Annotated in this window: 47 protein-coding genes, 2 tRNA genes, 1 other RNA gene and 3 pseudogenes (2 of these 53 only partly in view); 29 read left to right on the top strand and 24 right to left on the bottom strand. The window is 72.4% G+C overall.

The genetic code is table 11. The features are described 5' to 3' along the window. On the top strand, positions 1-4,108 hold the 3' portion of the coding sequence (locus GA0070216_RS19685) for an alpha-(1->3)-arabinofuranosyltransferase (protein WP_176739052.1). The gene continues 173 nt to the left of window position 1, outside the view; the window shows 4,108 of its 4,281 coding nt (coding positions 174-4,281); the start codon falls outside the window, past its left edge; its stop codon occupies positions 4,106-4,108. Here GA0070216_RS19685 and GA0070216_RS19680 read toward each other — a convergent pair. Continuing rightward, entirely contained in the window at positions 4,003-5,223 is a 1,221-nt protein-coding gene (locus GA0070216_RS19680) for an acyltransferase family protein (protein WP_091247872.1), read from the bottom strand. The two genes, GA0070216_RS19685 and GA0070216_RS19680, sit on opposite strands and share 106 nt — an antisense overlap. A 112-nt stretch (positions 5,224-5,335) precedes the next feature. Here GA0070216_RS19680 and pgfA point away from each other — a divergent pair, with 112 nt between their 5' ends. The 3 genes from pgfA to GA0070216_RS19665 all read left to right on the top strand — a co-directional run bounded on the left by pgfA (position 5,336) and on the right by GA0070216_RS19665 (position 9,180). Further along, complete coding sequence (gene pgfA, locus GA0070216_RS19675) at positions 5,336-6,505, top strand: cell envelope lipid trafficking protein PgfA (RefSeq protein ID WP_091247869.1); 1,170 nt, start codon at positions 5,336-5,338, stop codon at positions 6,503-6,505. Between the two features lie 372 nt (positions 6,506-6,877). After that, positions 6,878-7,492: a DUF6230 family protein gene (locus GA0070216_RS19670; RefSeq protein WP_091247865.1), complete on the top strand. Its 615-nt coding sequence runs from the start codon at positions 6,878-6,880 to the stop codon at positions 7,490-7,492. Between the two features lie 104 nt (positions 7,493-7,596). Beyond that, on the top strand, positions 7,597-9,180 hold the full coding sequence (locus tag GA0070216_RS19665) for a DUF6114 domain-containing protein (RefSeq protein WP_245722598.1): 1,584 nt from the start codon (positions 7,597-7,599) through the stop codon (positions 9,178-9,180). 209 nt (positions 9,181-9,389) lie between these two features. On the opposite strand, the gene GA0070216_RS19660 is transcribed toward GA0070216_RS19665, so the two are convergent. Together GA0070216_RS19660 and GA0070216_RS19655 are read right to left on the bottom strand one after the other, a co-directional pair. Further along, on the bottom strand, positions 9,390-11,060 hold the full coding sequence (locus tag GA0070216_RS19660) for a DUF885 domain-containing protein (RefSeq protein WP_091247861.1): 1,671 nt from the start codon (positions 11,058-11,060) through the stop codon (positions 9,390-9,392). Between the two features lie 167 nt (positions 11,061-11,227). Then, positions 11,228-11,830: a Uma2 family endonuclease gene (locus tag GA0070216_RS19655; RefSeq protein ID WP_176739051.1), complete on the bottom strand. Its 603-nt coding sequence runs from the start codon at positions 11,828-11,830 to the stop codon at positions 11,228-11,230. A 296-nt stretch (positions 11,831-12,126) separates the two neighbouring features. Here GA0070216_RS19655 and GA0070216_RS19650 point away from each other — a divergent pair, with 296 nt between their 5' ends. After that, entirely contained in the window at positions 12,127-13,209 is a 1,083-nt protein-coding gene (locus GA0070216_RS19650; RefSeq protein ID WP_091247856.1) for a DMT family transporter, read from the top strand. A gap of 219 nt (positions 13,210-13,428) precedes the next feature. Here the strand turns inward: GA0070216_RS19650 and GA0070216_RS19645 are convergent, their stop codons facing one another. The 3 genes from GA0070216_RS19645 to GA0070216_RS19635 form a co-directional block, all read right to left on the bottom strand. Continuing rightward, positions 13,429-14,499, bottom strand: a complete 1,071-nt coding sequence (locus GA0070216_RS19645; RefSeq protein WP_091247854.1) for a PHP domain-containing protein — start codon at positions 14,497-14,499, stop codon at positions 13,429-13,431. A 75-nt stretch (positions 14,500-14,574) separates the two neighbouring features. After that, on the bottom strand, positions 14,575-17,502 hold the full coding sequence (locus tag GA0070216_RS19640) for a glycosyl hydrolase (protein WP_091247852.1): 2,928 nt from the start codon (positions 17,500-17,502) through the stop codon (positions 14,575-14,577). 164 nt (positions 17,503-17,666) lie between these two features. Beyond that, positions 17,667-18,434, bottom strand: coding sequence for a M23 family metallopeptidase (locus GA0070216_RS19635; RefSeq protein ID WP_091247851.1), 768 nt, complete (start codon positions 18,432-18,434; stop codon positions 17,667-17,669). Between the two features lie 160 nt (positions 18,435-18,594). On the opposite strand from GA0070216_RS19635, the gene GA0070216_RS19630 reads away from it, so the two are divergent. The 4 genes from GA0070216_RS19630 to GA0070216_RS34620 all read left to right on the top strand — a co-directional run bounded on the left by GA0070216_RS19630 (position 18,595) and on the right by GA0070216_RS34620 (position 20,550). Continuing rightward, on the top strand, positions 18,595-18,972 hold the full coding sequence (locus GA0070216_RS19630) for a hypothetical protein (protein WP_091247848.1): 378 nt from the start codon (positions 18,595-18,597) through the stop codon (positions 18,970-18,972). A gap of 73 nt (positions 18,973-19,045) precedes the next feature. Then, complete coding sequence (locus GA0070216_RS34625; RefSeq protein WP_176739050.1) at positions 19,046-19,213, top strand: hypothetical protein; 168 nt, start codon at positions 19,046-19,048, stop codon at positions 19,211-19,213. A gap of 115 nt (positions 19,214-19,328) precedes the next feature. Beyond that, a complete protein-coding gene (locus tag GA0070216_RS19625) occupies positions 19,329-19,862 on the top strand; it encodes a tRNA adenosine deaminase-associated protein (RefSeq protein WP_091247845.1) in 534 nt (177 codons plus the stop codon). Positions 19,863-20,145: 283 nt separating this feature from the next. After that, positions 20,146-20,550 carry a nucleoside deaminase gene (locus GA0070216_RS34620; RefSeq protein ID WP_176739049.1) on the top strand — a complete coding sequence of 135 codons (405 nt, stop codon included), beginning with the start codon at positions 20,146-20,148 and terminating at the stop codon, positions 20,548-20,550. A 123-nt stretch (positions 20,551-20,673) separates the two neighbouring features. On the opposite strand, the gene deoD is transcribed toward GA0070216_RS34620, so the two are convergent. Then, positions 20,674-21,384 carry a purine-nucleoside phosphorylase gene (gene deoD, locus GA0070216_RS19615; RefSeq protein WP_091247841.1) on the bottom strand — a complete coding sequence of 237 codons (711 nt, stop codon included), beginning with the start codon at positions 21,382-21,384 and terminating at the stop codon, positions 20,674-20,676. 75 nt (positions 21,385-21,459) lie between these two features. On the opposite strand from deoD, the gene GA0070216_RS19610 reads away from it, so the two are divergent. After that, positions 21,460-21,546, top strand: a tRNA-Ser gene (locus GA0070216_RS19610). Positions 21,547-21,650: 104 nt separating this feature from the next. On the opposite strand, the gene GA0070216_RS19605 is transcribed toward GA0070216_RS19610, so the two are convergent. From GA0070216_RS19605 to GA0070216_RS19575, 8 genes and pseudogenes are all read right to left on the bottom strand, one after another. Continuing rightward, complete coding sequence (locus GA0070216_RS19605) at positions 21,651-23,981, bottom strand: hypothetical protein (RefSeq protein ID WP_091247839.1); 2,331 nt, start codon at positions 23,979-23,981, stop codon at positions 21,651-21,653. A 439-nt stretch (positions 23,982-24,420) separates the two neighbouring features. Continuing rightward, on the bottom strand, positions 24,421-24,915 hold the full coding sequence (locus GA0070216_RS19600) for a hypothetical protein (RefSeq protein WP_425413172.1): 495 nt from the start codon (positions 24,913-24,915) through the stop codon (positions 24,421-24,423). 32 nt (positions 24,916-24,947) lie between these two features. Then, positions 24,948-25,562, bottom strand: a complete 615-nt coding sequence (locus GA0070216_RS19595; protein ID WP_091247835.1) for a hypothetical protein — start codon at positions 25,560-25,562, stop codon at positions 24,948-24,950. 103 nt (positions 25,563-25,665) lie between these two features. Then, positions 25,666-26,193: an NUDIX domain-containing protein gene (locus GA0070216_RS19590; protein ID WP_091247833.1), complete on the bottom strand. Its 528-nt coding sequence runs from the start codon at positions 26,191-26,193 to the stop codon at positions 25,666-25,668. A gap of 21 nt (positions 26,194-26,214) precedes the next feature. Further along, entirely contained in the window at positions 26,215-26,697 is a 483-nt protein-coding gene (locus tag GA0070216_RS35605; RefSeq protein WP_245722596.1) for an NsdA family TPR-like regulatory protein, read from the bottom strand. Between the two features lie 541 nt (positions 26,698-27,238). Further along, positions 27,239-27,550 (bottom strand): annotated as a pseudogene (locus GA0070216_RS36455) (XRE family transcriptional regulator); the annotation flags it as partial. An 82-nt stretch (positions 27,551-27,632) separates the two neighbouring features. Then, positions 27,633-28,328, bottom strand: coding sequence for an alpha/beta fold hydrolase (locus GA0070216_RS19580; RefSeq protein ID WP_091247830.1), 696 nt, complete (start codon positions 28,326-28,328; stop codon positions 27,633-27,635). 474 nt (positions 28,329-28,802) lie between these two features. Further along, positions 28,803-29,327: a TetR/AcrR family transcriptional regulator gene (locus GA0070216_RS19575; protein ID WP_091247827.1), complete on the bottom strand. Its 525-nt coding sequence runs from the start codon at positions 29,325-29,327 to the stop codon at positions 28,803-28,805. 144 nt (positions 29,328-29,471) lie between these two features. Here GA0070216_RS19575 and GA0070216_RS19570 point away from each other — a divergent pair, with 144 nt between their 5' ends. The 3 genes and pseudogenes from GA0070216_RS19570 to GA0070216_RS19560 all read left to right on the top strand — a co-directional run. Then, a complete protein-coding gene (locus GA0070216_RS19570; RefSeq protein ID WP_091247825.1) occupies positions 29,472-30,368 on the top strand; it encodes an SDR family oxidoreductase in 897 nt (298 codons plus the stop codon). A gap of 127 nt (positions 30,369-30,495) precedes the next feature. Next, positions 30,496-30,687 (top strand): annotated as a pseudogene (locus GA0070216_RS36640) (transposase); the annotation flags it as partial. 300 nt (positions 30,688-30,987) lie between these two features. Continuing rightward, positions 30,988-31,245, top strand: a pseudogene (locus GA0070216_RS19560) (tyrosine-type recombinase/integrase); the annotation flags it as partial. 76 nt (positions 31,246-31,321) lie between these two features. Here the strand turns inward: GA0070216_RS19560 and GA0070216_RS19555 are convergent. Further along, positions 31,322-31,406: transfer RNA gene (locus GA0070216_RS19555), tRNA-Ser, on the bottom strand. A gap of 82 nt (positions 31,407-31,488) precedes the next feature. Between GA0070216_RS19555 and ffs the strand changes: the two genes are divergently transcribed. From ffs to recR, 4 genes are all read left to right on the top strand, one after another. After that, positions 31,489-31,578, top strand: an RNA gene (gene ffs / locus GA0070216_RS19550) — signal recognition particle sRNA small type. 107 nt (positions 31,579-31,685) lie between these two features. Beyond that, positions 31,686-34,586: a DNA polymerase III subunit gamma and tau gene (locus GA0070216_RS19545; RefSeq protein WP_091247820.1), complete on the top strand. Its 2,901-nt coding sequence runs from the start codon at positions 31,686-31,688 to the stop codon at positions 34,584-34,586. A 108-nt stretch (positions 34,587-34,694) separates the two neighbouring features. Continuing rightward, a complete protein-coding gene (locus GA0070216_RS19540; RefSeq protein ID WP_218108246.1) occupies positions 34,695-35,003 on the top strand; it encodes a YbaB/EbfC family nucleoid-associated protein in 309 nt (102 codons plus the stop codon). 7 nt (positions 35,004-35,010) lie between these two features. Then, entirely contained in the window at positions 35,011-35,604 is a 594-nt protein-coding gene (gene recR, locus GA0070216_RS19535; protein ID WP_091247817.1) for a recombination mediator RecR, read from the top strand. Positions 35,605-35,721: 117 nt separating this feature from the next. Here the strand turns inward: recR and GA0070216_RS19530 are convergent, their stop codons facing one another. Beyond that, positions 35,722-36,318: a hypothetical protein gene (locus tag GA0070216_RS19530; RefSeq protein ID WP_091247814.1), complete on the bottom strand. Its 597-nt coding sequence runs from the start codon at positions 36,316-36,318 to the stop codon at positions 35,722-35,724. Between the two features lie 635 nt (positions 36,319-36,953). Here GA0070216_RS19530 and GA0070216_RS19525 point away from each other — a divergent pair. The 5 genes from GA0070216_RS19525 to GA0070216_RS19505 all read left to right on the top strand — a co-directional run bounded on the left by GA0070216_RS19525 (position 36,954) and on the right by GA0070216_RS19505 (position 43,249). Beyond that, entirely contained in the window at positions 36,954-38,630 is a 1,677-nt protein-coding gene (locus tag GA0070216_RS19525; protein ID WP_091247811.1) for an ABC transporter substrate-binding protein, read from the top strand. Between the two features lie 99 nt (positions 38,631-38,729). After that, complete coding sequence (locus GA0070216_RS19520; RefSeq protein ID WP_091247809.1) at positions 38,730-39,737, top strand: ABC transporter permease; 1,008 nt, start codon at positions 38,730-38,732, stop codon at positions 39,735-39,737. Beyond that, a complete protein-coding gene (locus GA0070216_RS19515; protein WP_091247807.1) occupies positions 39,734-40,801 on the top strand; it encodes an ABC transporter permease in 1,068 nt (355 codons plus the stop codon). Before GA0070216_RS19520 ends, GA0070216_RS19515 begins: the two co-directional genes overlap by 4 nt. Before the next feature lie 145 nt (positions 40,802-40,946). Continuing rightward, positions 40,947-41,933: an ABC transporter ATP-binding protein gene (locus tag GA0070216_RS19510; RefSeq protein WP_091247804.1), complete on the top strand. Its 987-nt coding sequence runs from the start codon at positions 40,947-40,949 to the stop codon at positions 41,931-41,933. Next, a complete protein-coding gene (locus GA0070216_RS19505) occupies positions 41,930-43,249 on the top strand; it encodes an ABC transporter ATP-binding protein (RefSeq protein WP_281190448.1) in 1,320 nt (439 codons plus the stop codon). Before GA0070216_RS19510 ends, GA0070216_RS19505 begins: the two co-directional genes overlap by 4 nt. A gap of 168 nt (positions 43,250-43,417) precedes the next feature. Here the strand turns inward: GA0070216_RS19505 and GA0070216_RS19500 are convergent, their stop codons facing one another. Beyond that, positions 43,418-43,840, bottom strand: coding sequence for a hypothetical protein (locus tag GA0070216_RS19500; protein WP_342670764.1), 423 nt, complete (start codon positions 43,838-43,840; stop codon positions 43,418-43,420). Beyond that, positions 43,822-44,481, bottom strand: coding sequence for an HNH endonuclease family protein (locus GA0070216_RS19495; RefSeq protein ID WP_091247802.1), 660 nt, complete (start codon positions 44,479-44,481; stop codon positions 43,822-43,824). Before GA0070216_RS19495 ends, GA0070216_RS19500 begins: the two co-directional genes overlap by 19 nt. Positions 44,482-44,587: 106 nt before the next feature. Between GA0070216_RS19495 and GA0070216_RS19490 the strand changes: the two genes are divergently transcribed. Then, entirely contained in the window at positions 44,588-46,051 is a 1,464-nt protein-coding gene (locus GA0070216_RS19490; protein WP_091247799.1) for an MFS transporter, read from the top strand. A gap of 187 nt (positions 46,052-46,238) precedes the next feature. On the opposite strand, the gene leuA is transcribed toward GA0070216_RS19490, so the two are convergent. The 3 genes from leuA to GA0070216_RS19475 all read right to left on the bottom strand — a co-directional run bounded on the left by leuA (position 46,239) and on the right by GA0070216_RS19475 (position 49,698). Next, positions 46,239-47,990: a 2-isopropylmalate synthase gene (gene leuA, locus GA0070216_RS19485; RefSeq protein ID WP_091247797.1), complete on the bottom strand. Its 1,752-nt coding sequence runs from the start codon at positions 47,988-47,990 to the stop codon at positions 46,239-46,241. Between the two features lie 298 nt (positions 47,991-48,288). After that, positions 48,289-48,819, bottom strand: coding sequence for a nitroreductase family protein (locus GA0070216_RS19480; RefSeq protein ID WP_091247795.1), 531 nt, complete (start codon positions 48,817-48,819; stop codon positions 48,289-48,291). An 84-nt stretch (positions 48,820-48,903) separates the two neighbouring features. Beyond that, positions 48,904-49,698 carry a hypothetical protein gene (locus GA0070216_RS19475; protein ID WP_245722594.1) on the bottom strand — a complete coding sequence of 265 codons (795 nt, stop codon included), beginning with the start codon at positions 49,696-49,698 and terminating at the stop codon, positions 48,904-48,906. A 335-nt stretch (positions 49,699-50,033) separates the two neighbouring features. Here GA0070216_RS19475 and GA0070216_RS19470 point away from each other — a divergent pair, with 335 nt between their 5' ends. Beyond that, positions 50,034-51,299, top strand: a complete 1,266-nt coding sequence (locus GA0070216_RS19470; protein ID WP_091247793.1) for an aspartate kinase — start codon at positions 50,034-50,036, stop codon at positions 51,297-51,299. 5 nt (positions 51,300-51,304) lie between these two features. Then, positions 51,305-52,366, top strand: a complete 1,062-nt coding sequence (locus tag GA0070216_RS19465; RefSeq protein WP_091247791.1) for an aspartate-semialdehyde dehydrogenase — start codon at positions 51,305-51,307, stop codon at positions 52,364-52,366. Between the two features lie 57 nt (positions 52,367-52,423). On the opposite strand, the gene GA0070216_RS19460 is transcribed toward GA0070216_RS19465, so the two are convergent. Continuing rightward, positions 52,424-53,845, bottom strand: a complete 1,422-nt coding sequence (locus GA0070216_RS19460) for a GGDEF domain-containing protein (RefSeq protein WP_091247989.1) — start codon at positions 53,843-53,845, stop codon at positions 52,424-52,426. A 175-nt stretch (positions 53,846-54,020) separates the two neighbouring features. Here GA0070216_RS19460 and GA0070216_RS19455 point away from each other — a divergent pair, with 175 nt between their 5' ends. From GA0070216_RS19455 to GA0070216_RS19445, 3 genes are all read left to right on the top strand, one after another. Continuing rightward, positions 54,021-54,704, top strand: a complete 684-nt coding sequence (locus tag GA0070216_RS19455; RefSeq protein WP_245722593.1) for a histone deacetylase — start codon at positions 54,021-54,023, stop codon at positions 54,702-54,704. A gap of 141 nt (positions 54,705-54,845) precedes the next feature. Beyond that, a complete protein-coding gene (locus GA0070216_RS19450; RefSeq protein WP_245722592.1) occupies positions 54,846-55,304 on the top strand; it encodes a lamin tail domain-containing protein in 459 nt (152 codons plus the stop codon). A 300-nt stretch (positions 55,305-55,604) separates the two neighbouring features. Next, a complete protein-coding gene (locus GA0070216_RS19445) occupies positions 55,605-56,081 on the top strand; it encodes a hypothetical protein (RefSeq protein ID WP_091247789.1) in 477 nt (158 codons plus the stop codon). 69 nt (positions 56,082-56,150) lie between these two features. Here the strand turns inward: GA0070216_RS19445 and GA0070216_RS19440 are convergent, their stop codons facing one another. After that, positions 56,151-57,257 carry a calcium:cation antiporter gene (locus GA0070216_RS19440; protein WP_091247787.1) on the bottom strand — a complete coding sequence of 369 codons (1,107 nt, stop codon included), beginning with the start codon at positions 57,255-57,257 and terminating at the stop codon, positions 56,151-56,153. A 176-nt stretch (positions 57,258-57,433) separates the two neighbouring features. Between GA0070216_RS19440 and GA0070216_RS19435 the strand changes: the two genes are divergently transcribed. Further along, on the top strand, positions 57,434-57,671 hold the 5' end (the start) of the coding sequence (locus GA0070216_RS19435) for an SRPBCC family protein (protein WP_091247785.1). 284 nt of this gene lie beyond the right edge of the window; 238 of the gene's 522 nt are visible here — the first part of the coding sequence; its start codon is at positions 57,434-57,436; the stop codon falls past the right edge of the window.

The following is a 57,671-nucleotide window of genomic DNA, read 5'->3' as shown; positions in this document are numbered from 1 at the left end:
GTACGGCTACCTGTGGCCGATGGGACCCTTCTTCCTCCTCGGCAAGCTGCTCGCCGTACCGGCCTGGGTGGTGCAGCGGCTGTGGTGGGCGTTGCTGCTGACGGTGGCCTGCGTCGGCGTCGTCCGGCTCACCGAGCGGCTGCACATCGGCACCCCGTGGGCCCGGTTGCTCGCCGGGGCCGCCTTCGCGCTCTCCCCCCGGCTGCTCACCGAACTCGGCCCGATCTCGGTGGAGGCGTGGCCCAGCGCGCTCGCGCCGTGGGTGCTCGTGCCGCTGGTCGGGTTGGTCGACGGGGTGCCGGTGCGGCGGGCGGTCACCCGGTCGGCCCTGGTGGTGGCCTGTGCCGGCGGGGTCAACGCCACCGCCGTGCTGGCCGTCGTGCCGCTGGCCGCGCTCTGGCTGGCCGGTCTGCACCCGTTCCGACTGCGGGCGAAGGCGCTCGTCGGCTGGGGGCTGGCGGTGGGCGCGGCGACCGCCTGGTGGCTGGTGCCGCTGCTGCTGCTCGGCCGGTACAGCCCACCCTTCCTCGACTACATCGAGACCGCGCCGGTGACCACCACCCCCACCGACACCACCACCGTGCTGCGCGGCGCCTCGCACTGGCACGCCTACCTCAACGGCGCGTACGGTCCGCCGTGGACGGCGGGTTGGCGGCTCGCCACCGAACAACCCCTGGTGATCGCCACCCTGGTGGTCGCCGGGCTGGGCATCGCCGGGCTGGCCCGCCGGGGCATGCCGTACCGGCGGTTCCTGGTCACCGGGCTGCTGGTCGGGCTGGCCCTGGTCGGGCTCGGGCACCTCGGCCAGCTCGACGGGTTCGGCGCGCAGACCCAGCGCACCTTCCTCGACGCGGCCGGCGCACCACTGCGCAACGTGCACAAGTTCGACGTGGTGCTCCGGCTGCCGCTGATCCTCGGCCTGGCCCACCTGGTCGGGCTGGTGCTGCGGGCCGCCCGCACCGGCCACCGGCCGGAACTGGCCGCTCTGCTGCCCCGGCCGCTCCAGCCGGTCCGGCTGCGCGCCGGCCTGGTCACCGGCACCGCCCTGGTCGCGGTCGCCGCGGTCGCCGCGCCCGCGCTGGGCGGCGGGCTGGCCGCCCCGGGCAGCTTCCAGGGCGTACCCGGTTACTGGCAGCAGGCGTCGAACTGGCTGGACCGGGCGGTCGGCGACGACCGGGTGCTCGTGGTGCCGGCCGCCCGGTTCCCCCGCTACCTCTGGGGCAGCCCCAGCGACGAGATCACCCAACCGCTGTCGCACCGGCCGTGGGCGGTCCGCAGCTCGGTGCCGCTCACCCCGCCCGGCACCATCCGGCTGCTGGACACCGTCGAATCGGCGCTGGCCGACGGGCAGGGCTCCGCCGGTCTCGCCGACCTGCTCGCCCGCTCCGGGGTGAAGTACCTGCTGCTGCGCTCCGACCTCGACTACGGCCACAGCGGCGCCACCCAGCCGGTGGTGGTCCGGCAGGCGTTGCTGCGCTCACCCGGCATCCACCCGGTGCGCGGATTCGGCCCCGAGGTCGGCGGGGGCCAACTCCCCGGCAACTTCGTCGACCGGGGCCTGGACGTCAAGGTCCGGGCGCTGGAGGTGTACGAGGTCCGCCGCGCCGTCGACCAGGTCGTCGCGTACGACGCCGCCGACCTGACCACGGTGGTCGGCGGCCCCGAGTCGCTGCTGCCGCTGGCCGCCGCCGGCCGGCTGTCCGCCGCGCCCACCGTGCTCGCCGGGGACCGCCCGGCCGGGCTGGGTGAGCCGTCGGTGACGCTCACCGACGGGCTGCGCCGCCGGGAGGTCGCCTTCGGCCAGCAGCACGACAACGCCTCGGCGACCCTGACCGCCCGGGACCGACCCCGGCTCGACGCCCCGGCCCGCGACTACCTGCCGGAGTGGGCCGACGGGGAGTCCACCGTGGTGCGCTACCTCGGCATCGGCGGGGTGTCCGCGTCCAGCTCCTGGTCGCAGGCGCAGCCGCTGGGCGGTGGACGCCCCGAGCACCAGCCGTACGCGGCGGTCGACGGTGACCTGAGCACCTCCTGGCGCTCCGCGCCGGGGACCCTCACGCCGGGGCAGTGGTTCGAGGTGGAGCTGTCCCGGCCGCAGGTCGTCCGGCAACTGCGGATCACCTTCGACACCGGGGCCGACTCGCTGCCCACGAAGATCACCGTGACCGCCGGCCGGCAGCAGACCACCGTGCAGACCGGCGGGCAGACCGTCGACGTGGCCCTGCCCGACGGCTACCCCACCCGGTTCGTCCGGGTCACCGTCGAACAGGTCTTCGACGTCCGGGCCGGTTTCGGCGGGGTGGGCATCGCCGAACTCGTCATCCCCGGTGTCGAGGCCGCCCGGACCCTGGTGGTGCCGACCCCACCGGCCACCGACCGGCCCGCCGGGATGGTGTTCGGTGCGGCCCCGGCCACCCCGTCGTGCGTCTTCGACGAGGGCCGACCGATCTGCGCCGGGGCGATGGCCCGCGCCTCCGAGGACAGCGACAAGATCGACCGCACCGTGCAGCTGCCGGTCGGCGCCGACTACCAGGTCGGGCTCTGGGCCCGGCCCCGGCCCGGCGCGGCGCTCAACGCCCTGCTCGACGCCGGTGGGGCGGCGGGGGTCACCACCGGGGTCACCCCGACCGTGACCGCCTCGACCGTCGGTGTGTTCCACCCGACCGCCCGGCCCGGGGCGGTGGTGGACGGGGACGCCGCGACCACCTGGTACGCCGCCGACGCCGACCGGCAACCGTGGCTGCGGCTGACCTGGCCGAAGGCGCGCACCATCAGCGGCCTGCGGATCACCCTGCCGCCCACCGCGGCGGCGGCCCGCCCCTGGCGGGTCACCGTGATCGGCGACGAGGGGATGCGCGGCGGGGTGCTGGACGAGGGCGGCACGCTGCTGTTCGACCGGCCGATGCGCAGCGACGACATCACCGTGCTGATCTCCGACCTGGTGCCGGCGGCGTCGTACGACCCGTACCGGCGGGTGACGCAGAGCCTGCCGGTGGGGGTGGGCGAGCTGGCCGTGCTGCCGACCACGCCGGTCACCCGGGCCGACACCGCGAAACGGGTCACCCTGCCCTGTGGCACCGGCCCCACCGTCACCGTGGCCGGCGGGCAACGCCGGACCGCGCTGGTCGCCAGCCGGCGGGACCTGCTCGAACTGCGCGAGGTGCCCGTCGTGCTGTGCGGCCCGGCCGCGAAGGTGCCGGTGCGGCTGGCCGGCGGGGAGAACCGGGTGGTGGCGGCGGGGACGGGGCTGACCGTACCGACCCGGCTCGCCCTCACCCCGACCAGCGCTGCGCCCGGCGGGACCACCGCTGGCCCGACTGCGCCCGGCGGCACCACGGCCGGCACCGGTGCGGCGGCACCCGGGGCCGGCGGCGCGACGACCGACGCCACGGCACCCGGGGCGACCCGGACGGCGCTGCGGGTCGACGAGTGGTCGGCCACCCGTCGGGTGCTGCGCCTGGGGAACCACCCCGGCGAGCGGGTGCTGGCGTTGCGGGAGAACGCCAACGCCGGGTGGGTGGCCACCGCCGCCGGCCGGACCCTCACCCCGTTCGTGGTGGACGGCTGGCAGCAGGGCTGGCTGGTGCCGGCCGACGTCGCCGGCGAGGTGACGCTCCGCTTCGCCCCCGACCGCGGGTACGTGCTGGCACTCGGGGCCGGGGCGGTGCTGCTGGCCGGGGTGACCCTGCTGGCGGTGCTGCCGTGGCGGCGTACCCCGGCACCGGTGGTGGTGATGATGCGGCGGCGGCGCGGGCGGTTCCTGGCCGCGCTCGTCGGCGGTGGGGCGTTGCTGCTGTTCGGCGGCCCGGCGGCGGTCGGGGTGGCGTTGGCGGTGGTGGTCGTGGTGCTGGCCGGGCGGGCGCTGGAGCCGCACCTGCACCCGCCGGACCGGCGCGGCATGCACCGGCTGCGCCGGGCCACCGTGCGCTGGCTGCCGGTGGCGTGCTTCGCGCTGGCCGGCTGGTGGGCGGCGACCCGGGGCGGGCACACCGCCTGGCTGCCTCAGTTGGCCGCGGTCGCCACCGCCACCCTGCTCTGGCTCTCGCTGGTGCTGCGCCGACGCGGCCACCGACCACCCCAGCGCTGGAAGGGACGTTCGACCGCGTAGTAGCTGACCGCCGCGAGGACCAGCCCACCGACCACGGTGAGCGCGAAGGTGCCGAGCGGGTCGCCGGTGAACTCCGGCCGACCGTCCACCAGGTAGATCCCCTCCAGCACGAACGGGTGCCAGAGGAACAGCCCGTAGGACACCCGGCCCAGCCACCGGCCGACGACGCTGTCGAAGACGCCCTTGGTGCGGGTCTGCGGGCCGAACGCCACCGGCACCAGCAGCAGCACCGCGACGACCAGGTAGAGCACCAGCTTGGTGGCGAACTGGCCGGCGGTCGGCTCGGCCAGGTCCCGGGGGCCGGTGACCGGGGTGGTGGCGACGGCCAGCGTGCCCAGGGCGATCGTCCAGCAGGCCAGCGGGGCCCGGCCCAGGTCGTCCAGCCAGCGCCAGCGCTCACCCCGGCCGGTGCGCAGCGCGACGTGCGCGCCGGCCAGGGCCATTCCCGCGCCGAACCACCCGGCGTACGAGGGCAGCCACATGGTGTGCAGGCCGAGGCTGAGCACGCCCGAGCCCATCAACGCCACCCAGCCACCGGTCACCACCGTCGCGGCCAGCGCGATCCGCAGCACCCCGTCCGGGTGGGCCGACGTCGGCGTGGTCGGTGCCGGCCGTCGCCGGCCGAGCAGGAGGATCGCCAGCACCGGCAGCAGCAGATAGAACGTGACCTCGGTGGCCAGGCTCCAGGTCTGGCTGAGCCCGTGCCGGAGCTGACCGTGCTGGTAGATCTGGGTCAGCGTGAGGTGCCGCAGCCAGTCACCGGTCGACGCCGGCCGGTTCTGCGGCAGCACCAGCAGGCAGACCACCACGGCGACCCAGTAGGCGGGCAGGATCCGGGCGGCCCGCCGCCACAGGTACCGACCGGTGGCGGGGGGCCGCTGGCCCGTCGCCCGCGCGTGCGCGTACGGCCGGAACAGCAGGAACCCGGAGAGGACGAAGAACACGGCGACACCCACGTCGAGCCGGGACAGCCACGCGCCGACGGCGGCGTCGCCGGTGTTGCGCCCGGTGGCGAAACCGACGTGGTGCCCCACCACGGCGAGCGCCCCGATCACCCGGACGGCGTCGAGCGCGGGCAGCCGCCGCAGGACCTGATCGGGAATCGGGGCAGACATCAACCGTCCAGAGGGTCGCGGGGCTATGTGACTCGGGAGTAACGTGCGGCCAAGTTTTACATCCTCGATCTTCTGCCGGTAACCGGCTGACTGTCTTTGTTAGGGAGGACCAGTGAAGGCTCGCCTGGGTGCCGCGCTGTTCGGCATCGGCGTTCTGTCCCTCGCGGTCGCTGCGGGAACGGCGTACTACGTGGCGCCGTCGGTGACGAAGCTGCCGTACGACCTGACGTTCTGCAACGCGGACGGCAAGCCGGACGGTTGCCTGCGGGCGAGCGTCGCGGTCGCCGAGAACGCCACCTACATGCAGGTGCTCAACGGTAAGCCGACGATCCAGACCGGTCAGCTCAAGGCCACCACCGAGGTGGTGCCGCAGGCGTCCACGACCGAGAAGGAGATGACCGGCGACCTCAAGGGCGAGGCGGTCGTCTGGGACGTCTACGGCACCGTCGTGCGGACCGACAACGGCTCGGACGTCAGCAAGTACGCGGCCGAGTTCGCCCTGGACCGGGTGAGCGCCGCCGCCCGGGACTGGGACAAGCAGTACCTGGACACCGACGGCCCGGGCGGCACCGACGACTCGGTGACCTTTGCCGGGCAGACCTACAAGTTCCCGTTCCGCGCGGAGCGTCAGGACTACACCTACTTCGACCGGGACCTGCGCAAGGGGCTGCCGATCGCGTTCGACGGCACCGAGCAGATCAACGGCATCGAGGCGTACCGGTACGTGCAGCAGATCCCGGAGACCGACCTGGTCACCCCGGCGGGCTCGCTGACCGCGCTGGCCGGTGCGCTGGCACCGGGCGCGACCACCGGCAAGGTCACCTACAGCAACACCCGGACGATCTGGATCGAGCCGGTCAGCGGCAACTTCGTCAAGGTACGTGAGCAGCAGCGGAAGACCTTCGTGCCGAACCAGGGCGCGACGGTGGCCCTGCTGGACGCGGACTTCGTCTATGACGAGGCCACCATCGCCAACAGCGTGAAGTCGGCCGGCGTGACCCGGGACAAGCTCCAGCTGATCGGTCGTACCCTGCCGATCGGGTTGGCCGTCCTCGGTGCCGTACTGCTGCTGCTGGGGATCTGGCTGATCGCCTCCGGGCGACGTGCGTCGACGGCCGGGGCACGCCCTCGACCGGACGGGGCCCCGACCGGCGGGCCGGCGCGGGACGCGTCGACCCGGGTCGCGCAGCCGGCCGCGGCGCGGCAGGGCGGCCCGCTCAGTGACGAGATCCCGCCCGCGTCGACGAACTGGCGGGCCGGGGACGGGGCCGGCAAGCGCTGACGTTTTTCACCGGTACGGAGGGCGGGTCGGGTTTCCGGCCCGCCCTCCGTGTCGCTCCGATAGCGGCCAGTGCACGTTATGAAATCGTAACTCGTCAATGGTTTGCCACTCTGGGTAACGGGTGGTGCCGGATTCGGTGGCATTCGCCGCATTGACGTCGGCCGCTCGGGGTGGGCTGGCAGCACCCAGCGTGAAGAGTGGACGCCTCTCCCGGTCGCCGGGGGTTACCGGTCGGTAGGCGAGGTCTTGTGAGCCACGCCTCAGTGGGTGCACCATCAGGCGCACCCTCGTTACCCGCCGGTAACAGATCTTCCGGCCCGCGCCGCGGCGCGACCGGCTCCCGCGACCGGGCACCAGCCTGAGGAGGAATCCGTGCAGAATCGGATCGACGACCCGGGGCGTACCCGGTGGCGGCGCTTCGCCGCGATGATCGTGCCCGCGTCGGCCGCCGTGGGCGCCATCCTGTTCGGGATGCAGAGCGGAGCCATCGCCTCCGACATCACCGTCTCCGGCCAGACCTTCAAGATCGGTGCCGAGCGCCTGGAGGGCGACGGCTTCACGCAGTACGGCGGCATCGTCAAGGAGAAGAACGGGAAGGTCCACCCGGTCGCCCTCTCCGAGATCAGCAGCGCCCAGCTCTACAAGCTCTGCCAGTCCGTCCGCGCCGACCTGCCCGGCCTGCCGGTGGTGTTGACCATCAACGCCGGTGACGACAAGCCGGCCACCGCCAAGAACATGATGATCGCGATGGACAGCCTGGCCGGCGAAGCGACCTTCACCAACATCCGGATCGGCCGGGACGCCACCGACCTGAACCCGTCGGCGCAGGCCGGCTCGTTCGGCCAGGACGCCCAGCACGTCACCATCACCAACCTCCAGCAGGTGTCCCGCTACACCACGGCCGCCACCTTCAACCTGACCGGCCTGCGGCTCAAGGTGAACGTCGGCGACGCCGCCAAGGGCAAGGAGTGCTTCGCGGACAACTGAGCCGCGCCCGACGACGGGAAGGGCCCCTTCCACCACCAGCGCCGGACAGCAGGGGCCCGGCCCGTCGCTTCCACCGCCACCCGCCCGCTCACCAGGAGGAGTACGTGACAAGCGCGCAACCGCAACACGTGCGGGCCGGTGGCGGCCCCGGTCGTGGGTGGCGGAGCTTCCGCCGGTGGCGACGCAGCCGCCCGTTCTGGGGTGGGCTGCTCACCGTGCTCGCCGGGGTGGAGATGTTCGCCTCCACCCGGATGACCCTCAACGGACTGAGCTTCTCGTCCGGGGCGACCGGGCTCTACTCGCTGCTCATTCCGAGCATCCTGGTCACCTGCGGTCTGCTGCTCTGGTGGAGCCCCGGCCAGCGGCTGTTCTACTCGATCGTCGCGGCGGTCACCACGATCTACTCCCTGATCGGCCTCAACCTCGGCGGGTTCTTCGTCGGTCTGCTGCTCGGCCTCGTCGGCAGCGCCCTCGGTTTCGCCTGGACACCCGTCCGACCCGGCGCCCGGCCCGGCGCCGACGCCGGGCCGGGCGCCGGCGCCCCTGCCGGCTCCGGTCCGGACCCTCGTGCCGCGTCGGACGACGATGCCGGCCGGGACAGCGGCGTCGACATTCTCGACAGTCCCGAGGCGGACGGTGGTCCCGGTGCGGACCGTGGTTCCGGTGTCGGGGTTGGTCCCGGCGCGGACGGCGGTTCCGGTGCGGACCGTGGTTCGCGTGAGGGTGCGGACGGGGAGTTCGGCCCGGTCGGGCGGCGGTCGCGCGACGTGGCGTACCCGGAAGATCCGACCGGTGGTCGCGACCCGCGCTACTTCGCGGTCGCGCTGCTGGCGCTCGGCCTCACCGCCGGAGGGCTGGTGGCCGCCGCGCCGCAGCCGGTACGGGCCGCCGCGCCGAGGCCCACCCCCACCGCCTGCCCGACGGCGGCACCCACGAAGACCGCCGCCCCCCGGCCCTCGGCCAGCCGGACGGCACCCCCGACGGTCACCCCCGACGCCAGCCCGACACCCTCGTCGACGCCGGACGGCAACCTCCTCACCGACCTCCTGCACGGACTCGGTGACCTGTTCACCGGCGGTGGCGGGACGGCCCCGCCGAGCGCCGGCCCGTCGTCGGGCACCGGTGTCACCCCGAAGGCCACCCCCACCACCCGGCCGAAACCCACCACCACCCGGCCCGGCACCCGCTGCGCCCCCGGGAAACCCGGCCGACCCGGTGCCGTGCAGCCGGGCCGGCCGTTGCCGAGGATCGCCCCGGAGGCAGGACAGCCGAGGGTGGCCCGGCAGCCGTCCACCCTGACCGGTACCAAGGTCACCATGACCGGGCTGCGGTTCGAGGGGATCGTCGACCTGCCCACCACGGACGGCGCGCTGACGGTGCTGAAGTTCAGCATGAGCAAGGCGGTCACCGCCGACTTCATGCTGGTCGCGGACGGTCCGGCGGGCCGCCACCAGCGGTACGTCACCGACGAGCTGACGGTACGGGGTGACGTCGCGTTCTATGCCACCCGGTTCGTCGGCCGGCTGCTCGGCATCAAGATCACGCTGACCCCGGACCTGCCGTTCCCCGACGGCATCCCGATCACCTCACCGATCCCGATCACCTTCACCGACCCGGTGATCAACCTGGCGTTCGTCGACTCCGACACGCTGACCGCCCGGCCCGCGCTGGCGCTCAGCCTCTCCTGAGCTTTCCTCCACCCCCAGGTGCGTCGGGGGCGGGCACCCGCCCGCCCCCGACCACTGACCTGGGCCTGCGGCCTGCCCGTCCCGCCGTCTATCCCCGTCTGCGGCCGGACCACCCGGCACCCGGCCGGACCGCACCCCCTGCATCAGGCCGACCGGGCCGGCCCGCTGTGTGCGCTTCGGCCGGTGCCGGGCGGGTGGCCGGTGAGGGCTCAGAGGCGGGCCAGCGCCCGGCGCAGCGGATCGAGCCCGAGCGCGCCCAGGTCGAGCGCCTGCCGGTGGAACTCCTTCAGGTCGAAGTCGGCACCCTTGCGGGCCTTCGCGTCCTCCCGGGCCTGGAGCCAGATCCGCTCGCCCACCTTGTACGACGGCGCCTGCCCCGGCCACCCCAGGTAACGGTTCAGCTCGAAACGGAGGTTCTCCTCCGGCACCCGGCAGTGCGAACGCATGAACTCCCAACCCAGCTCCGGCGTCCACCGTTCGCCCGGGTGGAAACCGAACGGGTTGTCCCTCGGGATCTCCAGCTCCAGGTGCATGCCGATGTCGATGATCACCCGGGCCGCCCGGAACGCCTGCCCGTCCAGCATGCCGAGCTTGTCGCCCGGGTCCTCCAGGTAACCCAGCTCGTCCATCAGCCGCTCCGAGTAGAGCGCCCACCCCTCGCCGTGGCCCGAGACCCAGCACAGCAGCCGCTGCCAGCGGTTGAGCAGCTCCGCCCGGACGGCGGTCTGCGCGACCTGGAGGTGGTGCCCGGGGACGCCCTCGTGGTAGACCGTGGTCACCTCGCGCCAGGTGGAGAAGTCGGTGATGCCCGGCGGCACCGCCCACCACATCCGCCCCGGGCGGGAGAAGTCCTCGCTCGGCCCGGTGTAGTAGATCGCCCCGTCGCTGGTCGGGGCGAGGCAGCACTCGATCCGGCGGACCTGCTCGGGGATGTCGAAGTGGGTGCCGTGCAGCTCACCGATCGCCTTGTCGGCCAGCGCCTGCATCCAGTCCCGGAACGCCTCCTTGCCCTGGATGGTCCGGGCCGGGTCGGCGTCCAACGCGGCCACCGCCTCGTCGATGGTGGCACCGGACCCGGCGATCCGGCCCGCCACCGTCCGCATCTCGGCCTCCAACCGGGCCAGCTCCGCGAAACCCCAGGCGTACGTCTCGTCCAGGTCGATTTTCGCGCCGAGGAAGTACTGCGAGGCCAACTCGTAGCGCTCCCGGCCGGCGGCCTGCTTGTCCCGCCCGTGCGGGACCAACTCGGTGCGCAGGAAGTGGCCGAACTCGACGGTCGCCGCGGTCGCCGCCGCCGCACCCCGGCGCAGCTCGGCACCGAGCGTGCCGTCGGTGTCCAGCCGCTGCACCAGACCGTGGAAGAAGTTGTCACCGTGCGGGTCGGTCCAGGTGTCACACTGCTTGGCGACCTCGCTGAGCTGCACCTTGGAGCTGACCCGACCGGCGGCGGCGGCCTCGCGCAGGGTGGTCTTGTAACCCTCCAACGTGCCGGCGAAGCGGTTGAGCCGCGCGGCGACCGCCGCCCGGCCCTGCTCGCCCTCGGTGGGCATCAGGTCGAACACCATCCGGATCTCGTGCAGCCCGCTGGCGATGACGTTCACCTCGCTGGTGATCTCGCCCGCGTCGTGGCGGGCCAACTCCAGCCCGAGGCGTTCCTGCATGGCCTCCTTGGCGGTCCGCTCCGCCTCGGACTCCGGCTCGGTCACGTCCAGGTCGGCGAGAGTGCGCCGGGTCAACTCGGCCCGTGCCTCGTAGCCTGCGGGCGAGAGGTCGTCGAGTTGGTCGTCGTAGCCGGCGATGCCGACATAGGTGGCGCCGGTCGGGCTCAGTGGCGCCCAGTCAGCCACGTACCGGTTCGCGAGGTCATCGATTCGTCCCACGCTGCGACCCTACGTGACCAGCGGGTCCGGTTGTCGAGCGCGTTTGTCGGGTTCGAGGCAGCGTCCCGAACCTGCGGGCCCAGGAGGAGGGGCGGGGCCATCGGCTGCCGGCCGGGTTCCGAGGATCTGGTGGCGACCGGGACCATCGGTGCGGCGGAGCCGGCCGGTCAGGTCGGGGGCAGCAGGCGGGCCGGGGCGAAGTCGATCGGGAACGGCAACCGGGAACGCAGGCGCTGGTGACCGACCGCCCGACCCACGACCGGGTAGCCGCCGTCGTCCCGGCCGAGCAGGGTCGCGGTCATCCGCTGGGGCCGCCGGTCCAACTCCACCCGGAGGAACCACGGCACCCCCGCCGCCGCGCAGCGGCGCAGCCGGTCGACCGGGTTGCGCCGGGCACCGCGCCGGACGAACTCCACCGCCATCGTGCACAGGGTCGCCGGCACCCAGCGCTCCTGCTCGTCGCCGGCCGGCAGGGTGTGCAGGACGGTGACGTCCGGCTGGATCCAGCAGGACGCGGTGAAGGTCAGGTTGACCCGGCCGAGCACGTGTCGTCCCGCCGCCTCGGCCGCCGGGACGAATGCGCTGGCCAGGGTCGCCGTCGCGACACTCTCCACCGCCGGTGGGAACGGGGTCACCACCAGCCGGCCGTCGACGCACTCGTGCCGGGTGCCGGCCAGCGCGCCGACCGGCAGGTGCCGCTCCGCCCGGCGTACGGTCCAACCACCGGCCAGTTCGGGCACCGGTCCCGTACCGCTCGTCGACGACCTCAACCACCACACCTCCGGTCGCTCAACGAGGCGGAGCCGTCCGGGTTCCTGGCACGGAGCCCAGGGCGGCAGGTCGCCCGGATCGACGCCGACCGGGAAGGCCGGGTGGAGCCGAAGCCGCTGCCCGCTCAACGGCTGCACGGCGGCCCGGAGTCACCGCCCGCCGACCGGCCGCGTGGCGAGGCGGTAACGCACCTGCTCGCCGAGGGCGGACAGGATCGGGTCCGCGAGCTGTGGCCGACGACACGGCGACCGAAATACGCGGGACATCGTCCTGCCGCTCGGGCAGAGTGCAAGGGGTGACAGGCCACACCACTCCTGACCGTGCCGCACTGCGCGGCTGGTTGCCGGGCTTCCTCGCCCTCGCCGCGATCTGGGGCTCCAGCTTCCTGTTCATCAAGGTCGGCATCGCCGAGCTGCACCCGCTGCACCTCACCCTCTACCGGGTGGCGACCGGCGCGGCGACGCTGCTGGTGGTGTTGCTCCTGCTCCGTGACCGGCTGCCCCGGGAGCCCCGGATCTGGGCGCACCTGGTGGTGGTCGCCGCGTTCGGGGTGGCGATCCCGTTCACCCTGTTCGGCTACGGCGAACAGCGGGTCGAGTCGATGCTCGCCGGCATCTGGAACGCCACCACACCGCTGTTCGTGCTGCCGCTGGCGGTGCTGGTCTTCCGTACCGAGCGGTTGACCGTGCGGGCCGCCGTCGGGCTCGGGCTGGGCTTCCTCGGCGTGCTGGTGGTGCTCGGCGTCTGGGAGGGGGTGGGCGGGGCGCACTTCACCGGGCAGTTGATGTGCTTCGGCGCGGCGGCCTGTTACGGGGTGGCCATCCCGTACCAGAAGCGGTTCATCGCCGGCAGCGCCCACTCCGGGCTGTCGCTCTCGGCGGCGCAACTGCTGGTGGCCACCGCCCAGCTGGCGGTCGTCGGGCTGCTGGTGGCCGGGTCGCCACCGGCACCGACCGGCCTGTCGTTGCCGGTGGTCGGGAGCGTACTGGCGCTCGGCGCGCTCGGCACCGGGCTGGCCTTCGTGATCAACCTGCGCAACATCCGGCTGGCCGGGGCGAGTACCGCCGCCACGGTCACCTACCTGGTGCCGATCTTCGCGGTGCTGATCGGCGCGTTGGTGCTCGGCGAGCGGCTGAACTGGCACCAGCCGGTCGGTGCGCTGGTCGTGCTGCTCGGCGTCGCCGTCGCCCAAGGCCTGCTCGGCCCCCGCCGACCCCGCCGAACGTCCGTCGCCGCCGACGGGTCCGTTGCCGCACCGCCTGCCGCTGGTGACACGCCCGTGGCGACAACCCCCGTCGGTGTCGGCGCGTCCGTTACTGCCCGGCCTGCCGGCGCCGACGCGGCGGCGGTGCCGGAGCCGGAGGCCACCGTCTGCTGACCCCCGCCGGCCCGGCTCATCAGCATGATCGACTCATCGGAGCCGTAGTTGCGGTATCCGAGGCGGTGGGACACCGCAATTACGGCCCACAGGAGTGGATCATCGCGTGGCCGGCCGGGCCCGCCTCGGCTCCACCCCCACCCCGGCCGCCGGCCCACCCCGGCCCGGCCGTCGGGCTTGTTGGCTTGCGGCGGCGGGTAACGGGGGCGGGGCGGCGGATCAGGCGTGGGTGCGGGTCCAGTCGATGAGGCGGTCCGCCGGCCAGGTGTTGACCACCCGGTCGGCGGGGACGCCGCACAGGGCCGCCCGGACGCAGCCGAACTGCTGCCAGTCGAGCTGCCCGGGGGCGTGCGCGTCGGTGTCGATGGCGAACCGGCAGCCGGCCTCCAGCGCACGGCGGATCAGCCGCTTCGGCGGGTCCTGCCGCTCCGGCCGGGAATTGATCTCCACGGCCACGTCGTGTTCGGCGCAGGCGGCGAAGACCGCGTCCGCGTCGAACTCACTCTCGGCGCGGGTCCGCGCCCGGTGCCCCTTGTCACCCGGGCCGGTCACCCCCGCGGGCCGGGACGACACCATCCGTCCGGTGCAGTGGCCGAGGATGTCCAGGTGCGGGTTGGCGATCGCGGTGAGCATCCGGCGGGTCATCCTGGCCCGCTCGTCGCGTAGGCCGCTGTGCACCGAGCCGACCACCACGTCGAGCCGGGCCAGTAGCTCCTCGTCCTGGTCGAGGGTCCCGTCGGCGAGGATGTCCACCTCGATCCCGGTGAGGATGCGGAACCCCTCGGGCAGGGCCGCGTTGACCGCCGCCACGTGGTCGAGTTGCCGGCGCAGCCGGTCGGCGGTGAGGCCCCGGGCCACCGTCAGCCGGGGCGAGTGGTCGGTCAGCACCACGTACTCGTGGCCGAGTTCGACCGCGGCGAGCGCCATCTCCTCGATCGGTGATCCGCCGTCGGACCAGTCCGAGTGGGTGTGGCAGTCGCCGCGCAGCGCGGCCCGTAGCGCGCCGGCCGCCTCGTCCAGGTCGGTGCCCTCGGTGGCGACCAGCCGACGCAGGTAGACCGGCTCCTCGCCGGCCAGCGACTCGGCGACGCAGCGGGCGGTGACGTCGCCGACCCCGGACAGTTCGGTGAGCGTCCCGGTCCGGGCCCGCTCGGTCAGCTCCGCCGCCGGCAGCGCGGCGAGGGCGGTCGCCGCCGAGCGGAACGCGCGTACCCGGTAGGTGGCCTCGTTGGCCCGCTCCAGCAGGAACGCGATCCGACGCAGGTCGGCGACGGGGTCTCTGGCGCTCATGGATGGCAACCTACGCGCCCGCGCCGCCGGTCGGGGGACGACCGGCGGCGCGGGGTGTGGACAGCGGGGACAGGATCAGGAGTACGGCAGCTTCACGACCGACTGGTTGCCGATGCCGAGGGTGGACGGGTTGACGCCGATCGCCGACCAGACCTCCACCTTGACCGTGCCGCCGGAGAGGTTGCCCAGCGTGCCGGTGGCGGAGTGCAGGCCGGCGTTCTGCGTGTAGTGCTCGTAGCCGGGGACCGGATCGGTGGCGAAGTAGCGGTAGGTCTCCACCCGGTCGAAGGAGCCGTCACCGGTCAGGTCGTAGGAGACCCGGGCCTGCACCCCGTTGCCGACCGACTGGCCGGCGTCGAGGAACAGGTCGAACCCGGTCTGCCCCCCGGCGTAGGTGAGGTTGAGCCGGGTCGCGGTGAAGACCACCGGGTTGCTCGGGGTGCCGTCGTGGTTGGCGCCCCCGGTGCCGGCCACCGTGGTCGTCGTCGCGCTGCCGGCCGCCCCGAGCCCGCCCCCGGGCAGCAGGAACCTGGTCGGCGAGCCGGCCGGCGGGGTGGTCGGCGGCGGGGTCGGGCTGGTCGGGGTCGGCGACGGCCCGGTCGGGGACGGGGTGGGCGACGTGGTCGGCGTGGGGCTCGGGTTGGTGCCGCCGGCCGCGTTGCCACCGCTCCAGGTGTACGCCCCGGTGGTGGCGGTCTTCCCGGCGGCCACGGTGAGGTTGGTCCCGTCGGAGAAACGCACCGTCAACGGCGCGGCGGTGATGTTGCTGGCCACGTAGGTGCGGGCGCCGTTGCGACTGAACACGGCGGCCAGCGGATGGCTGGCGGTGACCGTGGTGTCGACCTGGCCGAGCGCGGCGAGGTTGCGGACCCAGTGGAAGGTGTGCGCCCGGCTCTCGCCCTCCTCCGGGGTGTAGCCGGGATTGGCCCGCAGCTTGGCCAGCGCCGCGTCCGGATCACCGAGGGCCAGGAACTGCCAGTGGATGTCCTGCCACACGGTGGGTTCACCGCCGTTGTTGCGGACCAGTTCGGCGTAGTTGGCCTTGTTGTAGGCCGGCCGGTAGCCGAGGTAGAGGTGACCGCCGGTGACAGGGAGCATGTTGATGCCCTGGATCATCTCCGGTTCGGCGCTGAACCAGGTCGCGTACGCGCCACCGTCGCCCCAGACCATGCCGACGGTGGAGTGCCCGAACGCCTCGGGGTAGTTCTCGTTGTCGACGTCGAACCAGTACTCCTGGATGGCGGCGGCCTGGGTGGTGTAGATGAACACGCCGGCGTCGCGGACGGCGGTGTTGCCGGTGGCCTGCCCCCACTGGATCAGGGCGTTGGCGAAGTTCATCCCCTCGGACGAGGACTCCTGGTTGTTGCCGGCGTTGAACGACCCGTGCCCGGCGGCCCAGTCGTGCCCGGCGTAGATGTCGAAGTCCCGCAGGTAGGGGAAGCGGGTGTCGGACCGCTGGTAGTTGTTGGCGTCCCGGATGAGCAGGTCGACCATGCCGCCGTACTGGCTCTGCGTGGCCCACGTCGGGTCGAACTTGGCAAGCGTCGCCGCCGCCGCGACGAAGTACCCGTAGTGGAAGTGGTGGTCGTTGAGTTCCTGGTCGGACCCGTACGACGCCGGGTAGCCGATCAGGGTGCCCCAGTTGCGGTCGTAGTAGAAGACCTTGGCGGTCTTGCCGGGGGTGGCGGTGAACCAGTCGGTCAGGGTGCTGCGGATGGCGTTGAGCGCCGCGTTGCGGGTCTCGGTGTCACCGACCTGGTCGGCGATCTCGGCGATCCGGGAGGCCCGACCGAGGCCCTTGCCGGTCCAGTAGGTGTCGCCGCCGCGTTGGTCCATCGGGTTGCCCCGGACGGCGGCGAGCTGCTCCTTGAGCTGGGCCAGGTCGGTGCCGGACCCGGTGGCCACGGCGGGCACCTCGGGCAGGACGCCGTGGAACTTCATCGTGGTGCGGAAGGAGGCGACCCCGGTCAGCACCTTCATCCGGCCGCGCGCCGACGGGTAGGTCTGGGTGAGCGGGGTGCTGCCGGCGAGCGACTTCCACTGGTGCGGGTAGAGGCTGACCACGGTCTGGGTGGCGGTGCCCTCCCGGGCGGTGGTGGTGAACGAGTACGTGGTGTTCACCGCGCTGGTCGCCGGGTCGTAGGTGTAGTCGACCCGGGTGCCGGTGACGTGGGCGTGGGCGTACCGGCCGTAGCTGCTGGCCAGGGTGGCGCGGGCGGTGGCGTCGGCGGTGGGTGGCAGCAGGGCGATCGAGAAGTAGCCCTTGCCGGCCAGGCTGGAGGTGATCCGTCCGTTGTTGACGGTCCAGCTCGCCCCTGTCGGGGCGTACCCGACGTAGTCGTGGCCCCGGACGGTGAAGCCGATGGTGCCGCCGCTGTGGGACCAGACGGTGGCCGCGCCACCGGTCGGGTTGATCTGGGCGTCCCCGCCGCTGGCCTGGAAGTAGGCGAACGGCAGTCCGTGGCCGATGGTGGCGCGCAGGGTCCGCGCCCCGTCACTCCAGTACGGGGTGACCGTCCAGTCGGTCCAGTCGTCGACCTTGACCACCGGTGCGCCGAGCGCGGCCACCCCGACCCGGATGTCCTCGGTGTAGGTGTACTTGAACTCGCCCACCCCGGTCGAGGTGCCGGTGACGGTGGCGGTGGACGGCGCCGAGAAGCCGAGCCCGTCGCTGAACGGCTGGTAGGACACCGGGTGGGCGTGCAGCGGTTCGCTGTAGGAGCAGTTGGTCTTCTTCCACAGCAGCGACGACCACCAGTCGTTGGTGGGCACCGGCCCGGCGGGGGCGTTGGCGGTGGCGAACTGGCGGGGGTTGGTGGACAGCGCGCCGCAGCCGCTGGGCAGTGGGCCGACCGGGTCGGTGGTGTAGCTGCCGGCGCCGACGGTGGCCGCCTCGGCGGGGCTGCCGGCGGTGGTGAGGGTGAGGCCGCCGACGAGGACGGCCAGCGCGGTGGTGGCGGCGAGCACCCAGGGGGCGCGGCGCCGGGGGACGGGAGGTGTCATCGTGCCTCCTCCGCGCGGGGCCGTCGGGACGGCCAACTGCACGCGGTACGTCGGAATTCGGGAGGTTAGTTATTCCAGAGAGCGCTCTCTCACTCGGGACGTTAACCGACGGGTAATACCTACGTCAATGCGTACGACCGATGACGCGGCCGTCGTGCGGTCGGTCAGCCCGCGCCCGAGGAGCCACGCGGGGCGCGGGGGCAGCCGTGCTCGCGTTCCCACGCGGTCACCGCCGCGACCGGGGACCGGTTGCCCTTGCCCCGCCACGAGTCCAGATACTTCGCCGGCCACACCACGCCCCGCCGGATCCACCAGTCGTCGTGCCCGGTGCACTTCGGCGAGAGCCCGAAGTGCAGGTGGCAGACGTTGTTCGCGTTGCCCGTGCGGCCCACCTCGCCGAGCTGCCGGCCGGCGGACACCCGGACCCCCGCGTCGATCCCCGCGCTGATCGCGCTCAGGTGCGACCCGTAGTACCGCACCCCGTCGTCGCCGAGCAACGATACCGACAGGCCACCGTTGTACGGCCCCAGCGGCCCCTTCTTGTCGAACCGGTCCACCCGGCTCACCTCCAGGACCGTCCCGTCGGTGACCGCCACCACCGGCTCCCCGCAGTCGGCGAAGATGTCCGTGCCCGGGTAACCCGAGTGCGTCGGGTGGTAGGCGACGTTGCCCGCGCGTACCGGAAAGACCCGGCGCAGGGCGGCCGGGTCCGGCGTGGTCGACGGCGTCCCGGCCCCCGGGGTGGCCGACGGCGTGCCCGTCGGGGTCGTCGGCACCGCCGGCTGGTCGCCGGTCGCGACCGCCGTCGGAGCGTCCCAGACCGGGGGCGCGGCCGGCTGGTCCGTCCCGCAGCCGCCGAGCAACGCCGCCACGACCAGCAGCACGGGGTACGCCGGACGGGTGCGACGTCGGGCGGGTCGCAGCAGGGACATTCGGACATCCTGACAGACGGCTACGGTGGAGGTCGCACCGACAGCAGCACCCGGCCGACAGGTGGCCGCCCGACGGCTCCGTGGCGCGGGTCGGCCGGTCCGTTTCGACCAGTCGCCCCGGTGGGGTGCCGCGGGGTCCGTCCCGGCCGGAGGGGGAGCAGTGACGACGAACCACCAGCCCGGACCCGTTGCGGGCCACGTCCCGTACGCCGCCTCGGGTCTCTTTCCCTCCGGGCCGCCCCGGCGGCCGACCTGGCGGGAACCGCATCCGGTCACCGGTGCCGCCGTGGCCTCGGGCGGCGCGCTCGCCGCCGCCTGGCTGGTGCTCTTCGGCCTGCTCGGCCGGGACGTCGCCGGCTACGCCTGGTGGACGGTGATCGCCGGTGCGCTCGCCTGGCTCGCCGCGCTGGCCCTGGTCCGTTACGGCGACCGGGGCGTCGGCACCGGCGTTGCGATCGTCACCGCCGGCGGCTGGAGCATCGCGTTCGGGATCGTCGTGGTGCGGTGGGCGGTCAGCGCGGACTGGCCGATGTGGTGACTCTGCGTCGTTGCGCGGCTTCGTTTGCCGCACCATCTTGACGTACCCGCTGTGACTGGGGACGCTCTTCGGTATGGCCTGGAACACCCCGCGGCTCGACTCCGAGCGGAGCCGTCGCCGCCTCCAGATTCTCGCCGAGCTGGCGGGAGCCCGTGCGGTACACCAGCGGGTACGGCCGCAGCGGGAACGTACCGAGCGGCTGCGCCAACTGATCGCCACCCGTCGTCGCGTCGCCGGCTGACGAACTTTTCCCGGATCGGCCCGCCCTTCGGGGCGTTGACCGGTCTGCTGCCGACCCGACCGGTTAACGTGCACGCGTAACGGTCGGCTGTGCCGAGTTCTATTTGGGGGGAACCATGTCGTACTTCGCTGCTGCCGTGGTGCGCGACGAGGGGGGCTGGAACGCCGCCGAGGTGAACCTGCGAGGTGCCACCGACATCGACGAGGTCGCCGACCGGCTGCGCGATGTCGAACCGGACGCCGAGGTGTCGCTGCTCTTCGTCGAGGCCGACGACGCGTACCTGGTGCTGCTGCGCCTCGACGAGGGGGAGGACCTGCGGGTCTTCGGCTCCGACTCGGCGTTCGCGGAGGAGTCCCGGCTGGGCGCGCTGCTCGTCGGTGACCTCAAGACCTCCGTCACCGGCCTCGACGACGTCGACGAACCGCCGTCGGCCACCGCCGGCGGTGGCGACGAGGAGAGCGAGCAACCGGTCGTGGACCCGGAGGCGGACCCGGTGGGCGACGCCGACATCCTCGCCGACCTGGGCATCTCCGCCCAACGTCTGCTCAAGCTCTGCGCCCACGAGGGCATGCTCCCCGCCGACGTGACCGCCGGGGTGTGCCAGGTGCTCGGCTGCGCCGACGAGGTCGAGGAGCTGCGTGAGGTCTGACAGACCTTCGGCCCCACCCGACGCCGGCGATCCGGCGCCGCTGATCGACCCCGGTCCCACCGGCCGCCGGCAACGGCACGAGCGGTGGATGCGCCGCGCGCTGGAGATCGCCGTCACCGGCCCGGCACCGCTCTCCGCCAGCAGCTCCGGCGGGCCCGGTTCTGTTGGGCCTGGTTCCGGCGGGCCCGCTTCTGGTGGGCCCGGTTCTGGTGGGCCTGGTTCCGGGGAGCCCGGTTCCACCGGGCCTGGTCTTGGTGAACCTGGCTCCGGGGAGCCGACCGGGGTGGGCCGGGGCGGCGGGGCGGTGGAGGACGTGCCGGTGGGGGCGGTGGTCTACGGCCCGGACGGCACCGAGCTGGCCGTCGGCCGCAACGAACGGGAGCTGACCGGGGACCCGACCGCGCACGCCGAGGTGCTGGCGTTGCGCCGGGCCGCCGCGCGGCTGGGTCGGTGGCGGCTGGACGACTGCACACTGGTGGTGACCCTGGAGCCGTGCACGATGTGCGCGGGCGCACTGGTGCTGGCCCGGATCTCGACCGTCGTCTTCGGTGCCTGGGAGCCCAAGACCGGTGCCGCCGGCTCCCTCTGGGACGTTCTGCGCGACCGTCGCCTCAACCACCGCCCCGAGGTCTATGCCGGCGTCCTGGCTGCCGAGAACGCCACCCTCCTGCGCGCCTTCTTCCGCTGACTGCGCTCCCCGAATCGCCCCTCATCGAGTCGCTATCCCGTTGATCGACTCAAGGGGGCCGATATTGCGCTTTCCGCCCCAGGCGATAGCGCAACATCGGCCCCCTTGCGAGCCGTCCCCCGGTCAGGAGGTGACGGCGGTGTCCAGGGCGATCTCCACCATCTGGCCGAAGGTCTGCTCGCGCTCCTGCGCGGTGGTCTTCTCGCCGGTCTTGATGTGGTCGCTGACCGTCAGCAGGGTCAGGGCGCGGGCCTTGAACCGGGCGGCGATCGTGTAGAGGGCGGCCGACTCCATCTCCACCGCCAGCACCCCGTAGTCGGCGAGGGTGTCGTACAGGTCCGGCCGGTCGGTGTAGAAGGCGTCGGCGGCGAGGATCGGCCCGACGTGCACGGTGATGCCGCGCCGCTCGGCCACCTCGACCGAGGTACGCAGCAGCCCGAAGTCGGCGACCGGGGCGTAGTCGATCAACCCGTCGAAGCGCATCCGGTTCATGTTCGAGTCGGTCGACGACCCGATCGCCGCGACCACGTCCCGCAGTTGGAGGTCCTCGGTGAGCGCGCCGCAGGAGCCGACCCGGATCAGGGTCTTCGCGCCGTACTCGTTGATCAGCTCGTGGGCGTAGATGGAGGCGGACGGTATCCCCATGCCGGAACCCTGGACGGAGACCTCGACGCCGTTCCAGCGCCCGGTGAAACCCAGCATGCCCCGCACCGTCGAGTAGCACGTGGCGTCCTCGAGGTAGGTCTCCGCGATCCACTTGGCCCGCAGCGGGTCGCCCGGCATCAGGACCCGCTCGGCGATCTCGCCCGGCTTAGCGCCGATGTGCGTACTCATGGCAAAGATCCTGCCAGGCCGACCGGAGCGATACCGGTGCGGCATCCGAACCCGGGTTCCTGTACCCTCGTCGGCGGTGGCGTGTCCGAGTGGCCTAAGGAGCACGCCTCGAAAGCGTGTGAGGGTTTACGCCCTCCGCGGGTTCAAATCCCGCCGCCACCGCTCACGAACAGGCGAAGCGCCCGGTCGATCCGCGAGGATCGCACCGGGCGTTCTGCTTCTGCGCGGTGCGGTGGGCCGACCGGAGTGGGCCGGCCCACCGCAGGTCACGGCGCAGGCGCGTGGGTCAGCCGATAGGTCGCGGCGACCGCGTCCGACTCCAGCAGCACGGTGACCGGGCCGGCCGGCAGCGTGCAGGTGATCGTCCGCCCCACCGAGTAACCGCTCGGGCCGCAGTAGCGGATGCCCTGACTGTCGAAGATCGACAGCCGTGCGTCACCGGTACCGGCGGTCCGGGTCCAGGTGAAGCTCTCCCGGGCGGTGTGCCGACCGGCCGGCACGGAGAGGCACACCGCGAAGCGGTCCGCGCCCGTGGTCACCGTGGACCCCGCCGCGTCGTCGGCCAGCACCGGGCAGGCCGGCGGGCCGTCCACCCGGGCGATCCCGAGGGAGTACGAGGTGGTGGGGTAGCCGTCCTCGGCGTTCAGCAGCACCGAGTGCGGTCCCGGACCGGTCAGCTCGCAGGCGTACTGGCGCAGCGAGTAGGAGTCGCACACCTCGTCACCGGTCGCGTCGACCACGCTCATCTCCGGCGTGGTCGCCTCCGTCGCGTCCCCCGGCAGCAGCCCGACGACCCGGGCCCCGGCCGGGCTGGGCAGCCGCAGGCAGTGGTACTGCGCCGCGGCCTGGAAGGTGCCCCGGTGCGGCGCGTCCCGCCAGCCGGTGTCGGAGACGGTCGGGCAGCCGGTGACCTGCCAGGGCAGCAGCGCGAAGGCGTGCTGCACGTCGTTGTCGATCACCGTGCGGGTCATGCTGCCGTCGAGAACGAGGGTGTACCTCCCCGCCGCCGGCACCTCGCAGGAGATGCCGGTGCAGAGCTTGTGCCCGGTGCTGTCATAGACGTTGCCGTACCGCCGGTAGTTGTCGGAGGTCATCGCCTTGACCCGGTAGGTGCCGGCGGTGGGCAGGTCGAGGATCCGGCAGCGGATGCCGCCCAGGGCCCCGGCGGGCGCGGCCTGGTAGCTGCCGGGCGTGATGGTCGGGCAGCCGGCCGGGTCGGAGAGCCGGCGCACCTGCAACCGGTACGTCAGGTCGGTGCTGTCGGTCTGCCACCAGCTCAGGTAGGTGATCACCCGGTAGGTGCCGGAGGCGGGCAGCACACAGCCGTCCTCCCCCTCCTCCGACTGGGTGCAGATCGCCGTGCCGGAGGCGTCGACCAGCCAGGACCAGGCGTCGTTGTAGCGGTCGGGCGCGGTGTAGGTGACCACGCGCTGGCCGGCCGTGCCGGTGAAGGGCTGGCAGTTGGTCTGCACCTGGGAGGTCTGGTGCAGTGGGAGGGCGGCCTGGTCCCAGGACGTGCCGGTGGCCGGGGCGCAGCCGTCGGTGCGGTCGAGGCGGGTCACCGCCACCTGATAGTTGATCTCGGTGCCGAAGTCGTTCCGGTTGAGCATCAGCAGGGTGTACGACCCGGCGGCCGGGACGGGGCAACCACGGTCCGGGTCGTACTCGGAGCAGACCTGGTCACCGGCCGCGTCGTACATCGTCCAGGAGAGGTACTGGTCGTGGTACTGGTTGAGCCGGATCAGCAGCGGACCGGCGGCGGGGGTGGTGACCGCGTGGCAGCCCACCTCCTCGCGCTGGCTCACCGTCCCGCTGCCGACGGCCGCGCCGGGATCACCGAACGGGGCCAGCGGCACGGCCGGGCAGCCGACCGGGTGCGACAGCCGGGGCATCCGGAGGGTGTACGCGCTAGCGGTGCCGTACTGCTCCCGCAGGAACAGCCGGTAGGGGCCGGGCTGGTCCAGGGCGCACCGGTCGACGTACCGCACCTCGCACAACGGCTGGTAGTTGGCGTCGAGGACCTGGCCCAGCACGTCGGGCGCCCCACCCGGGTCGTACGTCCGCAGCACCGAGTGCACCGGCTGGTCGAAGCGGAAGCAGTGCGCCGCCGCGCCCGCCGCCAGGGTGCCGGTGATCCCCGGGGAGGCGAAGGAGAAGAACGACTCGGGCAGCTCCTGACACGTCGACGGCGTCCGGGTGGACTCGACGGCCAGTGTGTAGTTGCCGCTGCCCGTCGGGTGCGGCAGCTTCACGGTGATCGTGTAGGTGCCGGCCGGCCCGAGCTGGCAACTGCCCGAGTCGATGCCGAACCAGCAGGCGTGCGCGCCGTCGGGGCCGGTGACCCAGCCCTGGGTGTGGTCGCCGCTGCCCCGGGTGAGCTGGGTGACCAGGATGTCCTGGTCGGCGGAGGTGGTGACCGTCCACCGGTGCTGCTGCGCGTCGATGATCGACGCGCATGTCACCACCGCGCCCAGCGGCAGGACCCCACCGCAGGTGCGCCCGGGTCGGGGCGCCTTCGGTGGCGCGGTGCGGGAGGAGGCCCGTACCGGTGGCTCGGTCGCCCGGACCGCCTCGGTGGCCGGTCGCCCGCTGGTCACCGGAAGCCCGGCCGGCCCGCCCGGGGTGGTCGACGCCGTCCAGGGGCGTCCCGACGCCGGTCCCGGTCCGACCGGTGCGGTTCCCCGCGCGGCAGGGGCTGACACGGCGGGCACGGAAGCTGACGCAGCGGGCACGGAAGCTGGTGCGGCCGGCGCGGGGGCAGGTGTCGGCGCTGGTTGCCGTACACCGGTCGCGGTGTTGCCGCCCGACGGGCCGGCCGCCAGGGTGGCCGCCGGTCCGATCAGGACGGTGGCGGCGATGGTGGCGCTGATCGCCACCCACCTCGCGACCGTGCCCGGTCGGCGGTGCGGTCGTGTGGACAGGAACGTTCTCACCATGACTCCCCCGTGAGCTGCCGCGCCGCTGCGCGGGCGAGCAGATGATTCCACGGTGGTCGATCATGAGCCATCGGTTACTCGGCTGGTCGGCAGCGTGGGCTCAGCAGGGGCTGTGCCCCTCGTCGAAGAGGCGGCGGGCCCAGTCGGCGTACCCGGCGATGATCTCCCGGACGGCCGTGCCGTCGTGCAGGAAGAGGTACCCCCGGTCGCCGTCGCGGGCGAGTAGCCCGTCGAACCGGTACGTCCGCGGCGGCGCGCGCAGCCGGACGGCCGACGGGTAGCGGGTCAGCACCTCCGCGACGGGGGTGCCGACGGTGATCCCCTCCGGGGTGCTCATCGGATCGTCGAGCCAGAGCAGCACGAGCCGGTCGTCGACGAAGATCGGGCTGGCCGTCCCGTGACCGGCCAGCGTCATGCCGCAGGTGTCGGCATCGGCGCGGAGCACCCCGCGTCGGGTCAGCTCCGTCTCGCTGGCACCGAACTCCGCGCCGGCCAGCCCGTGCAGCCCGACTACCTGACTGGCGCCGATCGGCTGTGCCGGGACGTCGGGCCCCGATGGATGGGTGCCGCTGCCCGACGCCGAGGCAGCCACCAGTAACGCCGCAAGTACGGCAAATTGTCGCAATTTCATAGAATCCCCCAGTCCCCAACGGGACCGGGGCGTTCAGGTTGCTGGTCAGCCGGGAATTGCTGCCCTTCCCATTCCTCGGCCAGCTCGTCCCAGTAGTCGGCGGTCAGCCCGCGCCGGCCGTGGGCCAGCCAACCGGCGGTGTTCCGCTCCAGGTGCAGACCCAGCTCGGCGAACGGGTCGAGCCACCGCCCCGGCTCCGCGCCGAGCCGGACCAGCGCCGCGTTGATCGGCCACTCCTCGCGCGGCAGCGTGAAGGCGCGGTCGAAGCGCGGACCCCAGCTCAACCGGCCGCCGAGCCAGACCGCCGACGCCTGCCGGCCGAGGCCTCCGGCGAACTCCGCCTCCAGATATGCCACCGGCCCCCGCCGCGACCAGCGGTCCAGCAGCCCATTCAGGGCCGGCGAGAGGACCAGCTCGAACGGCTGCCCGGCGGTCGGCTCCTCGGGGTGGAAGTCCGGCAGCGCGCCGGTCAGCTCCTCGACCAGTTGCGGGGTCACCGGCAGCAGCGCGAAATCCTGTCGGAGCGCGGCCAGCACCGCGTGATCCAGGTCGGCGGTCTGCTCGCGCAGCAGCTCGACATCCGCGACGACCGCGCTGAGCTGGTAACTCATCCGATCCCCCCGCCATCCACACCCTGTGGATAGCACATGTGTACGACGGGTCCGGAGCCGCCGTGAGTGCCCGTACGGTACTGGTTCTAGTCGATGCCCACGGTCACCCGCGGGATGTCGATTCCTGATCCGTGCCGTTGGTCAGGTAACGCGGTCGGCCGTCCCCGGCCGCGTCGAGGGCGTGGCGGAGTCGACTCCAGACGTAGGGACGCAGGAGTGTCCGGGCCTGGTCGACGGGGAAGAAACCGCATCCGCGCAGTTCCTCGTCCGCCGGAGTCGGTCCGTCATCGAGCACCCCACCGTCGAAGACGAACATCAAGCTGTCGTCCCAGGGACCGTGTGGCGCGACCCAGTCCACGACCAGCAGGCGACCGACCCGCCGCCGGAGACCCAGTTCTTCGCGTAGTTCCCGCTCGGCTGCCACCTGGGGTGCCTCGTTGGCCTCGGCCATCCCGCCCGGGAGATCCCAGTCCGGCTTGTAGGCGGGATCGACCAACAGGATGTCACCCCGCTCGTTGCGGAGCAGCACATCAGCACCGACCCGCTTCCGGGCCTGCTTCGCGTTGCCTTCCGCCAGGTGCGCCTGCCAGGCTTCCGGATCGCGTTCGTAGAGGGGGCGCTGATCGGCCATGACAGCCATTGTGGGCCGGAGTCAGGCGTTCGGCAGCGGGGCAGCCACCCAGTTTCTCTCCCGGAATGTGTGCTGAAGCCGGCCCAGCAGCGGCGGCACCTCCGCGCAATGACGGACGTGCGAACGCAACAGCAGAGCGACCTGCCGAAGGTGACCGACGACCACGGCCGACCCGAGCCCGGTGCTCTGCTCCATCGCCTGGTGCACCACCGGGCAGGCTTCGTCGGCCCGCCCCTGGCCGATCATCGCGGCGGCGAGCAGCAGCCGGGCGAGCGCCTGACTACGCACCCGTCCGACAGGTTGTTCGTCAATGATGCCGTCAAGCACATCGACCGCTGCTGTCAGATCGCCGAGTTGGAGCAGACAGCGGGCCACGTCGACCTGCAGCGAGTTGGCGTCGAACGGGCTGAACCACTCCGCCCGCGAAGCGTGGGGTGCGGTCAACGCCCGCTCGGCCCGCTGAAGCGCAGCGTGGCACTCGTCGGCCTTGCCGGCCAGCGCCAACCCGCGCGTGGAGCGCGAACAACCGGGCCCGGGTCGGGCCGTCGGTGCGATCGTCGGCGAGGACGTTCAGCCCGCCGACCGCGTGGGAGATCGCGGCGACCGCCTCGCCCTGATGACTGGCCAGATGACTCAGGCTTCCCCGGATCTGACCGGCGAGGCCGGTCTCGCCGCTGCGTTCGGCCAGTCCCATCGCGTCCCGGAAGTGGCGGTCGGCCAGCCTCGGTGATCCGGAGTCGTGCGCCATCCACCCCGCCATCTCGTGCATCGAGGCGGCGACGGCGAATGCTCGGCGTGGCCAGGAACCCCCCTCCACCGCACGTGGGGAGAAACGGTCCAGGTGTGCCACGACGGCGACGTACAGGTGCCTGCCCCCGATCTGCCGGTCGGCCGACCGAAGCGCTTGCAGCAGATGGGAGTCGGGCACCGCATCGTCGCCGGTGGCGACCGGTTCCGTCCCGGGCTGAGGAAGCCGGAACCAGAGCTGGGCAGCGGGCACCTGGAGGAGACGCGCCCAATGGACGAGCCGATCCAGATGTACGACCGGTGCGCCGGTCTCCACCCGGCTGAGCTGCGCCTGAGTCAGTCCGAGCCAGCCGGCGACGATCGTCTGGGGCAGCGGTTGCCGCCCGTGGTACGGATGGTGGCGACAGGCACGGAGGAGCCGCCCGAAATGCCGTTCGGCCAATGCGCGACGAATCGGCCCGTGCTCCCAGAACCTGTCCGGGACGCTCGGCGGAGCGACCAGTCGGTCCCGCTCCGCCGCATGACAGGGCGTACACCTGCCGGTGTCGTTGTCCCGGGCCAGGCGACCGCCGCACCGGGCGCAGTCGGTAGTCGTCAACGATTCGGGCACAGGTGGCTCCCGTCCGCAGGCGCTGGATCGGCCTATTCAACGCCACCGGCCGGTGACCGGTATGCGTCCCGTGCATACGTCGTCAGTCGCGCTCGGCGGCGATCTTCCGCAGCAGCGCGGCGAGCAGATCCGGGTGGGAGAGCATCGGATGGTGCCCGGTGGCCAGCTCCACCGTCCGTCCCGCCCGAGTCGCCTGGGCGCGCTGCACCTCCGGCGGGGTGGCCCGGTCCCCGGCGCAGACCACCGCCGTCGACGGGGTCGACCGCCAGCCCGCGTAGCGGACCGGGGTGGTGAGCACGGCGGCGTCCTGCCGGACCAGCCGGGCCAGCGCACCGTCCACCGCCGCCGGGTCACAGTCGTGCAGGAACAGCGGGGCGGCCAGCTCGGACCGGGCCGCGAACGTGCCGTCGGGGGAGAACTCCAGGTGGGGCGCGGGTCCGGCGGGCCCGAGATCGGCCAGGGACTCACCCACGTCGGGCAGGAACGAGCTGACGTAGACGAGGTGCCGGACGTCCCCGGCGTCGGCCGCCGCAGTGGCGACCACCCCGCCGTAGGAGTGGCCGACGAGGATCGCCGGCCCGGCGTCGCGCAACACCCGACGGGTCTCCTCGACGTCGTCGTCCAGCCCCGCCGGCCGGCGCGCGTCCGGTAGTTCGCCGCAGCTCGGTAGCCGTACCGCGACGCTCGCCGTCCCGCCGGCCGCGAGCAGCGAGTTGACCCGGGACCACCACCACGCCCCATCGCGTACGCACGCCCCGTGCACGAAGACGACCCGCATCGCTGCCTCCCCACCCGACCGGCCGCTGTTGCGGAAACCCTAGGGGGCGGTGCGGGGGCCGGGGTGACCGTTCTGCCGTGGGCATAGCGCGGTGCGACCTCGGCCGGGGTGTCCGCAGAGACGACGGAGGGCCGGCTCCCGACCGGGGCCGACCCTCGACGTTGTTGCTGATCAAGAGCACGGAGGATACGAGATTCGAACTCGTGCGAGTGTCATCCCCACACGCTTTCCAAGTCTGTCGCCTCGGGTTCATCGCGTACTGCCACAGTGCGGATCAGCAGCGTAGGCGCGGCAAAGGAGCTGAGCGGATGACCTTGAACATGGCCGAACGAGGCGACAACTGATACGGCCGTATCTGACGCGGGCCGGGAGGCTGCTTGCTTCGCCCCTGCCCTTAGGTTGCACATGATCTTGCGCTGTACGACTAATCCTGCGCGTCGTCGCCGGCCATCGGGGCTTCGACGGCGAAGAATGTCAAGCTGCCAGTGCCTTCAGTTCTTCCAGCACCTTACGCTCGACCTCGGCTAGTGACCTCTGTTCGTCCTCGGCGATCCACTCGGAGAAGGCCACGTTGAAAACCGTCACGCCGGTTTCCGCCGCGAGGACGGCCGCTCGCTCGGCGACGCCGCGCGCACGCAACGCGCCGGCTATCACCGCCGCGAGCGATGCCCTCTTCAGCAGCTCGCGTTCCAGTAGGCCGGGGTTCGCCGTGATGACCGCGTGGCGCTGACGTGACCAGGGCCGTCGTTCGTCGGTGAAGGACTCCGCCGAGACGGCCAGGGCTGCGGTGACCATCTCCAGTGGCGACGCGGACGGCGGGGCCGCGCGCACGCCGTCCAGGAATGCCTGTTGCAGCATGTCCTGTCCGTCGAACAGCACCTCGCGCTTGTCGGCGAAGTGACGGAAGAACGTGCGCTCGGTCAGGCCGACGCTCTGGGCGATCTCTTCGACGGTCGTCTTCTCGAAGCCTTGTCGGACATAGAGCTCCAGTGCCGCCATCTGTAGGCGCTGCCTCGCACCTGGATCCCATCGCGCCATAGCGAGATCCTACTGATGACAGCGGCTGACATCATGCGTTAGGCTGATGACAGCGGCTGACATCATCGGGGTGTTGGTTGCCGGCATCAAGAAGGAGATCCATCCATGCGCGTTTTCGTCACCGGGGCATCCGGCTGGATCGGCTCCGCCACCGTCGACGAGCTGCTCGCGGCCGGTCACGACGTCGTCGGCCTCGCCCGCTCCGACACCTCCGCCGCCGCTCTGGAAGCCAAGGGCGTCACGGTCCGGCGCGGCGACCTCGACGACCTCGACGGCATCCGCGCGGGCGCCGCGGACGCGGAGGCCGTGATTCATCTCGCCAACAAGCACGACTTCGACAACCCCGCCGTCTCGAACAAGGCCGAGCGAGCCGCGATCGAGGCAATCGGGGACACCCTCGAAGGTTCGGGTCGGCCGTTCCTGTTCGCCTCGGGCATCATCCCGGTCGGCGGTGGTCGTCCCGCCACCGAAGACGATGCCTCCCCGTTCCACGGCCCCGACACCCCTCGCGGCGGCGGCGAGAACCTCGCACTGGACTACCTCGCCCGAGGCGTGCACGTGGTCGGGGTGCGGTTCGCCCCCACCACGCACGGCGCGGGCGACAACGGCCTCATGACCACACTCGTCGGTATCGCGCGGGAGAAGGGCGTTGCCTGCTACATCGGCGACGGTACGAACCGGTGGCCCGCGGTGCATCGCTCCGATGCCGCCCGCCTCGTCCACCTCGGACTGGAGAAAGCACCCGCGGGCTCGCTCCTGCACGCGATCGCCGAGGAAGGAGTCCCGACACGCCAGATCGCCGAGGCGATCGGCCACGCGCTCGACCTGCCCGTCGCCTCCATCTCGGCCGAGAACGCACCAGCTCACTTCGGCTGGATGGGCGGATTCTTCGGCCTGGACATCCCCGCCTCCAGTACTCGCACCCAGGAAATCCTCGGCTGGACACCCACCGGCCCCACCCTCCTGGACGACCTCAACACAGGCGCCTACTCCCACGCCTGACAACCCGACGACGAGACGTCGGCCGTCGTGCGCACCCCAGGGAGCAGGGGCCGCCCCGGTACTTCTCCTCGTACCGTGGAGACTGAACCAAGAGGGATGATCAGGTCGGGGAAATACCAGACGCCGGTTCGATCCGAAGTTCCGCGCCGGTGTGGTGCGCATCGTGGTCGAGGCCGACAAGCCGGTCGCTCAGGTCGCACGAGACCTGGGGGTCAGCCCCCCACACCCCTCACAACTGGGTGCAGGCCGACCGACGCCAGAACGAGCAGCCCCAGGGCACGTTGAACAATGCCGAGCGCGAGGGGGTTGGCCGGGCTGACCGGTGCGCACTGAAAGCCGTTCGGCCGTTCAGAACAAGGTGTCGCGTACCCGCAGCGGTCGGTTTCCGGTCGGGCCGAGCTGGGCCAACTCGCCCTCGATGTCGACGTCGATCGAGCCGAAGAAGATGATGTTGCCGGCCGGAACAACGGCGGCGGCGAGTCATGCGCCAACGCGCGGGCCAACAGGAACTCGTCTAGCTCCGAACGGCCGACCTACAACAAGATCCACCGAAGGTGCAAGGTAATCCCGAACAGAGCGCGTGTGCCACGCTCCGGCCACCTTGCAGCCTCGCAGTTCAGCGCGGGACGGCCAGCTGCACGACGCCCGGCACACCGCCGCTACCGCGCTCCTGGTCCTGGGCGTCTCCGGCCGCGCCGTGATGGGCATCATGGGCTGGTCGAACTCGGCGATGGCGGTCCGCTACCAGCACCTGACCGATCAGGTACGCCGGGACATCGCGCAGCAGCTCGGCGGGCTGCTCTGGGGCGACCCGCCGACCGGGCCGGGGGAGAGGGCCACCAGGCCGCCGCCCGAGCAGCCGGAACAGGGCAAGTGAGACGAGAGCGACCGTAGAGACGATTCAGGGCCGGTCCCTGTGGGGCCGGCCCTGACGTTCGTGCTGCTCGTGTGAGCGGAGGATACGAGATTCGAACTCGTGAGGGTTTTATCCCAACACGCTTTCCAAGCGTGCGCCCTAGGCCTCTAGGCGAATCCTCCGCGAGCCAGGATACAGGTCCCCGCCCGCCGGGCCACCCCACCACCCCCTGAAGATCCACCGGGGGTCGGGTAGGGTGGGCGTTACCTCCCGTGCGGCGGTATCTCGTGAACCTCCCCAGGGCCGGAAGGCAGCAAGGATAAGCGAGCTCTGCCGGGTGCACGGGAGGCCTTTTTGTCTCCGCCCACCGGTACCGTACCTGCGGGTCGGGTCACGGGGTGGTGGGTGGTCACCCGCGCCCGACCGGCGCAGAATGGCTCGGTCGAGAGGAGGCGGGGCGAGTGACGCTGGCGCTCTACCGCAAGTACCGGCCGCGCACCTTTGCCGAGATCATCGGCCAGGAGCACGTCACCGAGCCGTTGTCGCAGGCGCTGCGCAGCGGGCGGCTCAACCACGCCTACCTGTTCTCCGGTCCACGGGGCTGCGGCAAGACCTCCAGCGCCCGGATCCTGGCCCGCTCGCTCAACTGCGAGCACGGCCCCACCCCGGAGCCGTGCGGGCAGTGCGCCTCCTGCCGGTCGCTGGCCGTCGACGGCTCCGGCTCGATCGACGTCATCGAGATCGACGCGGCCAGCCACGGTGGTGTCGACGATGCCCGAGAGCTGCGCGAGAAGGCGTTCTTCGCGCCGGCCCAGAGCCGCTTCAAGATCTATGTCATCGACGAGGCGCACATGGTCTCGTCGGCCGGCTTCAACGCCCTGCTCAAGCTGGTCGAGGAGCCCCCGGAGTACGTCAAGTTCATCTTCGCCACGACCGAGCCGGAGAAGGTCCTCGGCACGATCAAGTCGCGGACCCACCACTACCCGTTCCGGCTGATTCCGCCGAAGCTGCTCCGGCCGTACCTGGAGCAGCTCACCCAGGCTGAGGGCGTCAAGGTCGATCCGGCGGTCTTCCCGCTGGTGGTGCGCGCCGGTGGCGGCAGCGCCCGGGACAGCCTCTCCGTGCTCGACCAGCTCATCGCGGGCGCCGGCCCGGAGGGGGTCACCTATCCCCGGGCCGCCGCGCTGCTCGGCGTCACCGATGCCGCACTGATCGACGAGATGTGCGACGCGCTGGCCGCCGGGGACGGCGCGGCGGCGTACGCCACCGTCGACCGGGTGGCCGAGGCCGGGCACGACTCGCGCCGGTTCGCCTCCGACCTGCTCGAACGGCTGCGCGACCTGATCGTGCTCCAACAGGTGCCGGATGCCGCCGGCAAGGGCCTGATCGACGGCCCGGCCGACCAGATCGAGCGGATGGCCGCCCAGGCCCAGCGGCTCGGCCCGGCCACCCTGTCCCGCTGCGCCGACATCGTGCACAACGGCCTGGTCGACATGCGCGGCACCACCGCGCCCCGACTGCTGCTGGAGCTGATCTGCGCCCGGATGCTGCTCCCCGGGGTCGACGACGCCACCGGCGCCCTGCTCCAGCGCCTGGAACGGATGGAGCGCCGGCTCACCCTGGGCGGCGGGGAACTGCCGCCGGCCGCCGCCGGCTCCGCACCCCCCACCCACACTCCTGCGGTACGCCAGGAGCCTCCCGCCCCGGCCGCGGCTGCCGCCGCGCCCGACCCGCAGACCGCCGGCCCGCCGGCGGCTGTCGATGCCCTGTCCGGGGCGGCTGCCGCCCGCGCCGCTGCCGCGGCGGCCCTTTCCCGGCCCACCGGTTCCACCCCACCTGCCCCACCCATCCCTGCCGGCCCGCCCCGGGACGGCTCCGCCCCGACGGCCGGTGGTTCTGCCCGGAACGGCTCCGCCCCGACGGCCGGTGGCCCAGGCGTGGACGGCCCGGACCCGGTGGCCCGGCGGGTGCCGCCCGCGGCGGTGATGCCCGACCCGGCCACCCCCGAGCCGCCCCGACCCGGTGCCGCGGCACCCGGTGCCCTGGACGCGGTCGCGGTGCGCCGGGTGTGGCCGGACGTCGTCGGCAAGGTCGGCCGGAAGAGCAAGAAGGTGGCAGCCTGGGCGAGGGAGGCCACCGTCCGGGAGGTGGACGGACAGTCCCTCCTGCTCACGTTCCGCTACCCGTTCCATGCCCAGGCCCTGTCCGCCGAGCCGGATCTGCTCCTGGAGGCGCTGTACGAGGAGTTCGGCGGTCGTTGGCAGATCCGCTGCGAGGTGGCCGGCGAGCGGGGTGGCGCGTCACCCGTCGCCCCTTCCCGCCCGGCCCGACCGGCTCCCGCCCCACCCACTGCGCCGGCCGAGCCCGCCACCGGTGGTCCGGCCGGTCCGAGCAGTGGTCCGGGCGCGAGCGGTGGTCCGGGCGCGAGCGGCCCGGGACTGAGCGGCCCCGGCCCGAGCGGTCCGGTGGGTCCGAGCAGCCATCCAGCGGGCTCGAACGGTGGTGGGGGCCCGAACGGTGGTGCGGCCACGGTCAACTCACCAACTCCCGCCGGCTCCGGCCCGGCTCGTCCAGCCGGCTCGCCCGGCGGTACCCCGACCGCCCCCACCGCCCCGACCGGCTCCGCAGACTCCACCGCCCCGGCCGGTTCTGCGGGCTCCACCGCCCCGACGGGCTCCATCGCCGGCTTCGCCGGCTCGGCCGGTGCGACCGCCCAGGGTGGCCCGGCTGGCGGCGGTGCGGTGCGCCCATCGGGAGGACCCCCAGCCCAGGTGGGCAGGGCGCCGGATGACGCCCCGGCCACCCCGGCCAGTGCGGTCGGTGGGGACGACGACGAGGGCTGGCCCGAACCGGCCCGCCCCGGCGGAGCCGCCAACGTCGCTACCGCTTCCGACGAGTGGCCCGAACCCGCCCGCCCGGGTGGTGCGACGGCGACCGTGACGGCAGCCGCCCCGGCGGTGCCTGCTGCGCCCGCCGTACCCAGGCCGGCTGGTCCGGCGACGACGTCGCCGCCGCCGACGGCCGGGACCGGTGGCGCGCCGGTGAGCAGCGCCATCGCGGCGGCGCGGGCAGCTGCGGCGGGTAAGGGGCCCCGGCCCGCGCCGGCGGGGCGCAAGACCGCGGACGCGGAGTGGGCCGGCGAGCCGCCCTACGACCCGGACTACGACGGCCCGACCCGTGCTGGTGGGACGTCGGGCGCGACCCGGACCACTCCCGCCTACGAGGGGTTCGACCCGGGTGACGAACCGCTGGACGAGGTGATCGACGAGCGGACCGCCCGGCAGTCGAGCGAGGAGCAGGCGGTGCAGTTGCTCCGCGAGGCGTTCGGCGCCGAGAAGATCGACGAGGTGGACGCGCGCTGACGCGCCGTTCCCCGGACCGGACCACCGGTCGCCCCCGACTAGGCTGGGCGCGGCCGAGCAGACGAGTGCGAGAAGGAGCCATCCGTGCGCCCAGGTGGACAGCCGAACATGCAGCAGATGCTGAAGCAGGCGCAGAAGATGCAGCAGCAGATCGCCAAGGCGCAGGCCGAGTTGGCCGAGGCCGAGCTGACCGGCACCGCCGGCGGTGGACTGGTCACCGCGACCGTCTCCGGCTCCGGTGAGATCAAGGGCATCAGGATCGACCCGAAGGCGGTCGACCCGGAGGACGTCGAGACCCTGGAAGACCTGGTCGTCGCGGCCCTGCACAACGCTGCCGAGGCGGCCAAGGAGCTGACCGACAAGAAGATGGGCCCGGTGGCCGGCGGCATGGGCGGCCTCGGCCTGCCCGGATTCTGACCCGCAGATGTACGAGGGTGCCATCCAGGACCTGATCGACGAGTTGGGGCGGCTGCCGGGCGTCGGCCCGAAGAGCGCCCAGCGGATCGCGTTCCACGTCCTGTCGGCGGACCCGGCCGACGTCAACCGGCTGGCCGGCGCGCTGCGCAAGGTCAAGGACCTGGTCCGGTTCTGCACCACCTGCTTCAACGTCGCCGAGTCGGAGCAGTGCCGGATCTGCCGCGACCCGCGCCGCACCGACGAGGTGATCTGCGTGGTCGAGGAGCCCAAGGACGTGGTGGCGGTCGAGCGGACCGGTGAGTTCCGGGGCCGTTACCACGTGCTCGGTGGGGCGATCAACCCGTTGGAGGGGATCGGCCCGGACAACCTGCGTATCCGCGAGCTGATGACCCGGCTCAGCGCGGGGACGATCCGTGAGCTGATCCTCGCCACCGACCCGAACACCGAGGGCGAGGCGACCGCGACGTACCTGGCGTTGATGGTCAAGCCGATGGGGATCGCGGTCACCCGCCTCGCCAGCGGCCTGCCGGTCGGCGGCGACCTGGAGTACGCCGACGAGATCACCCTGGGCCGGGCCTTCGAGGGCCGCCGGGCGGTCTGAAACCCCCTGTGCCCGGGTGGTCCGGCGCTGACTCTCCACGATCCACTGCGACATGTCGCTGGCCGGCACCCCGGGTGGGGTGCCGGCCAGCGGTGTCTTACGAGGGTGCGGGTGCGGTCAGCTGTTCCAGTGCTCGGCGACGAGGTCGGCGGCCTGCTTCTCCCACTGGGCGTAGGCGTCGGGGTAGGCGGAGACCTGCACGGTCTGCGCGGCCTCGGTCAGCGGCATGTCCTGCCAGCCGTCGACCTGCTTGAGGCCCTTCTGGAAGGCCATCGTGGAGTAGATCGGGTCGGTGATCTGCTCGGGGGTGCCCCAGCCGGAGGACGGACGCTGCTGGAACAGGCCGAGGGAGTCGTGGTCGTTGCGGTCGCCGAGGTGGCCGAGGTTCTCCAGCTTGGACTCCTGCAGGGCGGTGCCGATGGAGATGACGGCGGCGCGCTCGTCGAGGCCGGACTTCTTGGTGGCGGCGATGATCGCCTTGACGTTGGCGGTCTGCTCGTCGGTGAGGTCGATGCGGGACTGGTCGCCCTGGGTGCCGTGCGGGATCAGCTTGCCGGTGTCGGGCTTGTCGGCCTGCATGGCCACCGCGACCGGCTTCGCGTCCAGGGCGGCGGTGCCGGGGGCACCGTGGTTCATGGGGCCGGCGGCGAGGCCACCGGCGAAGGCCAGACCAGCGATACCGAGGGCGCTCTTACGCAGCATGGTGGTGTTCATGGGGAAGCTCCATTCGGGGGTTGGCGACGCACCCCGGGGGAGGGGCGCGACGCAAGCACCACGACGGGGCGCTCAGAAGGGGGAGGCCGGCGGCGGCACGAGCGGGGACTCGCGGCACCGGACCAGGTGTAACGACCGCCGGCCCACCGTCATTCCGCCGGGGGCGGAGGCGTCGGGCCTGGCAGCGGGGGTTGCTGCTGCGGTCGTACGGAGGGTGTAACGCCGCCGGGCCGGCCCGGATTCCGTCGTGGGGGTGCCGCCGGTCACGGGACGCCGACCCCAGAACGCCCAGGCCACACCGAACCGACTCGCGGATCCCCGGGAACCGGACGTTCGGCGGTCGAACCGGCCTCTGTCGTACCCCCGTGAAGGGCGGTGGAGCGGGCCGATGTGACGGCGGGTGACCGGCGGCGGGCATGGTTTCGGATGTTCGGGCGATTTCCGGGCATTGCTCGGCGGCGTCGCTGTGACAGTCCTGTTTGTCGGTAGATCCGGCGGTGTCAGACCTTGCGCTTGGTGTCGGGTTGATAGCGATTGACTAACGGCCGTTCCGCTTCGGTGTGTCGTGTCATAGCCTCCCGCTCACGGACCGAGCCATGGACCGGCGTTGTTCAGGCGGATGACAGAGGTGAGAGATGCAGGCGAGAAGGCTAAGGACGGCCGTGAGCCTCGTGGCCGTTGCAGCCCTGGCGGTCGGCGCGGCCGGCTGTGCGGAGAGTGACCGCGGCGATGACAGCAGTGGCGAGGCCAAGACGGGCGGCACCTTCATCTTCGCCGGTGCTGGTGACCCGAAGAACTTCGACCCGATCTTCAACGACGACGGTGAGTCGTTCCGGCCGGTCCGGCAGATGTACGACACGCTGATCCAGCACAAGCCGGGCACGGCTGACCTGGTGGGTGGCCTGGCCGAGAGCTGGGAGCACGACCCCGACGGCAAGGTCTGGACCTTCAAGCTGCGTCAGGGCGTGAAGTTCCACGACGGCACCCCCTTCAACTCCGCCGCGGTCTGCTACAACTTCGACCGCTGGTACAACATGAAGGGCGCCGCCGCCCAGTCGCAGATGATCTACTACCAGGACGTCTTCGGCGGGTTCGCCAAGAACGAGGCCGAGGGTGCCGGCCAGGCGCTCTACAACAAGTGTGAGGCGAAGGACGACGGCACCGCCGTCGTCACGCTGAACCAGTACAAGGGCGCGTTCCCCGGCGCGTTCGCGCTGACCGCGCTCTCGATCGCCAGCCCGGACGCCCTCAAGAAGGGCGACGCCGACACGGTCAAGCAGAACGGCGACTCCTTCGAGTACAGCTCGTTCGCCACCACCACCCCGGTCGGCACCGGTCCGTTCACGTTCGGCGGCTGGGACAAGGCCAAGAACGAGATCACCCTGAACCGCAACCCCGACTACTGGGGTGACAAGGCCAAGGTCGACAAGGTCATCATCAAGGTGATCAAGGACGAGAACACCCGTAAGCAGGAGCTGCGGGCGGGCACCGTCCAGGGCATCGACTTCCCGGCCCCGGCCGACCGCAAGGCGCTCTCCGGTGAGGGCTTCCAGGTCCTCGACCGCCCGGCGTTCAACATCCTCTACCTGGGCATCAACCAGAAGAACCCGAAGCTGAAGGACCTGCGGGTACGCCAGGCCATCGCCTACGCCCTCAACCGTCAGCAGCTCGTGCAGACCAAGGGCCCGGGTGGCACCAAGGTCGCCGACGAGTTCATGCCGGACACCGTGCTCGGCTACGCCCCGGACGTGCAGAAGTACGAGTACAACCCGGACAAGGCCAAGCAGTTGCTCAAGGACGCCGGCGCCGAGGGGCTGACCCTCAACTTCTACTACCCGCCGGACGTCTCCCGGCCGTACATGCCGAACCCGCAGGAGATCTTCACCGTCCTCGCCAACGACCTGCAGGCCGTCGGCATCAAGGTCAACGGTGTGCCGCGTCCGTGGAACGGTGGTTTCAAGGACGACGTGCAGCAGTTCGGCAAGCAGGACCTGCACATCCTCGGCTGGACCGGTGACTACAACGACCCGGGCAACTTCGTCGGCACCTTCTTCGGCCGGGGCAAGGTCGAGTTCGGCGACCAGGCCATGACCGAGATGTTCGAGGCCATCGCCAAGGCCGACGGCACCGTCGACGAGGCGGGCAAGAAGGCGGCCTGGGAGCAGGTCAACCGCGACATCGCCGCCAAGTGGCTGCCGGCCGTGCCGGTCTGGCACGCCCCGCCGGCCATCGTCGTCACCAAGGACGTCCAGGGGCTGACCGCCAGCCCGTTGACCGACGAGCGGTTCAACACGGTCAGCGTCAGCAAGTGACGTCCGTCGGCTGACGCCGTAGGCGTGCATCGGCCCGGGTCGGGAGCAAGTGCCGGCCCGGGCCGATGCCGCGAACATCGAGAGTCTGGTGTGTGAGAGATGTTGCGAGTCATAGTCCGCCGCCTGCTGCAGCTGGTGGTGACGCTGATAGCGCTGTCCGCGCTGATCTTCATCTGGTTGCGCAACCTGCCCGGCGGGCCGGTCGAGGCGCTGCTCGGCGAGCGGGCCACTCCGGAGCGGCGGGCGCTGCTGATCAAGGCCCTCGGTTACGACCAGCCGATCCTCGTGCAGTACGGCAAGTTCATGCAGCGGGTCCTCACCGGGGACCTGGGCAACTCGATCCGCTCCGGTGACCCGGTGACCGACGTCATCGCCCGCGCCTTCCCGGCCACCATCGAACTGGCCGCCGCCGCCATGATCATCGCCGTCGGTCTGGGCGTGCCGCTGGGCTACCTCGCCGCCCGCTACCGGGGCCGACTCCTCGACAACCTGACGATCGCCGGCACCCTGCTCGGCATCTCGATCCCCATCTTCTTCCTGGGCTACCTGCTCAAGGACGTCCTCACCCAGGACATCCACTGGTTCCCGCCATCCGGCCGGATCAGCACCGGGATGGACAACACCACAGTGACCGGGTTCTACGTCCTGGACGGCCTGCTCACCCGGGAGCTCGACGCCAGCGCCGACGCGCTCTGGCACCTGATCCTGCCGGCGATCACGCTGGCCACCATCCCGCTGGCGGTGATCGTCCGGATCACCCGGGCCAGCGTGCTCGACGTGCTCAACGAGGACTACGTACGGACCGCCGAGGCGAAGGGTCTGCGGCACCGCACCATCCGGGGTCGGCACATCCTGCGCAACGCCCTGCTGCCGGTGGTCACCACCATCGGTCTGCAGACCGGCGCGCTGCTCTCCGGCGCGGTGCTCACCGAGAAGGTCTACAACTGGGGCGGCCTCGGCACCCTGATCACCGACTCGATCAGCGGCGGCCGGGACTACCCGGTGCTCCAGGCGATCATCCTGCTCGCCGCGTTGGTCTTCGTGCTGGTCAACCTGCTGGTCGACCTCTCCTACGCCTTCATCGACCCGAGGGTGCGTGTGCGATGACCGACCCGACCACCCGCCCCGGCGTGGGCAAGCCCCGCACCGGCGACAGCCCGGCCGGCACGTCCGCCGAAGACCCGGCCGGCCAGCCCGGCGACGGCCCGGCCGGCCACAGGGAGCGCAGCATCGGCCGGCTGGGCGACCGGAAGCGGGCCCGGCTGGACGAGCTGGCGCGGGCCACCGCGGACCCGGGTGGGGTCAGCCTCTACCGGGACGCGCTGCGTCGGCTGCGCCGCAACCCGGTGGCCATCGTCGGCGCCGTCATCGTCGGGCTCTTCGTGCTGGTGGCGATCTTCGCCCCGCTGATCGCTCCGCACGACCCGGTGCAGCGCTTCGACGAGCTGACCCGCGACCTGACCGTGGACAGCATCCCGGGCGCCACCGCCGGGCACCCGTTCGGCTCGGACCCGCTCGGCCGGGACTTCTTCTCCCGGATGATCCACGGCAGCCGGCAGACCCTCTTCGTCGGCGTGCTCGCCACCCTGATCGGCCTCACCCTGGGCGTGCTGCTCGGTGCGGTCGCCGGTGCCTTCGGCGGCTGGGTCGACGTGGTGCTGATGCGGCTCACCGACGTGATGCTGGCGCTGCCCAGCCTGCTGCTGGCGATCACCCTGGTCGCGATGGCCAGCCGGTCGAGCCAGTGGACGGTCATCTTCGCGGTGGCGATCGTCAGCGTGCCGATCTTCGCCCGGCTGCTGCGCGGCTCGATGCTGGCCCAGCGGGAGAGCGACCACGTCCTCGCCGCGCGGGCGTTGGGCGTCAAGGAACGCAACATCGTCCTGCGGCACATGCTGCCCAACTCGCTGACCGCGGTGATCGTGCAGGCCACCCTGACCTTCGCGGTGGCGATCCTGGACGCGGCGGCGCTGTCCTTCCTCGGCCTCGGCGACCCGGACATCAACCGGGCCGAGTGGGGGCTGATGCTCGGTGTGGACGGCCAGCGCTACTTCGAGGTCCGCCCCGAGCTGGCCTACTATCCGGCGCTCGCGATCATCGTGGTCGCGCTCGGCTTCACCCTGCTCGGTGAGGCCATGCGCGAGGCGATCGACCCGAAGAACCGACGGTGACGGCGGTGCGGTGGGTCGGTGCGCGGTCCGGCCAGGCGACGGTACGGCGGGCCGATGTGGCCCGCGGCACCGGACCGGGCGGGCACCCGGTGGGCCGGCGACCGCAGTCGGGAGCGAACGACCAGCACAGTGAGGAAGTGACCCGATGAGCCTGCTCGACGTACGCGATCTGAGCGTGGTGTTCCAGCGCCGGGGCGAGCGGCCGTTCACGGCGGTCGACCAGGTCAGTTTCACGGTGGAGCCGGGGCAGACCGTCGGCCTGGTCGGCGAGTCCGGCTGCGGCAAGAGCGTGACCAGTCTGGCGATCATGGGGCTGCTCCCGAAGCGGGGCAACCGGGTCACCGGCGAGGTGCTCTTCGAGGGCACCGACCTGCTCGGGCTCCGCCCGGACGACCTGCGGGACCGGCGGGGTCGGGACATCGGCATGATCTTCCAGGACCCGCTCTCCTCGCTGAACCCGGTCATCCCGATCGGGGTGCAGGTCGCCGAGGTGCTGGAGCGGCACCGGGGGATGGCCCGGCGCAAGGCGCTGCGGGAGGCCCGGGAACTGCTCGACGCGGTCGGCATCCCGGACCCGGACCGGCGGCTGACGGAGTTCCCGCACCAGATCTCCGGCGGCATGCGGCAGCGGGCCCTGATCGCGATCGCGCTGGCCTGCAAGCCCCGGCTGCTGATCGCGGACGAGCCGACGACCGCGCTGGACGTCACCATCCAGGCGCAGATCCTCACCCTGCTCAAGCAACTGGTCGACGAGACCGGCACCGCGCTCATCATGATCACGCACGATCTCGGGGTGGTGGCCGGTCTCTGCGACACGGTCAACGTGCTCTACGGCGGCAGGGTGGTGGAACGGGCCGCCCGGCACGAGCTGTTCGCCCGACCCCGGCACCCGTACACGCACGGGTTGCTCAGCTCGGTGCCCCGGCTCGACTCGCCGCGGGGCGAGCGGCTGCACGCGATCCGTGGTTCGGTGGCCGACAACATCCCGTGGGTCGAGGGCTGCGCCTTCGCGCCGCGCTGCGACAACGTGGTGGACGCCTGCCTGGACGGCCCGCCGCCGTTGGAGCCCACCGCCTCCGGCGGCGACCTGCGGTGCAACAACCCCGTTTCGGAGGAGGTGGCGGTGCCGTGACCGAGCGGACCGGACCGGAGAACGACGCCGCGACCCCGCGGCCGGGCATGGACGACGCCGCGACCCCGCGGCCGGGCATGGACGAGGCCGCGACCCCGCGGCCGGGCACGGATGACGCCGCGACCCCGCGGCCGGGCACGGATGACGCCGTGACCGGGCCGCCGAGAACGGAGACCGGTCAGGGCGAGGCGGAGGCCGGGCAGGCCGGGGCGGGCGACGCGGCGGGGCGGGAGCGCCCGCTGATCGAGCTGCGCGACGTCAAGGTGCACTTCCCGATCAAGAGCGGCCTGCTCTTCGACCGTACCGTCGGATATGTCTACGCGGTCGACGGCGTCTCGCTGTCGATCAACGCGGGTGAGACGTACGGGCTGGTCGGCGAGTCGGGTTGTGGCAAGTCGACGCTCGGCCGGGGTCTGCTGCGGCTGATCGAGCCGACCGACGGTGAGATCGTCTTCGACGGCACCGACGTGCGCGCGCTCAAGGGCGAGTCGATGCGCACGGCCCGCCGCCGGATGCAGATGATCTTCCAGGACCCGCTGTCCAGCCTCGACCCCCGGCAGTCGGTGGAGTCGCTGCTGGTGGAGGGGCTCAAGGCGCACGGGCTGGCCGACGACCGGGAGGCGACGAACCGGCGACTGCGGGAGACCCTGGAGGCCGTCGGCCTGTCCGCGTCGGCGTTGAGCAAGTACCCGCACGAGTTCTCCGGCGGGCAGCGGCAGCGCATCGGGATCGCCCGTGCGCTGGTCCTCGACCCGGATCTGATCGTCGCCGACGAGCCGGTCTCCGCCCTGGACGTGTCGATCCAGGCCCAGGTGCTCAACCTGCTGGAGGACCTGCAGAACGAGCGCGGGCTGACGTACCTGATCATCGCGCACGACCTGGCGGTGGTCCGGCACATCGCCGACACGGTCGGGGTGATGTATCTGGGTGGGCTGGTGGAGGAGGCGTCCAGCGACGACCTCTACCGGGAGCCGATGCACCCGTACACCAGGGCGTTGATGTCGGCGGTGCCGGTGCCGGACCCGCTGGTGGAGGACCGGCGGGAGCGGATCCTGCTCGCCGGGGACCTGCCCTCGCCCACCAACCCGCCGCCCGGTTGCCGGTTCCACACCCGGTGCCCGTGGGCGCAGCCGACCCGCTGCGTCGACGAGCGTCCGGCGCTGCGCGACGTCGTCGGCGGACACCGGGTGGCCTGCCACTTCGCCGAGGACATCGCCGCCGGGCGGGTCCGCCCGCACGAGGTGGAGCCGGAGCTGGTCCGGCCGGACGACGGCGGGGCACCGGGCGACACCGGTGAGCTGATCCCCACCCTGTGAGCAGCCGGCGAGGGCCCTTTTCCCGAGCGCGGGAAGGGTGCCCTCGTCATGCGCTCCGCCGATCGGGCGGCCGGTAGGACGTGCGCGGGCCGCCGGAGGTGCGGCCGCAGCGGCGGTGATCTCCCGGGACCGGCCGGGGAACGCCGGCCGGTCCGCTGCCGGGGCGGGTCAGCCCTCGGGGCGGTGCAGCAGGGCGACCGCGACGGTGTGCACGGCGTCCAGGCCGGCCGGGTCGGCCAGCTTGGCGGCCGCGCCGGTCACCGCGTACCACTCGTCGGCGTCCTTGTACTGGACGGCGAGGGTGACCTGGCCGTCGGCGTACCGGGTCTTCAGGGTCAACTCGCCGGTCACCACGCCGACCTCGTCGGTCATCACCCCGCCGGGACCGGCGACCAGGTCGGCGGTCAGCTCGCGGGGCGTACCCGTGCCACCCGCGTCGGCGGTCATCCCCGCGCCGGGCACCTCGGCCGACCCGGCGGGTCGGCCGTCGGCGGTCATCCCGGCGGTGGCCGCCCCATCCGCCGGTGTGGCCGGGTCGGTTCCGGCGTCGGTACCGTCCGGGTCGGCCGGTGTCAGCGCTTGCCCGCCCATGTGCACCCCCCCAACATGTCGCTGATGGCGGTCTTCTCGGCGCTGGTCACCGTCAACCGCCAGTGGTGCTTGACCGCTACCCAGTGTTCCGCGTAGGTGCACCAGTAGGCGCGGTTCGGCGGTTTCCACTGCGACGGGTCCTGGTCACCCTTGGACCGGTTGGAGCTGGCGGAGACCGCGAAGAGCTGCGGCCGGGTCACGTCGTTGGCGAAGTCGCCGCGCTTGGCGTCGTCCCACTCGTCCGCGCCGGACCGCCACGCGTTGGCCAGCGGCACCATGTGGTCGATGTCCACGTCGGAGGGGTCGGTGAAGGTCCGCCCGTCATAGACGCTCTCCCACCGCCCGCCGACCACGTTGCAGCCGGAGAGGCGGATGTCCTTCCCGTCCCGCTGGAGCACGCTGTCCCGGACGTCACAGTTCTTGCCGGTGTCCCGCCAGTGCGGGAAGCGGTTCCGGCTGTAGCCCTTCATCGAACCGGCCTCGGCGACGGTCAGCTCCGAGAGCTGCTCACCCACGTTGCCGGCGTTGCCTGGTGGCGCCTCCGGCTCGGCCACCGAGACGTCACAACCACCCGCGCCGAAGGCGAGCAGCGCGGCAAGGGCCGCCGCCACCGCCACGCGGCCTCCTGATCTGGTACGCACAGACGACACCTCTCCAGCTTGCGGCTTCCGGCGATCCCGCACAGTACCCAAGCACGGTTTCTGCGTTTCGTGGCGTCTCCGGATGCGGGCGTGCAGATTGGTACCCATGACGGCACCCGCTCACGCGCTCCGTATCCGTACTACGGCCGGACGGGGGACGCTGCTCGCGGCGATTCTCGCCTCCGGCATGGTGTTCCTGGACAGCACCGTGGTCAACGTGGCACTACCCCGCCTGGGTGCGGACCTCGACGCCACCGTGGCCGGTCTCCAGTGGACGGTCAACGGGTACGCGCTGATGCTGGCGGCCTTCGTGCTGCTCGGTGGGTCGCTCGGGGACCGGTTCGGCCGGCGGCGGATCTTCCTGATCGGAGTGGTCTGGTTCGCGGTCGCCTCCGTCCTGTGCGGCCTCGCCCAGGACACCAACCAGTTGATCGCCGCCCGGTTCCTCCAGGGCGCGGGCGGGGCGCTGCTCACCCCGGGTTCGCTGTCGGTGCTCCAGGCGAGCTTCCACCCGGACGACCGGGGTCGGGCGATCGGCACCTGGTCCGGGCTGTCCGGCGTGTCCACCGCGCTCGGGCCGTTCGTCGGGGGTTGGCTGGTCGACGCGCTCTCCTGGCGGTGGATCTTCTTCATCAACCTGCCGCTGGCGGTCGGCGTGCTGCTGGCGGCGATGCGCTGGGTGCCGGAGAGCCGCGACGAGAACGTCTCCCGCAGTGCCGGCCGGCGGTTCGACATCGCCGGTGCGCTGCTCGGCGCGCTGGCCCTGGCCGGGCTCACCTACGCCCTCATCGACGCCCCGGTACGCGGGGTCGGCTCCTGGTCGGTGCTGCTCGCCGCCGGCGTCGGTGTCCTCGCCGCAGTCTCGTTCGTGCTGCTGGAGCGGCATCGGGGCGAGGGGGCGATGCTGCCCACCACGCTCTTCGGCAGCCGGCTCTTCTCGGTGCTGAACGTCTTCACCGTGCTGGTCTACGCCGCGCTGAGCGGGTTCACCTTCTTCCTCTCCGTCTACCTGCAGAACGTCGTCGGTTGGTCGGCGCTGCGGACCGGGCTGGCCACCGTGCCGATGACGGTGCTGCTGCTGCTCGGTTCGGCGCGGGCCGGGGCGCTGTCGGCGCGGATCGGCCCCCGGCTGCTGCTGACCGTCGGCCCGGTCGCCGCCGCCGGTGGTCTGTTGCTGCTGCGCCGGGTCGGGCCGGGGGCGTCGTACTGGTGGGACGTGCTGCCCGGGGTGCTGCTGTTCGGGATCGGGCTGACCCTGGTGGTGGCGCCGTTGACCGCGTCGGTGCTGGCCGCCGTGGCGGACCGGTTCGCCGGGGTGGCCAGCGGCTTCAACAACGCCGCGTCCCGCACCGGTGGCCTGCTGGCGGTGGCCGCGCTGCCGCTGCTGGTGGGTCTGTCCGGCAGCGGCTACGAGCAGGCGACCGCCCTCACCGACGCGTTCCGGGGCGCGATGGCCTGGTGCGCCGGGCTGTTGCTCGGCGGCGCGCTGCTGGCCGCCCTGCTGGTCCACCGTCCGCCGTCCCCGGACCGCGCGCCGGGTCGGGCCGCGCCGTCGACCAGGGGCGCGTAGCGGGCGAGAGCGTCGGGTGGCCGGCCCGTGGCGGGATGGGCGCGGCGGGGTGGCCGAGCGCGGCGGGGTGGCCGGCCGGTGGCGGGGGTGGGCGCGGTCGGCCGTGCCGCCAAGGACCGGCAGCCGGCCCGGGGCTCGTGGTGATCCGGGATCGTCCGGCGACGACCACGAGCCCCGGGTCGTGCGATCAGTGCCGGGTGCGGTTGGTGGCGCTGGTGACGGCCTTGATGGAGGCGGTGACGATGTTGGGGTCGGTGCCGACGCCCCACACGGTCTGGCCGTTGATGTCGCACTCCACGTAGGCGGCGGCCTGGGCGTCGCCGCCCGAGGAGAGGGCGTGCTCGTGGTAGTCCAGCACGCGGACCGCCACGCCCACCGAGTGGAGCGCGTTGACGTACGCGTCGATGGGGCCGTTGCCGACGGCGGTGAGGGTGCGCGCCGCGCCGTCGACGACCACCTGGGCCTCGATCTCGACCTTGCCGTCGACGGTGCCGATCGTGTAGCCGGCCAGCGTGACGGCCGGGTCGACCTGGTGGTCGAGCAGGTAGTTGCGGGCGAAGATCTGCCACATGGTGCCCGGCTCGACCTCGCCACCGTCGTGGTCGGTGACCTGCTGGACGACGCCGGAGAATTCGATCTGGAGCCGGCGCGGCAGGTCGAGCTGGTGCTCGGTCTTCATGATGTACGCGACGCCGCCCTTGCCGGACTGCGAGTTGACCCGGATGACCGCCTCGTAGGTGCGGCCCAGGTCCTTGGGGTCGATCGGCAGGTAGGGCACCGCCCAGGTGAACTCGTCGATCGGCACCCCGGCCGCCCCGGCGTCCCTGGTCAGGGCGTCGAAGCCCTTCTTGATGGCGTCCTGGTGGGAGCCGGAGAAGGCGGTGTAGACCAGGTCGCCGGCGTACGGGTGGCGCTCGTGCACGGGCAGCTGGTTGCAGTACTCGACGGCCCGCTTGACCTCGTCGATGTGCGAGAAATCGATCATCGGGTCGATGCCCTGGGAGAAGAGGTTGAGGCCCAGGGTGACCAGGTCGACGTTGCCGGTGCGCTCACCGTTGCCGAACAGGCAGCCCTCGATCCGGTCCGCGCCGGCCAGCAGGCCCAGCTCGGCGGCGGCGACCCCGGTGCCCCGGTCGTTGTGCGGGTGCAGGCTCAGCACCAGGCTGTCCCGGCGGGGCAGGTGCCGGTGCATCCACTCGATCGAGTCGGCGTACACGTTGGGGGTGGCCATCTCGACGGTGGCCGGCAGGTTGATGATCAGCTTGCGGTCCGGGGTGGGGTCGATCACCTCGATGACCTTGCCGCACACCTCCACCGCGTACTCCAGCTCCGTGCCGGTGTACGACTCGGGCGAGTACTCGTAGTAGATGTCGGTGTCCGGGGTGTGGATCTCGGCGTACTTGCGGCAGAGCCGGGCGCCCTGGGTGGCGATGTCGGTGATGCCGTCGCGGTCCAGGCCGAAGACCACCCGACGCTGGAGCGTGGAGGTGGAGTTGTAGAAGTGCACGATGGCCCGTTGCGCGCCGCGCAGCGACTCGAAGGTCCGCTCGATCAGGTGCTCCCGGCACTGGGTGAGCACCTGGATGGTGACGTCCTCGGGGATCAGATCCTGCTCGATGAGCTGCCGGACGAAGTCGAAGTCGGTCTGGCTGGCCGAGGGGAAGCCGACCTCGATCTCCTTGTAGCCCATCTGCACCAGCAGCTGGAACATCCGGCGCTTGCGCTCCGGTGACATCGGGTCGATCAGGGCCTGGTTGCCGTCGCGCAGGTCGACCGCGCACCAGCGGGGCGCGACCTCGACGTGCCGGGTCGGCCAGGTGCGGTCCGGCAGGTCGATCCGGAACTGCTGGTGGTAGGGCTGGTAGCGCTGGTACGGCATCCGGCTGGGACGCTGCCGGGCGAACTGGTCGGTCTCGGCGTCGGTGACAGGTTGAGCCATGACGGAGTGCTCCCGTGGGTCAGGTGGCGTCAGCATTCGAAGGTGTCGGCGGGTGTCGGGCGGCGATGCCCGGACGGGTGCCGAGAGGAGGTTCGGATCTGCTGGACGGCGCGGTTCGACTCCGCGACGGGGTGCCGGCCGGTCAGGCCCCGTCGCGGCGACCAAGGAGAAGGTACGCCTGCCACATGACAGAGTGACCCTACGTGATGAGACTGGGGGTGGGAAGGTGGGTCCGGACTCTGAGATCCGGATCGCACCCGCCGGGATCACCACCGGCGCGGCGGGGACACTCCGGTGGTCAGTGCAGCAGCAGGGCGTGGACCGGGTGCCGGTGCCGCAGGGCGGTCTCCCGGCGCAGCAGCTCCCCGGGCAGGGCCGACGGGTCGCCGAGCCGCCCCACGGCGGTCACCACCAGGGGGCGGATTCCCGGTGACAGGTCCAGGTCGGCGGCGAGCGCGGCCCGGTCGAAGCCACGGATCTGGTGTGCGTACAGGCCGAGGGCGGTGGCCTGGACGGTGAGGTGGGCGATCGACTGGCCCAGGTCGTACGCGTACCGCTCCGGGTCGCCTCCGGTGTGGGCGCCCACCACCAGCGCGGCGGCGTGCCGGGCCCAGCCCTGGTCGGCCTCGGCGAGGCTGACCAGGATGCGTTTCCACGTCTCGTCGTCGCGGTGGCCGAGGGCGAACCGCCACGGCTGCACGTTCCCGGCCGACGGGGCCCAGCGGGCCGCCTCCAGCAGGGAGGCGGCCTCGTCGCCGGTCAGTGCAGCGGTCGGGTGGAACGCCCGAGGGCTCCAGCGGAAGGCGAGCAACGGGGTGAGATCAGCCATCCGAAGAGAATCCCGTATGGGAGATTTGACCGATTGCCCCACCCTGGCAAATGTGGTCAAGGCCACCCGTAACGCCCAGAAGGTTCAGGGCGTTCCGGGGCTCGGTGAGGCCTGCTCCGCCTGCTGCCCCAGCGGCTCGCCGGCCACCACCGGCCCTGCCAGCGGCACCGTGTCCGGTGCCGGGCCGGGCGGGCCGGCCAGGGTCAACGTGCCCAGCGCCGCCCGTACGAAGGTGGGGGTGCCGTCGGGCTGGTAGCAGTAGATCCCCACGTCCAGCGGCGGGGTCAGCGAGGCGGCGGTGCTCTCCACCGCGTAACAGCTCCCGGGGACCCCGGGCGGTGCCGTCGCCACCGAGACCGACAGCGCGGTACGCCGGTCGGTGAGCACCTCCAGCCAGTCGGTGAACGGGTGCTGCACCCGGGGGTCCAGCCGGTGTGGCACCGCGTCGTCCCGGTCGCCGAGCCGGACACAGCTCGCCGGCCCGGAGTGGCCGGCCGAGGGCAGGGCGCACTGGAAGAGCCCGTCCGGGGTGGCGACGAGCGCGACGTCGGCCGTCCCACCGAGCGCGCCCCCGGGCACGTCCACCCGCCAACTGCCGTCGTTGGCGCTGGTCACCGTGATGTCGCGGGTCGGGCCGTCGGTGCCGGACAGGGTGTACCGGGCGGTCAGGTGCCGGTCCCGGGCGGCGGCGGCCAACGCGGCCAGCTCGTCCCGGGCGGTGTCCGCCGGGGCGGGTGCCGGATCGGAGGGCGGTCCGGTCGGCGGCGCGGTCGGGCCGTCGGCGGCGCAGCCGGCCAGCAACGCCAGCACCGACGACACGGGCAGGAGCAGGGTCAGGACGCCGATCGGCCGGCGGACCGGGCGGGGGTGGTCATGCACCGGGTCATTCTGCGCCGGGTTGCCGACGGCGACAGCCCCGCGCGAATCCCGCCTCCGATCGGCGTGTCGGGGCATCAACCCGGTCCCGGCCACCTCCCCGGCTGGTCGCGCAGACCGTGACCCGGCACTGCGCCGCAGCGTCGGCGCAGGTCGCGGTGGCCCTCCCCCACCGGCCGGGAACCTCGCGTCGGCCAGCGGGTTCGGCCGGATGGTGGGATCACCCGACCCGCTCTCGCGTACCGCCCGATACCCTGGGGTGGTCTGACACGCGCCGCCGGACTTCAGCCGGCGGCGTCGGCACGCTCAGGGTCGTCGCTGGGAGGGAGTGCGCCGTCGTGGCACTCGTGGTGCAGAAGTACGGCGGGTCCTCCGTCGCCAACGCCGAGCGGATCAAGCGGGTGGCCGAGCGGATCGTCGCCGCCCGCAAGGCCGGTGACGACGTCGTGGTGGTGGTCTCCGCGATGGGCGACACCACCGACGAGCTGCTCGACCTGGCCAACCAGGTCAGCCCCCTGCCGCCGGGCCGTGAGCTGGACATGCTGCTCACCGCCGGGGAGCGGATCTCGATGGCGCTGCTCGCCATGGCCATCCACAACCTGGGGTACGAGGCCCGCTCGTTCACCGGTTCGCAGGCGGGGGTGATCACCACCTCGGCACACGGCCGGGCGCGGATCATCGACGTCACCCCGGGGCGGCTCAAGGGCGCGCTCGACGAGGGCGCGGTGGTGATCGTGGCCGGCTTCCAGGGCGTCTCGCAGGACACCAAGGACGTCACCACCCTGGGTCGGGGTGGTTCGGACACCACCGCCGTGGCGCTCGCCGCCGCGCTGCACGCCGACGTCTGCGAGATCTACACCGACGTGGACGGCATCTTCACCGCCGACCCGCGGATCGTGCCCAACGCCCGGCACATCCGGCACATCACCTACGAGGAGATGCTGGAGCTGGCCGCCTGCGGCGCCAAGGTGCTGCACCTGCGCAGCGTGGAGTACGCCCGCCGGGCGGGGTTGCCGATCCACGTCCGTTCGTCATACTCGACCAACACCGGCACGATGGTCACCGGATCGATGGAGGACCTTTCCGTGGAACAGGCACTGATCACCGGGGTCGCCCACGACCGCAGCGAGGCGAAGATCACGATCGTCGGGGTGCCCGACGAGCCGGGTGCCGCCGCCAGCATCTTCGACACCGTGGCCGGTGCCGAGATCAACATCGACATGATCGTGCAGAACGTCTCCACCGAGGGGACCGGGCGCACCGACATCTCGTTCACCCTGCCCAAGGCCGACGGCCCGACCGCGATGGCCGCCCTCAGCAAGATCCAGGAGCCGGTCAAGTTCAAGGGCCTGCTCTATGACGACCACGTCGGCAAGGTGTCGCTCATCGGTGCGGGCATGCGCTCGCACCCGGGCGTCGCGGCCGGGTTCTTCGCCGCCCTCGGCGCGGCCGGCGTCAACATCGAGATGATCTCCACCTCGGAGATCCGGGTCTCCGTGGTCTGCCGGGACACCGACCTCGACCGGGCGGTCCGGGCGATCCACGACCAGTTCGAGTTGGGCGGCGACTCCGAAGCCGTGGTGTACGCGGGAACAGGACGGTAGCCCCGGTGGCACCGCAGCCCACCCTGGCCGTGGTCGGGGCGACGGGGGCTGTCGGCACCGTGCTGTGTGACCTGCTCTCCGCCCGGCGCAACGTCTGGGGCGAGATCCGGCTGCTGGCCTCGGCCCGTTCGGTCGGGCGCAAGGTGCGCTGCCGGGGCGAGGAGCTGACCGTCGGCGCGCTCACCCCCGAGGCGTTCGACGGCGTCGACGTGGCGGTCTTCGACGTGCCCGACGAGGTGGCGGCGCGCTGGGCGCCGATCGCGGTCGACCGGGGTGCGGTGGTCGTCGACAACTCCGCCGCGTTCCGGATGGACCCGGCCGTCCCGCTGGTGGTCCCCGAGATCAACCCGGACCAGGTGGACCACCGCCCCAAGGGGATCATCGCCAACGCCAACTGCACCACGCTGACCATGATCGTGGCGATCGCCCCGCTGCACCGCGAGTACGGCCTGCGGGAGCTGGTGCTCGCGTCGTACCAGGCGGTGTCGGGGGCGGGTCAGGCCGGGGTGGACGCGTTGCACCGGCAACTCGGCAAGATCGCCGGGGACCGGGTGCTCGGCTCCCGGCCCGGCGACGTCCGGCAGGCGGTCGGCGACGACCTGGGCCCCTTCCCGGCACCGTTGGCGTTGAACGTGGTGCCGTGGGCGGGGTCGCTGGCCGACCACGGGTGGTCCTCCGAGGAGATGAAGGTCCGCAACGAGTCCCGCAAGATCCTCGGCCTGCCCGACCTGAAGGTCTCCGCCACCTGCGTACGGGTGCCGGTGGTGACCGGCCACTCGGTCGCGGTGCACGCGGTCTTCGCCACCGAGGTGGACGCCGAGGGGGCCCGGGAGGCGCTGCGCAACGCCCCCGGCGTGATCCTGGTCGACGATCCGGCCGCCGGCGAGTTCCCGATGCCCATCGACGCGGTCGGCACCGACCCCTCCTGGGTCGGCCGGATCCGCCGGGCCGTCGACGATCCGCGCGCGCTCGACCTCTTCGTCACCGGTGACAACCTGCGCAAGGGTGCCGCCCTGAACACCGCCCAGATCGCCGAACTCGTGGTCAGGCCCCGTACCCGCTCCTGACCGGCCGCCTCACCGGCCCCGCCGATGGTCGGGGGCGGGCGCGGGTCTGTCCCGGTGTCAGGGGGTGGAGAGCTGGACCCGGTCCCGACCCCGGTTCTTGGCGGCGTAGAGGGCCTGGTCGGCGCGGTGCAGGGTGCGGTCGGCCAGCTCGCCGGGCCGGGGTAGGGCCACCCCGACGCTGATCGTGCGGCCGGTGCGGCGGGCCGCCTCGGTGAGCCGCTCGGCGATCCGGACCGCCTCGTCGGGGTGGGCCACCTCGATCACCGCGACGAACTCGTCCCCACCGGTGCGGTACAGCTCGTCGCCGTGCCGCAGCGCCGCCTCCAGGGCGCGGGCCAGCCCCACCAGCAGCCGGTCCCCGGCCTGGTGACCGTAGGTGTCGTTGACGGTCTTGAAGCCGTCCACGTCGATGGCGAGCAGCGCGGTACGCCCGGGGGTGGCCGCCGCGATCCGCCGCCCGAACGTGCCGGTGTGGCGCAGCCCGGTGAGCGGGTCCAGGCTGGCCTGCTCCCGGAGTTGGGCCAGGGTGCGCAGCCGCTCCAGCGCGGCCCACGCCTGCCCGGCGAGCAGCTCCATCAGGTTGACCGTGGTCGGGTCGGGGCGCAGCAGCCGCTCGTCGGCGACCAGCAGCACCCCGCCGCCCTCCGGTGGGCCGACCGGCACCGACACCAGGGTGCGCACCCCGGCACGGGCCAGCGCGAGGTGTTCCTCGGTGGGCGGGCATCCCGCCTCACCCAGCGTGTACGCCGCGCCGTACCGGTGGGCCCGCGCGACGAGCCGATCGAGTTGCGCGGTCGAGGCGTCGGCCAGGGCGGCCCGGACCCGCGACTCCCACTCGGTGGGGACCCCGGTGGGTGCGCCGAGCCGGGGGCCGTGCCGGCCGGCGAGCACCAGCACGGCGGTGGAGAGGGTGGAGACCTCCCGGGCGGCGGTGAGCGCGGCGGTCATCAGGTCCCAGTCGGTGGGGGCCGAGGTCATCGCGGTGGCGTGCCGGAGCAGTTGCTCGCTGCGGCTCTCGGCGGGAGGCCCGCCCAGCTCCGCGATCCGGGCCCCGAGTCGTTCGGCGAGCCGCTCGGCGGTCTCCCGCCACGGGCCGAGCTCCACCGGCCCGCTCCACTGGAGGTCGAGCACGCCGATCGGCCGGCCCGCCGGGTCCCGCACCGGTACGCAGATCTCGGCCGTGACGTCGGGGCGCAACGGCAGGTAGTCGGGGTCGGCGGTGACGTCACCGACGGTGGCGCCCTCGCCGGAGGCGTACACCCGGCCGACGATGCCCGACTTGGGCCCGACGGCGGAGAAGACCTGCCAGGCGCCGGTCGCGGCGACACAGCGGAGCCGGTCGTGGACCTGGAGCAGGACGGAGATCGTGGCGGGGACGTACCGGGCGAGTGCGGTCACGGTCCACCGGCACGCCTCGGCGGCGGTCGACGCCATCGGCAGGCGGACCGTGACGTCCCGGACGACTCGCTCGTGATCCACGTTCTTCCAGGTGAGAGGGGCCCGGCGGGTGCCGGGGGCTGCGATCAAGCGTACTCAGCGGGGAGCAGTGGGCCACATCAAGATCACTTCGTTCGTACACATGTTTCATCCACAGGGTGTGGACAGGGCCTGTGGGCGATAGCGTGGGAGGCCCGGATGCGGCGGAGGGGGCGGGGTGGAACTGCTCTGGTACGTCGCCTACGGGTCGAACCTGCACGCCGCCCGGCTCGGCTGGTACCTCTCCGGCGGCCGGCCGCCCGGCGGGCTGCGGTCGTACCCCGGCTGTCGGGACTGCCGACCACCGCGCCGGACCCTGCCGGTGCTGATCCCCGGCGGCATCTACTTCGCCGGGGAGTCCCGGGCCTGGACCGGCGGGATGGCCTTCTACGACCCGGAGCTGCCCGGCGTCGCGGCGGCCCGAGGCTACCTGCTGACCCGGGCCCAGTTCGCCGACCTCGCCGCGCAGGAGATGTACCGGCCACCCGGTGACGACCTGCCCGCGCTCGACGAGGCGGTGGCCGGTGGCCGGGCCACCCTCGGCCCGGGGCGGTACGAGACCCTGCTGCGGGTCGGCACCTCCGACGGGCTGCCGATGCTCACCTTCACCGCGCCGGGGCGGGCGTCCGACGTGGCGTGGACCCCGCCCGCCCCGGTCTACCTGCGGATGATCGCCGACGGGCTGCGGGAGGCGCACGGCTGGTCGTCGTCCGAGACGATCGACTACCTGGCCGGCCGACCGGGGGTCGTCGGGCACTGGACCCGACCCCGACTGGTCGCCCTGCTCCACCCGGCGGGGGAGTGCGGGTCGGTGGAAGGGACGCCTCCGCCGGACGATCGCGTCATCCATGATCGCCATTAGGGTCCCACTGCCGGACTGGCGGACGTGTTTGCCGCCGCCACGCTTTTCGAGTCCACAGTTGCCGGTCGGTACGGATAGCCTCGGCCCACTTTCCGTGGCGACGTCCGCTCGACGTCGGCCCGTGAACCTGTGGGGGAACGTGTGAAGAACACCAGGCTCGTCGGATTCGCCGTGGCGCTCGCCGTCGCCGTCGGCGGCTCGCTGACCATCGCCGCGCCGGCCCAGGCCGCGACGCCGGCCGTGGAGATCACGAAGGTCTACTACAACTCCCCGGGCACCGACAACCGCTCCAACACCAGCCTCAACGCCGAGTACGTCAAGCTGACCAACCGGCGTAGCTCGACGCTGAACCTGAAGTCCTGGACGCTGCGCGACAAGTCCCGCCACGTCTACACGTTCTCCGGCGACTTCCGGCTCGCCAAGGGCGCCAGCGTTTACCTTCACACCGGCAAGGGCACCAACACCTCCACCCACCGGTACTGGGGCTCCGGGAACTACATCTGGAACAACACCGGCGACACCGCCTACCTGCGCAACTCCGCCGGTACCGGGATCGACTCCTGCACGTGGGGGAGCAAGGGCAGCTACACGTACTGCTGACCGTCGGGGCCGGATACGGCCCGTACGGACCCGCGGTGACCGGAGCGTTGAGGGGCGTACTCCGGTCATCGTCCGACCGTCCCGGGACGGCCGGCGACTCCTCGCACCGGGAGCCGCCGCCCAGCCCGGGGCGGTCGACCCGTTTTCGCCCCCCTGCTGTTTCGCCCGGCCTCGAGCCGGTCGGTTCCGTGCCGCCTCGGGTGTGTCTGTCCCGGCCGGCGCTGTCCGGCGTTCGACGTCCGCCGGGCGGGGGCCGGTGCGGGCGGGGGTGGTGTCGGTCGGCTCTGCCATGCTGGGCCGGTGACGGTGACCTGGCGACACCTGCCCGCCCCGGCCCGCGAGATCGCGGTGGCCGCCACCGAGGCGGTGGACGCCGCGCAGGCCCGCGACGACGCGGCGTACGACCGGGCGGTGCTCCGGCTCGCCGGTGCCGACCGCGCCGGGCTGGTCGTCGGTGGGGTGGTCCGGCTCCTGCTGGAACAGGCCCACCCCGACGGGCTCGACAGCGACGACGTCCGGCAGGTGCTGGAGCGCTGCGTCCGGGCCGCCGCGACCTGGCAACCCGACGTCGACCCGCAGGTGGTGCTGGTGCTGCTGGCCGGGGCGCTCGGTGTCTACGACCCGGGTGACGACGACACCCCGCCCGACCCGACCGCCGTCGCCCGGCACGCCCCGCTCCTGGTGTGCGATCTGCTCACGGTGACCGGGGTGCCGTTCGCCGGCTGCCTGGAGGCGGCGTTCGCCGAGGTCGCCCGCACCGAACGCCACGACGACTGACCAGGGTCGCCGGCGGTACGGCGGTCCTGCCGGTCACCGTCGTCCGGCCGCTACGGGGTCGACGTCGGGTCAGGGGCTGGCGGCGAGGAAGACGAACGCCGCGAGCAGCACCAGGTGCACCCCGCCCTGCAGGACGGTGGCCCGGCCCGGCACCACGGTCAGCACGCCGGTGACGACGGTCAACGCCAACAGGGTCAGCTGGGTGCCACCCAGGCCGAGCAGCAGCGGCCCGTCCAGCCAGATCGAGGCGACCGCGATCGCCGGGATGGTCAGGCCGATGCTCGCCATCGCGGAGCCGAGCGCGAGGTTGAGGCTGATCTGCACCCGGTCCCGGCGGGCCGCACGGGCCGCCGCGAGGGTCTCCGGCAGGAGGACGAGCAGCGCGATGACCACCCCGACGAAGGACTGCGGCAGGTTCGCCGCGGCGACCCCGGCCTCGATGGTGGGTGAGACCGTCTTCGCGTCCCCGACCACGGCCACCAGGGCGACGACGAGCAGCACCAGACTGATCACGGCGGTGCGCGTCGACGGCGGATCGGCGTGCCCGTCGCCGTCGGAGTCGGCCACGCTGCCGTCGCTGGTGATGGAGAGGAAGTAGTCCCGGTGCCGGCCGGTCTGCACCATCACGAACAGCCCGTACAGCGCCAGCGAGGCCACGGCGGCGAAGGCGAGCTGGGCGGGGGAGAACTCCGGGCCGGTCTTGCTGGTGGTGAAGGTCGGCACCACCAGGCTCAGGGTGGCGAGGGTCGCCACGGTGGCCAGCGCCCCACCGGTGCCCTCCGGGTTGAACACCGCCACCCGCCGCCGGAGCGCGCCGAGCAGGAGGGAGAGCCCGAGGATGCCGTTGCAGGTGATCATCACGGCGGCGAAGACGGTGTCCCGGGCCAGCGCCTGGGTCTTGTCCCCGCCACTGATCATCAGGGTGACGATCAGGGCGACCTCGATGACGGTGACCGCCACCGCGAGCACCAGCGAGCCGTACGGCTCACCGACCTTGTGGGCGACCACCTCGGCGTGGTGGACGGCCGCCAGCACCGCGCCGGCCAGGAACGCGGCGACCACCGCCACCAGCAGGCCCGGCAGCTCGCGGTTCCAGGTGACGAGCAGCAGCACCACCGCGAGGACGGGCACCACGACCGTCCAGTCGGACATCCGGGGGCGGAGCAGCGCAGACATGGCGTACACCTTGCCAGGAAAGCGGGGCCGACGCGCCGCACCGGCCCCGCCTCGCTGGCCCGGTCGTCCGGCTCGCTGCCCGGGTTGGCGCGGTCGTCCCCGGGGTACCGGTCGTTGCACCCCCAGGACCAGGTCCCTCCCGGCGAGCCGACTCGACCGGAGTGAGGAGGAATGCCATGACCACCAGGGTCGAGAGGTCGATCGACGTCGGCGTCCCGGTCAGCACCGCCTACAACCAGTGGACCCAGTTCGAGGAGTTCCCCCACTTCATGGCCGGCGTCGAGGAGGTCCGCCAGCTCGGCGACCGTCGGCTGCTCTGGGTCGCCCGGATCGCCGGGGTGCGGCGCGAGTGGGACGCCACGGTGCTCGAACAGGTGCCGGACGAGAAGGTCGCCTGGGCGGCGACCGACGGCG

Origin of the sequence: Micromonospora matsumotoense (assembly GCF_900091525.1) — a bacterium.
In the GTDB taxonomy this organism is placed as follows: Bacteria; Actinomycetota; Actinomycetes; order Mycobacteriales; family Micromonosporaceae; genus Micromonospora; species Micromonospora matsumotoensis.
This window is presented reverse-complemented; position numbering and strand designations above follow the sequence as displayed.

What these genes read in the sequence shown, in the direction of transcription:
- GA0070216_RS19500 (WP_342670764.1), bottom strand. Translation starts at nt 43,840, where the DNA reads ATGGGCGGGCAAGCGCTGACACCGGCCGACCCGGACGGTACCGACGCC.
- GA0070216_RS19520 (WP_091247809.1), top strand. Translation starts at nt 38,730, where the DNA reads ATGTTGCGAGTCATAGTCCGCCGCCTGCTGCAGCTGGTGGTGACGCTG.
- GA0070216_RS19480 (WP_091247795.1), bottom strand. Translation starts at nt 48,819, where the DNA reads ATGGCTGATCTCACCCCGTTGCTCGCCTTCCGCTGGAGCCCTCGGGCG.
- GA0070216_RS19645 (WP_091247854.1), bottom strand. Translation starts at nt 14,499, where the DNA reads ATGAGCGCCAGAGACCCCGTCGCCGACCTGCGTCGGATCGCGTTCCTG.
- GA0070216_RS19570 (WP_091247825.1), top strand. Translation starts at nt 29,472, where the DNA reads ATGCGCGTTTTCGTCACCGGGGCATCCGGCTGGATCGGCTCCGCCACC.
- GA0070216_RS19640 (WP_091247852.1), bottom strand. Translation starts at nt 17,502, where the DNA reads ATGACACCTCCCGTCCCCCGGCGCCGCGCCCCCTGGGTGCTCGCCGCC.
- GA0070216_RS19595 (WP_091247835.1), bottom strand. Translation starts at nt 25,562, where the DNA reads ATGAGTTACCAGCTCAGCGCGGTCGTCGCGGATGTCGAGCTGCTGCGC.
- GA0070216_RS19525 (WP_091247811.1), top strand. Translation starts at nt 36,954, where the DNA reads ATGCAGGCGAGAAGGCTAAGGACGGCCGTGAGCCTCGTGGCCGTTGCA.
- GA0070216_RS34625 (WP_176739050.1), top strand. Translation starts at nt 19,046, where the DNA reads ATGGCCTGGAACACCCCGCGGCTCGACTCCGAGCGGAGCCGTCGCCGC.
- GA0070216_RS19680 (WP_091247872.1), bottom strand. Translation starts at nt 5,223, where the DNA reads ATGTCTGCCCCGATTCCCGATCAGGTCCTGCGGCGGCTGCCCGCGCTC.
- GA0070216_RS19530 (WP_091247814.1), bottom strand. Translation starts at nt 36,318, where the DNA reads ATGAACACCACCATGCTGCGTAAGAGCGCCCTCGGTATCGCTGGTCTG.
- GA0070216_RS19575 (WP_091247827.1), bottom strand. Translation starts at nt 29,327, where the DNA reads ATGGCGGCACTGGAGCTCTATGTCCGACAAGGCTTCGAGAAGACGACC.
- GA0070216_RS19490 (WP_091247799.1), top strand. Translation starts at nt 44,588, where the DNA reads ATGACGGCACCCGCTCACGCGCTCCGTATCCGTACTACGGCCGGACGG.
- GA0070216_RS19635 (WP_091247851.1), bottom strand. Translation starts at nt 18,434, where the DNA reads ATGTCCCTGCTGCGACCCGCCCGACGTCGCACCCGTCCGGCGTACCCC.
- leuA (WP_091247797.1), bottom strand. Translation starts at nt 47,990, where the DNA reads ATGGCTCAACCTGTCACCGACGCCGAGACCGACCAGTTCGCCCGGCAG.
- GA0070216_RS19515 (WP_091247807.1), top strand. Translation starts at nt 39,734, where the DNA reads ATGACCGACCCGACCACCCGCCCCGGCGTGGGCAAGCCCCGCACCGGC.
- deoD (WP_091247841.1), bottom strand. Translation starts at nt 21,384, where the DNA reads ATGAGTACGCACATCGGCGCTAAGCCGGGCGAGATCGCCGAGCGGGTC.
- GA0070216_RS19510 (WP_091247804.1), top strand. Translation starts at nt 40,947, where the DNA reads ATGAGCCTGCTCGACGTACGCGATCTGAGCGTGGTGTTCCAGCGCCGG.
- GA0070216_RS19590 (WP_091247833.1), bottom strand. Translation starts at nt 26,193, where the DNA reads ATGGCCGATCAGCGCCCCCTCTACGAACGCGATCCGGAAGCCTGGCAG.
- GA0070216_RS19625 (WP_091247845.1), top strand. Translation starts at nt 19,329, where the DNA reads ATGTCGTACTTCGCTGCTGCCGTGGTGCGCGACGAGGGGGGCTGGAAC.
- recR (WP_091247817.1), top strand. Translation starts at nt 35,011, where the DNA reads ATGTACGAGGGTGCCATCCAGGACCTGATCGACGAGTTGGGGCGGCTG.
- GA0070216_RS19580 (WP_091247830.1), bottom strand. Translation starts at nt 28,328, where the DNA reads ATGCGGGTCGTCTTCGTGCACGGGGCGTGCGTACGCGATGGGGCGTGG.
- GA0070216_RS19440 (WP_091247787.1), bottom strand. Translation starts at nt 57,257, where the DNA reads ATGTCTGCGCTGCTCCGCCCCCGGATGTCCGACTGGACGGTCGTGGTG.
- GA0070216_RS19540 (WP_218108246.1), top strand. Translation starts at nt 34,695, where the DNA reads ATGCAGCAGATGCTGAAGCAGGCGCAGAAGATGCAGCAGCAGATCGCC.